Source organism: Chryseobacterium sp. CS3K3.1, assembly GCF_059515165.1.
This window is the reverse complement of record NZ_JCAKRV010000021.1, coordinates 1-57671: the sequence shown is the minus strand read 5'-3', so window position 1 is coordinate 57671 and position 57671 is coordinate 1. Positions and strand designations below refer to the sequence as shown.

Below are 57671 nucleotides of genomic sequence, written 5' to 3'. Positions count from 1 at the left end.
AAGTAATCATTAAAAACTTTCTGTTGTCATGAAAACTTTGGAAAGTCCTTCAACAACCATAAAAATACCACAAATGAAAGAAATACTTCAATACCTGTTCAACCATAATACGCTTTCAAAATCAGAAGCGAAGGCTACCATGATTGAGATTGCACAGAATAAATTCAACGCTGCGGAAGTGACTGCTTTTATCAGTGTTTTTCTGATGCGGAATATCACATTGAAAGAGCTGGAAGGTTTCAGAGAAGCATTATTACAGATGGCTGTTCCTGTAAACATCGATGCCAGTGATGCGATTGATATTGTAGGAACCGGAGGAGACGGAAAAGATACCATCAATATATCCACTCTGGCCAGTCTTGTAGTAGCCGGGGCCGGACAGAAGGTAATAAAACATGGAAATTACGGTGCTTCTACCACTACAGGCTCTTCCAATGTACTGGAAGAACTGGGATACCAGTTTAAAAACAGCTCAGAACAATTGAATGAAGATCTTGAAAGGGCTAACATCTGCTTTTTGCACGCTCCTTATTTTCATCCTGCGCTGCAATCTGTCGGATTATTAAGAAAATCGCTGGGATTAAGAACCTTCTTTAATCTTTTGGGTCCTTTGGTCAATCCGGCAAAGCCCCGATATTCAATGATTGGAGTTTATAATCTGGAAATTGCAAGAATTTATCAGTATCTTCTTCAAAAGGAAGAACGTGAATTTATTCTGGTACATGGTCTTGACGGATATGATGAAATAAGTCTTACCGGCGACAGCAAAATCATCACCAAAAACGGAGAAGAAATTTATTCTGCAGAAGATTTAGGTTTCAATCCGGTAACGCTGGAAGATATTAAAGCAGGAAACTCCATTCGGGAAACGGCAAAAATATTTATGAATATTCTGGAAGGAAAAGGTACAGAACAGCAGAACTCAGTAATTCTTGCCAACGCTTCAGCCGCACTTTACAACACCCATAAATTCGGGACCTACGATAACTGTCTTCTCATGGCTGATGAAAGTCTGCAAAGCGGAAAAGCATTGAATAGTTTTAATCTTTTGATCCAATAAGATTCACCATTCACTTGCAAAGCAAAATTCACTATTGACTACATTACAGACACAAAAAAATGACTATACTTGATAAAATTATTGAACGAAAAAAAGAGGAAATTGCTGCCGCAAAATTGCGCATTTCCCTTGACAGGTTAAAAGACACCTCTTTCTTTGGAAGGCCAACCTATTCATTAAAAGAATCTATCAAAAATAAAAGCGGAATTATCGCTGAGTTTAAAAGACAATCACCTTCAAAAGGGATCATCAATAATAATGTACAGCCTTTGGAAGTAGTTTCTGCTTACGAAAATTCTGGAGCCAGCGGGATTTCTATCCTGACTGATCATGATTTTTTCGGAGGAGATTTAAATGATATTCTCAGTGTAAGAAATGACATCAATATTCCGATTCTGCGAAAAGATTTTATGATTGATGAATACCAATTTTACGAAGCTAAAAGCATCGGTGCTGATGTTGTCCTGCTGATCGCATCATGCCTTTCACCGGATCAGGTACAGGAATTTACCGAATTAGCTCACCAACTGAAATTGGAGGTTTTACTGGAAATTCATACAGAAGATGAACTGAAGCATTTCAATTCAAAAATTGATTTGGTAGGAATTAATAACAGAAACCTTAAAGATTTTAAAGTTGATCTTCAGCATTCCGTTCAGCTGAAAAACCAGCTTCCAAAAGGCGTTTTGTCTGTTGCAGAAAGCGGTATTTACAATCTTAAAGATTTTCAGTTTTTAAAAGAAAAAGGATTCGACGGTTTCCTGATGGGCGAATATTTCATGAAAAATACAGATCCGGCCAAAGCTTTTGAAGAATTCGCTTCTCAAATTTAAACTCAATAACAATGAACCTGCAACCTACAACCTCAAACCTGCCACCTCAACTCAAAGTCTGCGGTCTTACAAAACCGGATCAGATTCAGGAATTGATTGCTATGAAAACAGATTTTCTCGGTTTTATCTTCTATGAAAAATCGCCGAGATATGTTTTGAATCATCTGAGTCTGGAAGAGATCTCAACCATTGATCATCAGGGAAAAGTGGGCGTTTTTGTCAATGAAGAAGCAGATATCATTGTAAAGATTGTTCAGCATGCAGATTTGAATTTTGTACAGCTTCACGGTGATGAAAGCAATGATTTTATTGCTGAACTAAGACAAAAACTGAATCCTAAGGTTGGAATCATTAAAGTAATCAGAATAGGAAATATTGATGCTGATAACAAAGATAAAATAGCACAAACTCTTTCCTCTAACCCGCAACCTGTCACCTACTACCTATTTGATACAGACAGTAAAGCATTTGGCGGAACAGGGCAAAAATTCGACTGGAATATTCTGAATGAATTTGAGATTCCACTGCCCTACTTTCTAAGCGGCGGAATTTCTGAAGATAATATCTGTGATGTAAAAACATTGAAGCAACAGCCTTTCGCTTTGGATATCAATTCAAAATTTGAAACAGAACCCGGCAGTAAAAATATTGACCGCATAAAAAAATTTAAAACACAATTTCAACAAAATAAATAACACATAAAAAACACAAGGATGAATATACATTTGCTAAAGAAGACATTTTATAAAACATTATTTCCGCCTAAATTCGGGAATGAAAAAATCCAGAATCTGTACCACTTTGTAGCACAGAACGACAGCAATACAGAACATTGGGAAGCAGGTGGATTATTGTCCGATTTCATTTGTATTATTAAAGATTTTGAAGAAAGTGATATCCAGTATTTTTTTGAAAGAATCAGTTTATGGAACAGTTATTATCTGGTTATTATTTCAGATAAATTTTTGGAAAACCATGTAAAATCCAGTGTAAAGTATGATCTGGGATTGATTTATTCTAAAATTTTTCTGCTGTACGAAGATTCCGATCCTTATTATTTAATTGATAATCTTGAAATTGCAATTACCATGTATCAGTCGAAAATAGATAAAGCAACCTTAATTGACTTAATGCATAAAATAGAATTATTATATTATAAAAAGCTGATTACCAAACAGCAGTACGATTACCATCTCACATTTATTAATAGTTTGAACCCATGAAATATCACGTAAAAGAAACGAAAGATTTAACAGAAGCCGAAATAAAACACATCCTGGAACTTTGGGATATTTCCGCATGGAACACCATGAAATCATCCTACTTCCGCTCTTTTTTTAAAGACTCGGAATTTCATTATCTGATGGATACGGATGAAAGCATATTGGCCGTTATGAGAGTGAATTTTGATTTCACCTTACAAATAGCAGACACCGATTATTCCTTTGCAGAAGCCGTAGGACTTGTTTCTGCTCATAAAAAGAAAGGGTATGGAACCGCTTTAGTGAAACATTTCAAAGAAAATGTTACACAGAGAAACCTGGAAACCATTGGTTTCTGCCATTCGGATCTGCGTCCTTTTTATGAAAAATGTGATATCGAAATTCTTCATGATAAAGCCAGAATGATCAAAGAAAGTGTCGGTCCGGATTGGGTGAATTCTGAAGATGATGATATTTTGGTTTTTCATACCTCGCAGGAAAGAAAAGAACTGCTCAACCGGCTGAGTTCACAAAACAATGCTTATTTAATAACTAAAGAATAAAAAAATGAATTATAAAAACCCCGATGAAAACGGATATTACGGCGAGTTTGGAGGAGCCTTTATCCCCGAAATGCTCTATCCTAATGTAGAAGAACTGCAAAAAAACTATCTTGAAATCATAGAGTCTGAAGATTTTCAGGCCGAGTATCAGGATTTGCTGAAAAACTATGTTGGGCGGGCCACTCCACTCTATTTTGCTAAAAATTTAAGTCAGAAATACAAGACTCAGATCTATCTCAAACGGGAGGATCTCAACCATACCGGAGCTCACAAGATCAATAATGCCCTTGGCCAGGTTTTATTAGCGAAACGTCTTGGAAAAACCAGGATTATTGCGGAAACCGGAGCCGGACAGCATGGCGTTGCTACCGCTACAGCATGTGCTTTGCTTGGTCTAGAATGCATCGTCTATATGGGAGAAATTGATATCCAGAGACAGGCCCCAAACGTAGCGAGAATGAAAATGCTGGGAGCAGAAGTAGTGGCTGCCACTTCAGGCTCAAAAACCCTGAAAGATGCAGTAAATGAAGCATTAAGAGACTGGATCAACAATCCTGTGACGACTCATTATGTGATTGGAAGTGTAGTGGGACCTCATCCTTTTCCGGATCTTGTAGCACGATTCCAGAGTATTATTTCAAAGGAAATCAAAGAACAGCTTAAAGAGAAAATCGGAAGGGAAAATCCGGATTATGTGATTGCCTGTGTAGGTGGAGGAAGTAATGCTGCCGGAACTTTCTACCATTTTGTAGAGGAAAAAGAGGTGAAAATCATTGCTGCTGAAGCCGGAGGATTGGGAATGGATTCCGGAAAATCTGCTGCTACTACTTTCCTGGGAACGCTTGGTGTTCTTCACGGAAGCAAAAGTCTTGTGATGCAGACAGCAGACGGCCAGGTTATTGAGCCCCACTCTATTTCTGCCGGACTGGATTATCCGGGAATCGGGCCTTTTCATGCGCACTTATTTAAAGAAAAAAGAGCTGAATTCTTTAGCATTAATGATGATGAAGCTTTGAAATGTGCCTTTGAACTCACCAGACTGGAAGGAATTATTCCTGCACTGGAAAGTTCTCATGCGCTGGCTGTTCTGGATAAGAAGAAATTTAATGAAAATAATGTTGTGGTCATTTGCCTGAGCGGTCGTGGAGATAAGGATATGGAAACATATCTTAAAGAAATTAGAAGTTAGATACTGGAAATCAGTAAGTATTACCTAATAACAAGTATTCACCATCTAACTTCTACCCTCTAATTTCTAACCTCTATAATAAAAAAATGAAAAAACTAAATATATACTTCACAGCAGGAATTCCACAACTGGAAGATACCGCTGATATTATACAACTGATTCAGGATTCCGGGGCTGATATGATCGAAATCGGAATGCCTTATTCTGATCCTGTGGCAGACGGACCTGTCATTCAGAAAGCTCACGAACTGGCTTTACAAAACGGAATGACGATCGAAAAACTGTTATCTCAGCTAAAAGCCATCAAAGACAAAATCAACATTCCAATTATCCTGATGGGATATATCAATCCGGTATTGAGTTTCGGATTTGAGAAATTTTGTGCGGCTTGTGCGGAAAGTGGTGTCTCAGGATTGATCCTACCCGATCTTCCTCCTATTGAGTTTGAGAAAAATTATCAGCAGATTTTAAAACAATATCATCTTAATTTCACTTTCCTTGTAACACCGGAAACCTCCGATGAAAGGATGATCTATCTGGATTCATTAAGTTCAGGATTTCTGTATGCCGTAAGTTCTTCTTCCACTACCGGAAATGAAAATGCGGTTTTAAAGAATGAGGACTATCTTTCCAGGCTCGCTGCTCTTCCACTTAAAAATCCGGTGATGATTGGGTTTGGAATTAAATCGAAAGATGACTTCGAAAATGTAACGGAAAAAGCGGATGGTGGTATCATCGGAACTGCTTTCGTGAATATTTTACTTCAGGATAGAGACTGGAAGAAGAATGCCATAGATTTTATCCATTCCATAAAAGGGTAAAATTCACTAAATTTGTATATCAAAAATTGAAATGAATACAAATCAAAATAAAGCAGTAGAATTTGAAGATTTAGGAATCAAAGAATATCAGCCAGCCTGGGATTATCAGGAGCAACTGATGAAAAACATCATTGATACCAAAATAAAAAACAGAGATCTTCCTGCAGAACACCATAGTATTACTCCCAACCACCTTCTTTTCGTAGAGCATCCTCACGTGTACACGTTAGGAAAAAGCGGACATGAAGAAAATATGCTTGCCGGTATTGATAAGCTGAAAGAAATTGAGGCTACCTTCGTGAAAGTAAACCGCGGCGGTGATATTACCTATCATGGCTATGGACAAGTTGTGGGCTACCCTATTCTGGATCTTGAAAACTTTTTCACGGATATTCATTTATATATGAGAAATCTGGAAGAAGTGATCATCAGAACCATTGCCGAATATGGCATTAAAGGAGAACGTTCTCCGGGTGAGACCGGAGTATGGCTGGATGTGGGAAAACCTTACGCCAGAAAAATGTGTGCCATGGGAGTGAAAGCTTCCCGATGGGTAACTCTTCACGGCTTTGCACTTAATGTGAATACTGATATGCGTTATTTTGAATATATCATTCCATGTGGGATCAAAGACAAGCAGGTTACTTCATTAAAAAGAGAACTTGAAAGAGAACTGACACTAGAAGAAATGGAAGAACTGAAAGCAAAAATCAGGAAGCATTTCGCGGATGTTTTTCAGGCAGAATTGATTTATAAATAGTCAAGTTTACTTACAATAAAATAAACCCGTTTTCAATCGTTGAAACCGGGTTTTTATTTTTATGATAATGTTATTTTTATTCGCTTAGACTATCCGCAACGTTTGTTATTCCACAGGAATCCATACCTCAAAATCTATTTTAAAATTCTTCTTGCTTTTCAGAATTCTACTATTATTGAGACTTTTTTTAGATTTAATCCGTATTACATAGTTTAGATTCCTACGGAATGGACAAAGTATAAATAGACTTATCTTATTGAAGAACATTTGTATGACAGGAATAAACTATCCATCCACCTTGTCCATTCCGTAGGAATCCAGATCTCGAAATTCTATTTTAAAATTTTCTATGTTTCAAAATTCTACTATTAAAAACCTAAGGTTTTTTAGTTGTTTTCAATATTATAAAATCAATAAAACAACAGAATAATGTATTTTTTTCAAAAAAAATCTTGCATATATTTTAATTTTTATTACTTTTAATGTCACAAATAAGTGAACTATCATAATTAAAAAGTTCACTGAAAACTAACCACAAAATATAAAAACTATGAAAAAATTTCTGTTATCCATGATGGTATTCGTGACGGTACTGTCAGTGAATTCCTGCTCAGATTCAGCTGCCAATCAGGATCCTAATCTTGTAGCCAAGGAGTCTAATGAAATTGCAATGAAAGATTTCGGCAAAACTGTTCCGGTAGGGATTGAAAAAGAAGATGGAAAATTTAAAATCTCATTTATGGTTACTGCACAACCGTACGAAATTGCGGACAGTAAAGAGAATGCAGGTTATATTTCCATGATCAGACAGGCTGTTGAAAACGAAACTCCTGTTCATGTTTTCCTTAAAGCCAATACCAATAAAATTGCGAAAGTAGAAAAAGCAACTGCTGATGACATCCGTTATTTCAAATCGGTATTCAACAAAGAAGAAAGAGGAGAAAGTAACAAGGCAGTAAGTGTTATTCCAAATCTTGCTACGTTAAACAGTCTTTTTACCCAGATCAAAAACCAGGCTTGTGGAACTTCTACGGCATCTTCACCATGTATCACATTCAGATACCCTGTGGATGGATGCTATGCAAGAGCACACAAAATGAGACAGATCCTTTTGAACGCAGGCTATGATTGCGAAAAACAGTTCGTTTACGGTAATCTGAGAGCGTCTACAGGAACATGCTGTGTTTCATGGGTATATCACGTAGCGATTTTGGTAAGCTTCAAAAATGCTTCAGGAATTGTTGAGAAAAGAATCATTGATCCGTCATTATTCTCCAGCGGACCGGTAACCGATTCTGCATGGAGAGCTGCTTGCACCAATACAAGCTGTGGATCTGCTTCAGTATCTTCTTATGCCAATACTGCAGGAAACGTATACTACAGAAGTCCATCAGGATCTTTATTATATGATAACAATTATGTAAATACCAACTGTGTATTAAACATATTCTCATCCCTTTCCGGATGTTCTCCTTCCCCTGCACCTAGTGTAGCGAGCTGTGGATTCTAACTAATTTATATAGAGCTCCTGCCGATATTTTGATATATTGCAGGAGCTTTTTACTTAATCTTTTTTTATTATGAAAGCCTGGTCGTATTTACTATTACTTTTTATTATGATTACATCCTGTTCCGGTAACTCCAGTTCACAGAATTTGACATGGTACAATAATGCCACGATTTCAAACATCATGGAAGATCCCGATAAACCCAATGAAGTGGTACGGGTCGCTATTGGAATCAGTGCACAGGTTTTTTATCTCTCTAAAAAATCACCGGAATATAAAAGCCTGATGGAAAAAGCAACCCAAAGCTTTAAAAAAGGTAAGGCCTATAATATTGGTATTGAAAATAAAACCAATATCATTAAAGAAATTAAAGAGGTCAAATAATCCGGATTATCTGATCACAGAAATTCCGGCATCCACTTTCACTTCTGCCCCATGAATATAGGACGCTTCTTCTGAAGCCAGAAACAGAACTACACTGGCTATTTCTGAAGGCTCTCCCTGTCTTTTAAAAGGAATTGTCGGAATGATATCATCAATAGCGCTTTCTATCTGCTCTCCGGTTAAGCCTGTATTATTAAAAATATTGGTTTTGATATGTCCGGGACTTACTCCATTCACACGGATTCCACGTTCTGTAAGTTCTACAGCAAAAGTTTTGATCATTGACTGCACTGCAGATTTTGCCGCAGAATACACCGAAAAATTAGGCATCGCAATCTCTGTTGCCACGGAAGTATTGAAAATAACGGAGCTTCCGCTTTTCATTAATGGCAACACCTGCTGTACCGTAAAAAACGGACCCTTCACCAGCATATTAAATAATTCGTCAAACTGATTTTCATCCACATATTCCACAGGTGCAAATCTTCCGTATCCTGCATTGGCAAAAACCAGATCAATATGTTCTGTATATTTTCTGATTTCATGCTGCAGCATCATAAGGTCTTTCATATTTCCGGCATTGGAAACAATTCCAAAGGCCTTTTCTCCAAGTTTCTCTAAAGCACTATTCACCGTTTCTTCGCTTCTTCCGGTAATGATCACAGATCCTCCTTCTTCAATGAATTTCTGAGCCGTTGCCAAACCCATCCCATTGGTTCCTCCGGTAATTAAAGCGGTTTTGTTTTTAAATCTCTGCATTGTTTTAAGTTTAAAATTCTACGGCAAAGATTGGAATACTACGGCGTTGAAAAAATCCAGTTCTTGTGCAATTGAGTGGAAAGGTAAAAAGTTTATCAATAATTGTCATCAATAAAATCACTCAAAATTAAATTGCACACAATTAAATTGGCCATATATTTGTATCGTTAATTGAGTCAGTTCAAAACTGACATTGAATCATCAATAAGTAGTTTAATTTAAAAACAAAATAAAAATGTCATTAATAGAAAATCTAAACTGGAGACATGCTGTAAAAGCTTATGATCCGACCAAAAAAGTATCACAGGAAGACCTTAATACGATTTTAGAATCGGCAAGACTGGCTCCTACTTCATCGGGCTTACAGCCGTTCAGAATTATTGTAGTGGAAAATCAGGAACTGAAAGAAAAAATGGTGGCGGGTGCTTTAAACCCTGAAGTAATGAGAGATTCTTCTCACGTTTTGGTCTTTGCAGCATGGGACAGTTATTCTAATGAAAAAATTGACAAAGTTTACGATTATCATACGGATGTAAGAGATCTTCCGAGAGGCCGCTTCGGAAGCTATACCGATAAAATTAAAGAAATATACGGTGCGCAGACTCCTGAAGAGCATTTTGCCCACACTGCCCGCCAGACTTATATTGCCTTAGGAATTGCGCTAGCACAGGCTGCAGAACTTAAAATCGACAGTACTCCGGCGGAAGGATTCAGCAATGAGGTGGTAGATGAAGTACTGGGACTAAGAGAACTGGGATTAAAAAGTGTAAGCCTTTTATATCTCGGATACCGCGACGAAGCTAATGACTGGCTTTCTACTATGAAAAAAGTCAGAATTCCAATGGATGAATTTATCATAAAAAAGTAATACCTTCATCGAATCTTTCGTACCCCAAAATTATGGAAAATCCTAAAACACCTAAACTGGAAAACCAGATTTGTTTCCCATTGTATGTCATTGCCAAAGAAGTTACAGGGCTTTACCGTCCTTTTCTTGATGAGCTGGGCATTACCTATCCGCAATATCTTGTGATGATGATATTATGGGACGGTGACGGACTTACGGTAACCCATATCGGAGAAAAACTGTTTCTGGACAGTGGTACTTTGACCCCTCTTCTTAAAAGGCTGGAGTCTAAAGGATTTATCATCCGAAAAAGAAAAAAAGAGGACGAAAGAGTGGTTGAAGTATTTTTAGACGAAGCAGGAAAACAGCTTCAGCAAAAGGCTTGTGAAATTCCGGGGAAAATTCAGGAAAAACTGGGAATACAACCGGAAGAGCTGCTGCACCTTAAAGACACAGTCTTAAAAATCTTAAACAAAATAGAAAATAAATGAAAACATTATATACCACTCAGGTCACTGCTCAAGGAGGAAGAAACGGACATGTGAAAAGTGAAAACGGAGTGCTGGATCTTGATGTAAGAATGCCAAAAGGTTTAGGAGGAGCCAATGATGATTTTGCCAATCCTGAAATGCTTTTTGCAGCGGGATATTCTGCATGTTTCGACAGTGCTCTGAACAGAGTCATCAGTCTTTCTAAAATAAAAACCGGAGAAACTACAGTAACCGCTCAAGTCAGCATAGGTCAGCTTGAAAATGGCGGCTTTGGATTGGCAGCAGAACTGGATGTCAACATTCCCGGAGTTTCTCTTGAAGAGGCACAGGCCTTGACAGAAAAAGCACACCAGATCTGTCCTTATTCTAATGCGACCAGAAATAATATGGAGGTAAAACTTTCAGTCACCAACAAAGATTAATCCAATTTTTTTAAGCATAGTTATAACGAAAGGAGCTGTTTCCATGGAAACAGCTCCTTTTTATTTTTTTATTTTCCCACGGATTTCGCAGATGGGCACAGATGATTGAGAATATTTTTTTGTATATAATGCTTAAGAATTTCATTCATCATTCATCAAACATCATTTATAATTACCTCCTGTCTTTATTTACGTCACTTTTCTGATAGGCATCTACCTTTTTATAAGAATCGTTTTTTTCTTTTTCCTTTTTATCGGAAATCAGGATTCCGAAAAGATGGTCGATTTCATGCTGGAAAATCACCGCAGTAAAACCTTCTACGATTTCTGAATATTTCTGCCCTTTCAAATCCACATATTCCAGTTGGATAACTTTGCTTCTGTAAAACTGATCTCTGAAATCAGGAATAGATAAATCACCTTCGGGACCAAGATTCTGCAGATCGGAACGCCATACAATGACCGGGTTAATAAAATATTCCAAAGGGGCTCCTTCTTTATCAAAACGCTGTACCCAGATGATCTTTCTGTTGATTCCCACCTGAGGAGCCGCAATGCCTACTCCGCCATCCGTAGACAGAAGAGATTCTTTCATCCTTTTTACCAGAACAGCTGTATTAGGATCAAGAGGATCTGCTTCTGAGGAAATGTTCAGCAATGTTTGATGCTGATTATTATCCGTCGTCTGATAGATGGGTAACGCCTTATTTACATCTCCCTGATTGATGATGGAAAGCTCATTGGAAGTCAGTTTTTGTGCATTGAACAATCCGATAAAAAAGATCAGCAGAATGGGGATTTTTTTCATATGTTTTGAATGTGATACAAAGGTAAATATTGTGGAGTAAAAATGATTTATTTGCCGACGAATTTTAAGTTTTGGCTAAAGCCAATGGAATTTTGATATAAAAAAAGAAGAGGCTGTCTCAAAAGGTAAATTAACGCTCTGAGAATTTCCTAAATGACAAAAGTTGTCAGGCAGGAGTCCGAGAGAGGGGGTACTTTTGAGACAGCCTCTTTCTATTGAATGAATGCAATTCAAATTATTTAATTCATAATAAGATCTGCTCAATCCGCATCATCTGCGGGCTTCTTATTAAAAAGTCTTCGTCATATCTCCCGGAATAATAAGATTGAAGTCTGTCGGGATATAATCTTTCGCTGGTACTTTCAATTCAGGATCGTCTGATTCAAAAACGGAGATTACTGCCATTTTCAGGTTAGGATTTTTCTGTTTGATGTACCAATAAATCCCACCGAATTCTTTACTGTGGTAGTTTCCATTATAGTGAATGAAGGTTTTTCCCGCCTGGTAGCTTTTCAGGATAGATTCAGCCATTGTAGCATCTTTTGTAGCCTGAGCTGAAATAAAATTCATCACTTTGGTTCCTTCTGCATGATCTCCCATCATCTTTTTCATTTCCGGATATCCGGGAGTGTCTAAAGTCACTTTAATCGGCAACTGGGCGATATAGGTTTTCTCTTTTTCGCTTAATTTATTCAAGGATTCAAGACCTTCTTTTGCGGTTTGAGAGGCATATCTTCTTGGGATATTGGTAGCCACAAAATTCAGCTTTTTATCTTTGGCAAAATCTACCAAAGGCTTGTAATCAGTTGCATAATTGCTCCACAAACGGGCAGAATCTTTTAATGTTTTTGCATCAAACTTTCCGTTTAAATATTGATCCAGCTGCGCCTGATTGTCTCTTTCAAACATTTCTGCTCCTAAGATCAGCTGTCCGTTCTTTTTGGCAAACAGCGCTTCTGTAATTTTAAGCTGAAGCCAGTGATTGATAGAACTGTTATGATTTTCACCAAAAAAGACCACATCATAATCTGCCAGTTCTTTTACCAGCTTTTCTGTCTTCACTTCTTTTCCTTTTTTATCATAAAACTGATACGCTTTTAAATCCTGTGCTTTCAACGAACAGAATCCGGCCAGCAATATCGCTATGAAAATATGTTTCATTTTATTTTATATTTAATCACAAATTACACAAATATTTCGTCACCCATAGATCGCATGCAATAAAAAAGACCGCTTTGAATTTTACAAACAAAACGGTCTCATTCAAATCATCTAATTATTATTTCTCTAAAGCTGCTACAAGGTCCTTCCACTCCTGAAGCTCAGGAATTCCTGGTTTTCTTTTTCCGAAGAACTGAACGATGAAGTCGCCTTCTTTGTTGAATACTTCGATAGCGGTTACTTCTCCGTCTTCAGTAGGTTTTTTCACGATCCATGCTTCAGCAATTTTCGTTACGTCAAGATGTAAGTTGAAATCAGGATCCATCACGTTGAACCATTGCTGGTGCCAAAGTGTTTTCTTCACATTTCCTGTGTAGATCTGGATAATGCCTCTGTTTCCAACGAAAACCATGATCGGAACGTTCTTTTCAGAAGCATCTTCAAGGATATTCACCACTTTCGCATTATCAATTTTCTTAGCAAATCCTTCCGGAGCCAATCTTAATGCCTGCGTTCTGCTTACACCATATTTTCTGGTCATCATGAAGAAATCATGGGTGTCTTTCAATTCTGTCCATGCTTTTTTAAAGCCTTCTACATCAATGTCTGAATCTGCTTTTTCAGCCTGTTTTGGAGCTACTGCTTCAAAAGCCAATGCCTGATTCTGATCTTCTGCTCTGAATTTTTCTACGATCGCATCGAAAGCAGCTTCATTACTGTCCTTCGTCAGATAAATCTTGTGAAGTGCCAAACCGTCTTTTCCGAAAAACTGAAGGCTTTTCTTCTCTCCTTCCAGTACTGCAAAAGCAAATTTCCAGTGGTTAAGGAAAATTCTGAGATCAATATCTTCACCCACAAAAAGCTGTGCATGAGGGCTGCTGAAATCACCGTTCAGGTAAGTCCCTTTTCTTTCATGAACACATTCATCATTACGGGTAAGAGCCATAACCTTTCCTAATTGCCCAGCTTCTGTAAGGATTCCCTGGAAATCCGGGTTCAGGACCGTAACGCCTTCTCCAATGCTTGTTGCCAATAATTCTGCCTCACTTACTTCCAGCTGTGCTGCAGCGTTTCTTATTCTGATATGTGGATTTTCTGCTTTCAGAGCTTCCCATTTTTCCTTTAAATCATTAACTAATGTGCTCATTACTTTACTTTTTTATGGTTAAAATTGTATAAATTCTTCGTATGGTTTCGTTTCCTGTTTTACTTTTTATTTCTTCTTCTCTTTCAGAAGTTTTCATTCTTTTAAATTGGCTTTTGGAGACCAGCTCTTCCATTTCACTGTTGCTGTACAAGGTGAAATCATATTCCGTGAACGGCAGTTTTTCCATGAATTCTCTTTGTCCGAACGTAAGAACAAATGTTCCGTCATCTTTTAAAACCCTATAGATTTCGTTTAAGAATTCTACGGGATTTTCCCAGAAGTACACGGTATTGACTGTAAATATTTTATCAAAAGTTTCATCTTTGAAAGGAAGTTTCTTCCCTTCGTATAAAACAAATTCCGTCTGGCTTTCAAATTCTTTATTGAGCCTTTTGGCTTCATTGTGCATGGTTTCGGAAATGTCAATCCCTGTGTATTTAAGGTTTTTGGCAAGGTTCATGATACTTTTCAGGTGTGCGGCATTCCCATGTCCTATTTCAAGGATTTGCTGGCCGTCATCAATCACAAGTGTTTTGATACTTTCTAACGTCATGCTGATGTTAGTGGCATTCATCATTTCACCAATCTCAATGCCTTTTTCACCCTGAGGGTTGGCAAGATTCTGTGCGAGGATTTTGAGTTCTTCTTTTTCCATGGTTATCCAAAAATGATCATTGGGTTATCGGTAATAGGGTGCCCGCAGATGGTACAGGGAAAATTATAGGCATTGCTGATATTTTCTTCAGTAAAAACTTCCTGTGGGGTTCCATAGGCAGAGACTTGTCCTGATTTCATTAATAAAATCTTATCTGCAAACTGTGCAGCAAGGTTCAGATCATGCAAAACAACAATAGCACTGTTGGCTTTTTTGGTGAAATTTTTGATAATTTCCAATGCTTTGTACTGATGTTTTATATCTAAATTATTCAACGGTTCGTCCAGAAAAACCAGTTTATGGGCAATTTCATTTTCAAGCTGTGCCATCACTCTTGACAGATGTACACGCTGCTTTTCTCCTCCCGAAAGGGTATTGTATTCTCTTTCTTTGAGATGAAAAATATCGGTTTCGTACATCATATTATTCATGGCTTCAAGATCTTCTTTTCCGGGCTGGGCATCAAAATACGGATACCTCCCCATCATGATCACATCCTTCACTTCAAGCGGAATATCATTGCTGTTATGCTGCGAGAACTTGGCTTTATGTTTTGAAAGCTCCCGGATATTCCATTCTCTGATGGGTTTATTTTTAAACAAAACCTTGTTATGGCTGGACTTCACTTCATCTGCCAACACGCTCAGCAGGCTTGACTTCCCTGCTCCGTTGGGTCCTACAATGGCCAGAAATTCGCCGTATTCCAGAGATACATCTACCCCATCCAGAATCCTGAATTCTTTATGTTTATAATTTATCTGGTGTGCCTTGATCATTACAGTGATTTTTTAAATTTAACCAAAATAGCGATAAAAATAGGTCCTCCCATTAAGGCTGTTAAAATCCCTATCGGTAGTTCTGACGGTGCCACAATACTTCTGCTGAAGGTATCTGCCGTTAATAACAAAATGCTTCCGCACATTGCCGATAATGGCAAAATAAAAACATAATTTGATTTAAATAAAAGCCTTAAAATATAAGGTACAATAAGACCTACAAAACCAATTGTTCCAGAAAATGCCACGCAGGTTCCCACCATTAAAGCCACGGTGATAATGATCTGCTTTTTCAGTTTTTCCACATTGATTCCCAGATGCTGTGCATCTTTTTCTCCCAGCATCATTGCATTTAAGGCTTTTCCTTTGGGTAATAAAATGATGTAGGCGATGGTGATCACAATGGCGAGAATGATATTTTTCGTCCATGTGGCTGCGGCCAGGCTTCCTAAATTCCAGAAAGTAAGATCTCTGAGCTGTTCATCTTTTGAGATATAGATCAAAAATCCGGTTATCGAAAACCCGATAGCTGTAATGGCAACTCCGGTAAGCAGCATCATCACTACATTGGTTTTCCCTCCGCTTGTTGAAATTCTGTAGACCAGCATCATGGATAAAAAAGAACCGATAAAAGCTGCTATTCCTACCAGTGAAAATTGTACAGCTTCAGGAAGATATTCTTTAAAATGTCCTCCTAAAACAATCGCAATGGCTGCCAGCAACGTTGCTCCTGATGTAAGTCCTATTAAATCTCCGGTTGCCAGAGGATTCTTGAAAAGTCCCTGAAGGCTCGTCCCGGAAACCGACAACATACTTCCTACTAAAATGGCCATGATAATCCTGGCTGCCCTTACGTCCCAGATCACATATTTATCACTGAGTGACAAACCGGAATCTCCTTTTATCAATTGCCACAGAGCCCTGAACGGAGAATTTTCTCCGAAATCATAAACTCCTGTATTAAGTGACAGTACTGCTATAATGGCAAGCAGTACCGCACTTATCATTAGATAAAAGTATAATTTACTTGGTGCTTTCAATTAAAAGTTTGTTTAATCCTACTGCTGCTTCTCCTACTCTTGGTCCAAAACCTGATACCAAACCTCCGTCCATTGCAATGATTTTCTTGTTTTTACCTGCATTGGTCTGAGATACTCCCGGCATTTTTAACGCGCCTTCGTTTCCTCCTGCTCCCTGTAAACCGGTTTCGAAGAAAAATAGTACATCAGGATTAGCTTTTACAACCGCTTCCGGAGTCAATGGTTTGAAATCTTCAAAATCAGTTACTGCATTTTCTCCTCCTGCAAGAGTGATCAATGACGCCATTGGGGTATTTTTACCACTCACCATTAGCATATTTCCTCTTGCGTAGATGAACAATACCTTGGGCTTTTTAGCAATAGGCTGTACTTGCTTTAAGTCAGCATCAATTTTATCATTTAATTTCTGATAATCTGTATTTCCGATCGCTTTTGCTACCTGCTCGATCAGTTTTTTAGTTCCTTCAACCGTATATTCCTGTTTAAAAACTTCGGTTTGAATCCCTGAGGATTTGATTTTCCCCATTAGTTCCGGATTGATATCTTTATCAGAAGCCAGAATCAATGTTGGGTTTACAGCCATGATCGGTTCAATTGTCATTGATCTCATGTGTCCTAAATCTTTCGCTGTAGTTTTTAATGAGGCAGGATAGGTGCTGGTAACATCAGTTCCCACGATTTCTTTTTCGTGGCCTAAAGCAGCTACGATTTCAGTAATTCCGCCATTTAATGTTACTATTTTATTGTTGGTTTTGGGTGCTTCTGAACTGGCTTCTGTTGTATTTTCTTTTGCTCCTGTCTCTGCTTTTTTGCAAGAATATACTGCCACAAGAACAGAAGCTGCAAGGATGAATTTTTTCATGATCTACTATTATTTGATTATTTATAAAGGTTCGAATTCAAAATTGGTGTACCCTCTTTCACCTTTTGTATTTTTCATGGTATTGAATCTCAGCTTGAAATAAAAACCTTCAGCATCTTTCAATACAAAGAAACGGTCTGCATACACAAAAGGAACAGGATTGGATGCCGTACCGGTAGTGGTTCTCCATTTATCCCCAATAGCCCTCTGGTCATTGAAAACAAATTTTGAAGGCTCTACATCTTTCAGTTTAAATGCACTGTAAGCAGCATCAAGACTTCCCGTAACTGTTACCTGGTAAGCACCTACTCCATTCAAAGTATTGGTTGTTACAAAATCTGCATAAAAATAGCTTCCTGCACTGGTTGTAGGTCCCATGAACACTTCATTGGTAAATGTTGTGAATGCCAGATCCCATTTCTTTTTCTTTGGCTGAATCTTTACCGGGGTTCCTGTTTTCAGATTGAAGAATGAGAAGCTATATTCTGTATCTTTTGTAATGATATATTCTTTGATGTCTGCTTCTGCTGCGTTCACGTCAGCATAACGGATTTTGTACCCATTCTGAGCTCTCAGGATCTGAATTTTTTTCCATCCTCTCGGATCACCGGACAATGAAACTGAACCAGCTCCGATATTGGCGGCAGAAGGTATCTCTCTCCCAAGATTGATTAGATACACAGGGTTATCCATATCATTTTCATGGATGGCATCAATTCCTGAAGTCTGATTTAAGAAGTCTCCGTTCGGATTGTCAACATACTTCATGTTGGCAGCATCAAATGTTCCTACCTGGGCAATATCTTTTAAACTTGAAATATCAGCTTCCTTTACTTTACTGATGTCTGATGCGTTGGGTATTTTGATCACCGTCATGGCAAGAGATCCGTTCATGATCACTCTGTAGGCATCGCCGCTGTAAAAACCAAGATCCCAGTCTGTCCTGCTGTTGACCGCCGGATTGGTGTAGTCACTTAAATCGATCCAAACCTGATTAGGTTCTGTAGGGCCGCCAATTGGCACACTTACTTCAGATCCCGTCATAGGCGGAACCGGAACCGGATCTTCGTCTGCAGAAAGACAAGACTGTGTGGCAGCCATGATGGAAAGAAGAGATACTATTTTTAAATACTTCATAATCGTAACGTATTATTTAAAATTGAAACATTAATCGGGCAAAATAGCTTCTGCCATAATATAAATTAACAAACCCGTTCGCAGCGGTATGGGCTGAACCGGCAACTGCCGTAGAGTTTAATCTTGTGACATCAAATATATTTTTCACTCCTGCAGAAATTTCAAAGTGCTTATTCCAGAAAGGCTGGCTCACAATAAAATCCATCATATGGAAACTATCTATTTTTCCAAGGCGGAAGTCATTAGCTCCATCGGATACATAAATTCTGTCCGGACCTGTGAATTTGTAGTAAAGGGCAAAATTGGTGTCGGTACTTTTCAGTTTGTAAGTTGCTGAAGCGCCTGCCTGTACCAGATACTGAAAGTCTGTTGGGGAAGAAGATTTCAAATCAATCATCGATACTGATGTTCCGTTTACTGATCCTCTTAAAGACAGGGCAAACTGATCTTTTCTGAAATCTACATTAGCGGAGAATAGTAGATTTTTATAGGTATTAAGGTTCATATATTTGTAGGTGGACGGCTCTTTAATCATCACCATTTCAATTCTGTCACGTACATCAAGGTATAATGCGTCTACTCCATAAGCGATCTTCCAGCCATTATCTGCTGAAAAGTTCTGATTCCAGAAAAGTCCAGCAGAGAATCCTTTTTCAGGATTTAAGTCCGGATTTCCCTGTACATCATGATTAAGATTCACAAAATAGGTGTACAACTCGTCATATTTTGGGAAGCGGTTAGCCGATCCCACAACTGCTCTAAGGTTTGAATTCTCAGAGGTTTTATATCTTGCTGATAAAGAATAGTTGTACTGATTATTAAAGTTTTCGCTAAGAGAAAGTCTTACTCCCGGTCTTAAAGAGAATTTGTCTGACACATTCCATTCTGCAGAAAGGAAATTGGAATAGGTGAAGATCTTTCTTTTTACCGCCTCACCGAAGAAATCTCCGGCAATTAAAGCGGCATATCCATTGGTATAGTCTAATTCATACCCTAACTGGAAATCAAAAACCTTGCTGTCGAGGAAGTTGCTGAACATTCCTCTGGAGTAGATGACATCGGTCTTATAATAAGATTTTTCTTCCTGACGGCTTTTGATTTGTCTGTTCGGGATATCGTAATTATAGTCGTAGTATTTCCTATCCTGGTTCTGATACGAGAAGTCTCCCATGTATCGGATATGTCCCAGATTAGTCTGAATATTGAACTGGTGAATCCATCGGTCGGTGTTATATCTTCTGTCTCTGCTTTCATACGAAACACCGCCCAATCCATCATTAAGAGGATTTCTGTTTACTTCCGGATTATAGAAATTAAATTTTTCGTCAAGATAGGACAACTTGTAAAAGAATGTCGTTTTATTTTTGGTATATCTTAATAGAGCAGAAGCATCATACTGATCTTTCGGGTTCCATTCATATCCTCTCTGGTTATCCTGTCCGAAATATTTGTAGCCTTTGCTTTCCCCTTCATATCCCATAAACTGGTTATGGTTGAAATTGATGCTGGCAAACCATTCATTGCTGATATTATAATCTACATTAAGGTTCTGAATATGCCTTCCGTTTCCTCTTTTTTTAAGATCATAGTTGTCCCTTACTGTTTCTTCCTGTATCGAACCTCTAACACTGATCTTTTTTGTACTGGTTTTCTTGGTAATAATGTTGATGACCCCGGCAACAGCTCCATTTCCATATTCAACTCCCATACTTCCTTTTACAATTTCTATCCTTTCGATATTGCTTAAGGTAATTTTGGTAAGGTCAATATTGCTTCCCAGCCCTGTATCCCCTACTACCGGAATATTGTCTATAAGGATCTTTACATAATCACCATTAAGCCCCATGATATTGGCGGTAGAATTTCCTGAACGGGTATCCGGAGTGATCTGTATGTTAAGACTTTGATTCAAAACCTCGGCAACATTCGTTGCTGCCATATTTTTGATCTGTTCTGCATCAATAACATCAACCTTATATATCGATTTGTTAATGGACTGCTGCATGTACTGTCCTGTAATAACAACTTCTTCAATTTTCTTTTGATTAAGAGAATCCTTTTCTTGTGCATTTACCCATAAGGCCACGGATAATGATAGAACGGAAAGCACTTTCTTCTTCATAAGGGTACAAATTTTCAGCAAATATAAAACTTTATTTAGACTCATTAAAAATAATTATATATTTTTGTGGAATAATTCTAAATAAAAATAATCTCATGAAATTACAATTACTTTTAGGAGCTCTGATGTTTACAGCCTTAACGGCGAAGGCTCAGGTGTCTAACATCAATGAAAATTTCAACAATTTTACCGCTGGGAATACCACTTTCCCTCAGTTTGGATGGTCTGCCATCGTTGCACCAATAACCGGTGAGTTTCCTCCTGTACCTCCAAGAATGATTGTAGCAGGAGATTCCAACAGATTCGTCCAGTCGTATGCAGGAAACAATGCAACAGGTTCTTCTTATCTGATTACGCCACAGATTGAAACTCCAACAGGAAATAAAACGTTGACCTTTGATACTACCCTGGTATCTCCATCTCCAGGTCCGGGAAGTATTCAGATAGGAGTAGCATCCAACCCTGCAGATATGTCAACATTCGTTCCTGTAGGAAACCCTATTAATGTAGCCACTATCGGAACCGTGCAGAATATCAGTGTTAATATTCCGGCATCCACAGGTTCATACATTGTATTTAAGTTCACTCCTACTGCTACTCACGTAGCAATCCAGGTGGATAATGTAGTGTATAACACGACCGCTTCTTTAGGCGTATCAGACAACCATAAATCGACAGAAAATTTCAGATTTGCCTTAAATTCTGATCAGTCTGCAATAGAATTCATTGTCAAAAAAGATCCTAAAAACATTCAGATCTATTCTGCAGCAGGACAAAAAGCAGCGGAAGGGAAACTGAACGGACAAAGATTTGATATCAGCACACTTCAGACAGGAGTATATTATATGAATATTGAGACTGCAGAAGGCAGACTGATCCAATCAAAATTCATTAAAAAATAAGGTTTATTAGACTATTATTGACCTTTTTAAAGCCGGCAGGAGTGATCCTGCCGGCTTTTCTATGTCCGATTTTCTCTGTTTATCATAAGGATTAAAATAAAAACACGATAAAAATTATGTTTTTATTTAGACTGATTAAAAATAATTATATACTTTTGTGGAATCATTCTAAATAAGGATTTAAAAAATAAATTATGAAAACAAAACTATTATTGGCATCAGTACTGGCATTGTCTGTTCAGCAGACTGTTTTGGCGCAGACTGATGCGTTGGGATACTCACAGGTAAATATGACCATGGGAAGCGGATACCAAAACCGCGTGTTTGTAAACCTTGCAGATGGTAATATGGTTTCTCAGCCAGCCAATACGTGGGATATTGCTTTTTATAGGAACTCAAACTATGCATTCGGATCCAGAGTCAATGATGCTAAAGATATTGAAGTATTCACTGCATCAACCAACTTAGCAGACTGGGATAACATCAGCATCAGCAATGAAGCTTCATGGGGAGATCCTCTTTACAATCCGGACCAGACCACTGACTGGAGCCAGGGAGCTTTTGAACAGGGACCAGTAACCTCTCCAAACCCCAATATTCCTTCAACCGGATGGGGCGTTTATAACCCGGTGAACCACCACATTCAGGGGAAAGCTATTTTTGTTTTAAAATATGCTTCAGGAACTTATATCAAGTTTGCCATTGAAGATGCTTTTGCAGGATATACCTTCAAGTATTCAAAATGGAACGGGACTTCATGGGGAGCTACGGAAACAAGAACGATCGCCAACGGGACAGATGATTCATATTTCAACTATTTCTCATTTGATACCGGAGAAAAAGTTCCCAATCTTGAGCCTTCCAGAACGGCATGGGATTTCGTATTCACCAAATATTACACGTTCTATATGGGTGTGCAGATGTACCCGCTTTCCGGAGCCATTCAAAGTCCGAACGTAAAAGTGGCAATGGTTCAGCCTGAAACGCAGCAAACCGCAGCATATGCTATTCCTGCCAATGCAAGTTTCTCATCTGCTATCACTACGGTAGGACACTCTTGGAAAGGGATCGGGACGGTGAAAAATGATGTGGTCTACTACGTCAAAAAAGGAAATGATTACTACAGAATGTACTTCACAACCAATGGTGGTGCCAGTACAGGAAATATGTATTTCAAATACAAAAAGATCACGGAAACGTTAGGGATAACTGAAGTTGGAAAAAAAGCCTCTTTCGGTATTTATCCTAATCCAACTACGGCGGATAAAAAAGTAACGGTTCTTTTTGATGTTAAAGAAAAAACAGGTAATAAGGGAAATGTAGAGGTCCATGACCAGACCGGGAAAAAGGTCTATTCAGCTGAACTTACCAACCAGGCTGGTTTTTATAAGCAGGATTTGAATCTTTCTACCCTTACTTCAGGAAATTACCTTGTAAAAATTACTTACGGTGGTCATTCGGAGACGAAAAAGCTTATCGTAAAATAAACTTTCTATTTTAATACTTTCTATTTTTTCTAATAAAAAGGCGGTTTCAGATTGTTGAAACCGCCTTTTATTTTCTATTGATATAAGATTCTTCTTTAAATCATTAAAATTTTAAATCTTTAAATCTTTAAATCCTTCAATACCATTAATATATTTTAAACCCTTTATAAACCTCTACAGAGCTTTCCATAATTTTGGAAGCATCCTTACGGAAATCCAAAAGGTGATCCTGACCGTTATGCCTGTTATGATGTTCTACACTTTCCCAAAGCTCGATCAGGAAGAAAGTTCCTTTATTATCTTTATCTTCAATAAGATCGTACTGCAGACAGCCTTCTTCTTTTCTTGTTTCTTTCACAAGGTTCTGAAACAGCTCTACAGCGTCCATCAGATAATTTTCATTAAACTTAAAAAGTGCAATGATATGTAAATTCATGTTCTAATATTTAGTGATGTAAAAGTAAAATATTTTCAAAACCGAAAACCTTTTTAACCCTTTTATTTTTCCACATCCAACATAATTTTTAATTAAAAACTGATTTATAAATAGTTATAGAACTCATCACAATCACCAGGGTTCCGATAATCACAAACATTTTCTTCACAGGAAGCCTGGCAGTAAGCATGGCTGAAAAAGGAGCGGTAATAATTCCACCGATTAAAAGCCCTAAAATAATATTCCAGTGCTGGATTCCCAGCGTAAAGAAAAAGGTAACGGCAGCCGTTATGGTAAGAATAAATTTGGCCACTGTAGAACTTCCTACCGCAAATCTTGGGGTGAATGCATTTTTAATGAGTGTTCCGGTAACCAAAGGCCCCCAGCCTCCTCCGGCAAAGGAATCTATAAAGCCTCCTATCACGCCAAGTCTGGTTAGATTGGTTTTTCTTTTCAATGCTTTGCTTTGTTTTTCTTTAAAAGCATTCGAAAGAATCTGGAATCCAAGGTATAAAGTGTAAAAAGCAATGAGTGTTTTGGTGATTTTCGCATAATATTCTCCAAGATAAGTAAGACTGACAGCTCCGATAATTGCTCCTATCACAGCCGGAATGGCGAGCTTTTTCACCAGATTTTTGCTTACATTTTTCAGTTTAATGTGGCTGAGACTTCCCGCAGCAGTAGTAAAACTTTCTGCAGAATGAATACTCGCACTTACAATATGCGGTGCAATATTGAGGAGCATCAGTGTTGTGGTACAAATAACTCCATATCCCATTCCCATGGAACCTGCCACAATTTCTGCAAAAACACCTACCAGGAGCATCCAGTAAAAAATGTAATTGTCTTTGGCCAGAATGGTGTGCAGTTCTTCCAGATATCCCAGTTCGTACATGGAAAAAACAGCAATGGATATAATAGCAGCTGTTACCAAAAGGACATTCAACCTTACCTGAATTTTTCTTGAAATCACCATATTAAAAAATCGTTTTGGTCTGTATTTCCTGATTATCCGTCACATTGAAAATAAGGATATTTAACGATCGTATGTTTTCTGCACTTCTGTACAAGGAAATATTTTCAGGTATGCTATATGCAGCATCTGAATGCACTGCAGTAATGGAGCGGGTAAGCTTTTGTAATTGGTTTGATTCTTCTTTTGAAATCATAGTTTATTCATTTGAAGTAGTGCAAATATCTGATAAAATATTTATCCTACAAAAAAAGTAGACTATTAATTCAAAAAAAAGGACCGGGTTAATCTACCAGATCCATTAAAGTTTTACTTTCCAGAATATTCAGAGAAGCATCGCGAACTTCTATCAGGACATCATGAAGCCCGCAGTGATCTTCATTGCAGTCATCACATTTTTCATAAAAATTGAGACTTACGCAGGGAAGCATCGCAATAGGACCGTTTACAAGACGAATGATCTTTGCCAGTTTCACATTTTCCGGATTTTCTTTGAAAAAGTATCCTCCACCCTTTCCTTTTTTACTGTCGAGGATTTCCGCTTTTTTCAGTTCAAGAAGGATATTTTCCAAAAACTTTAAAGGAATTTTTTTATGTTCCGCAATTTCAGAAATAAGAATCGGGCCGTCATTTCTTTTTTCTACAAGATATGACAGCGCCTTAAAAGCATATTGAGATTTTTTTGAAAGCATTAAAGCAAAAATACGAAAATTGTTTAATATTTGAAAAAGACCTGAAAAACAGGAATAACAAACGAAAAAAATGCCGGTGTATCTATCCGTAATTTTACGGTTTTAGGTACCACACTTTTGCCTTTCTGCTATTAAATCATTATGTTTGCCATATGTTCAGTAAACAAGAAGCACAGCAATTAAAAAAGGAATTTTGGACAGCTTTCGGAAGATCATTTCCCAGAAAATGGATTCTTTATGATACCAAAATCAAGGACATGGCATTTAAGTTTTCTGCCGACAATAAAAAAGCAGAAGTTTCTCTGGATATCGAAATGAAAGATGAAATTTTCCGGAATGCCTACTATGAGAAGATCTGGTCTTTGGAGGATATATTAAAAGATTTCATCGGAGATTTTCAGAAGGAAGAATATTTCACTCTTGAAAATGGTAAGATCATCAGCAGGATATGGGTTGAAAAACATAATGTTTCTGTTTTTAATAAAAATACCTGGCAAGAAATTTTTGAATTTTTTGTGGAAAAAATGGACGGTTTCGAAAGGTTTTACTACGAATATGAGGATTTTATAAAGGATATATAGAATACTTACGAAATAAATACCACTTTATACTTCAGGTTGAGATAAAAAAAGAAAACTTATCTTTGCACTACCACTTAAACTAATAGATGAAACAAACTAACATGATTAAAAATGAGAAAAGTGTACAAAAACATTTTTGGAGAAATCATCTCTAAAAGTAAAGCTGTGAAGCTAAGCGAATATCATCTGTATTATTATGAAGAAGGCTCTGATTTCCTGAAAGAAATTGAATTCATCAATGAAGACAGTGTTTACAACATCAATTATTTTCTAAGTGACGAGGAAGACGAGGCGAAGGTAGTGGATTATCTTAAAGAAAAATCTGACTTTTTTGATATTGAAAGAAAAGAAACTGCCGACGGCTATATTATTTCTACCAATACATTATATTCTTTATCCGTAGATGATCTGCCCCTTATTTCCAAAACTGTTTTCAAAACGGACGATCCTGAAAACTTTATCTGCTCACAGGTCATCGATAACGAAACCCACCAACCACACCTTGAAAGAACCATAAAATGCTGGTATACGAATGACGAAAACGGTGAAAAATATGCTGCCATAGAATGCAGCTATCAGGAAGACGGAAAACTGGAACTGGCTGTAGATAAAACACCCGACCCGGACAATGAAGAAAACTGGATCCATTATGATTATGATACTTTCGAAGATCTTCAGGCACAAATCCCTACTGACATCAGCTATTACAAAACAGCAGCCTTACTTCCCAAACAAGCCTATCAGCAATAATCTTATATTCTTTAACACACCACATCCCCAATTATTAAATGGAAGAGAACCCAATTTTTTTTGCAGACGGAAATGACCCGCAAATGATTGAAGCTTACAGAAAAGCTCAGGAAACCTTTAAGTATTTCTGGCGCGAACAGTCCTGGGAATACAGAAGAATCATTCCCGGACTTAATGTATCATGCGTTAAAACGGCTTTTGAAGAACAGGATGAAGAAACCGGAGAAAGCCTGGTAGAACATATGTGGATTAATGAAATATTCTTTGACGGAGATCACGTGAGAGGATATTTGATTAATGAACCCAACAACCTTAAAAACGTGCAGGTGGGTGATTATGTGGAAATCCCTTTACAAAATATCAGTGACTGGCTTTTTGCCATCACTCCGACTGTACAGAAACCAAAGGGACTTTCCAAGCTATTTTCATCCTCATCTTCTCCACTTCCGAAAGCTTACGGAGGGTTTACCATCCAGAAAATGCGTGCTGACATGTCTGATGCAGAAAGAAGGGAACACGATAATGCATGGCAGCTGGATTTCGGAGACTTTAATGATATCCTAGTGGTCAATAACCAGAAAGAAAATCCGGAAAATCTTATTGAACATCCGATGAGTAAAAATATGAAAGAGGAATTTGTAAAGTTTTTACAACAATATCCGGATGAACTTACCCAAACCGATGAAGACGGGCTGACACTTCTTCACAAAGAAACCATTGCAGGGAATTTAACCACAGTACAGGTTGCTCTGGAAGCTGGAGCAGATAAAAATATCCGGTCTAAAAAAGGGAAGACAGCATTAGATTATGCAAAACAACTGAAATGGGAACATCTTATTCCTGTATTGGAAGGATAAATTATTAATTAAAATGGTTACAACTCAATAATAAAGTTTTCAAAATAAAAATTCCGGAAGAACATCTTCCGGAATTTTTTATATTTTATCCAAATTTCTTTTTCCTTAGCCAGAAGAACAGTCCTCCGATAAGGCCGATAATGGCCAATGGAAGCAGTAAATTGATCCATTGCCAGGTCGATTTCTCTTCCGTAATTCTTTGTCTGTCGAGAAGTCTTTCTTCAATGTTTCTGTTTCTCAGTTCCATCAGGTTGCTGTCATCCAAAAGATAATCCAATGCATTTCTCAGGAACTGTTCGTTTCCAAACTGTTCGTTCGTCAGCAGATCTACCCCTAAAGGAAGTGGTTTTCCTTTGATTACTTTATTTCTTCCTACATCTCCGTCTGCAATCACAATCATTTTGTTTTCCGGGCTGGATGTTTTGAACCCAGGGTAAGATTTTCTCTCAATTCTTGATGCATATGCAGAATTAAATTTTCCTTCCAAGGCTACAGCGAAGATCTTTGGTGTACTTGGCTTTTCCATTTGTCCAAGACTGTCTACACTTGCAATTTCTTTCAGATCCACATAATTCGGAACCTGCTTCAATAAAGTTCGTTCACTGGATTCGAAAAGGACTTTTGTTTTGATATTCTTTCTACCTCCTAATGTGTCGATAGAAGTCGGGAATTCAAATTTTACAGGGTTGATATTCTTGGTGACCGGATTATTATTTTCGGCAATTCCAAGCGGATAATAAGGCCAGGGTAAGCTTGTATACTGAGGGTTTCCACTCACTTCTCCTGTAACCAGTCTTAACAGGGCAAACTTTTTAACGTCTTTTACCAACGCCGGATTGATTCTCAGCCCGTAATTGAAAAAGAAGTCTGTCATATTGATATCGACAGGGAAAGGCATTACTTTTTTGGATCTTGTTAACGTATCCATTTCAGCATTTACAGCATCGATCATCCAAAGGGTTTTCCCTCCGTTCATGATGTATTGGTCCAGAATTACTTTTTCATTATCGGTAAAAGCTTTTCTTGGTTTCGCAATCACCAGGGCACTCATCTGCTTTAATAAAGGAACATCTTCCAGTGAAAGTTCAGTCTGATTTTTAGGAATGATAGGTCCGGCATCATAGTTTTCCATGGCCAGCTGTACAAATCCCTGGAATTCATCCGGATTCAGCTCATCATGGTTGACCAGGATTCCGACCTTCTTTCTCTTTGCGGCTGCAATGTTTTTAATGTTGGAAACAAGATTGTACTCCAGTCCTTCAATCGATCTTGTCAGCTGCTGATCGGCATCAATTCCGGCCTGCTGAACCACTAAAGGAATAGAAACCCCGTCATTTCCATATTTAATCACAGCGTAAGGGAAAAGGGTGATCTGTGAGATTTTCCCGTCTTTCACATCCGGAAGAATAGACGGCTGCATTCCCATGGCCATCAAAGTGTCCTGAGACATTTTTGTTTTAATCGGATCGATGAATTTAAAATCAATCTTCGGATTAATTTTTCTGAATTCTTCCAGCATGAATTTCGTTTCGCTTTGCAGCTGTTTGAAACTTGCCGGAAAGTCGCCTTCCAGATACACTTCAACCGTCAGAGGCTTTTTAACAGACTCCAGTACTTTGATGGTGTTATCAGAAAGGGTATATCTTTTTTCTTTTGTTAAGTCTAATCTGATTCCCGAATAGGTCAGGATAATAACCAAAGGAACAATTGCAATTAAGAAAATTCCCAGTGGAGATTTAGCATTGAACTTCTTCATACTTCTACTTCTTTTTGTTAATAAAATGATTAGCCAATACTAATGAAGTGCCGATGACAAGAACAAAATACGCCACATCTTTAGCATCAATAAGTCCTCTTGTGAAGCCTAAGAAATGCTGATAGAAGCCAATATTCTGAAGGATAAAATCTGCACCACCCAATAGTTTATAACTTGCCAGCTGCTCGATCCCAAAATACATGATGAAACACATAAAAACACCCAGCAGATAAGCCATAATCTGATTCTGAGATAGAGAGGAAGCAAGAATTCCCACTGCTGAAAATGCTGCGATTAAGATTATCAGTCCGATATAACTTCCGAAAGTCATTCCCAGGTCAATATTTCCTGCAGGAACTCCCAGAACATATACGGTGTACAGATAAATTAATGATGGAATAAGACATAAAATTCCTACAATCCATACGGAAAGGAATTTACCTGTTACCAGTTCTGAAACTTTTAACGGCTGTGAAAAAAGCCAGTTCAATGTTCCGGTTTGCTGTTCTTCCGCAAAAGTTTTCATAGAAAGGGCCGGGATGATAAACATCAACAGCCATGGAACCAATACGAAATAGCTCTGCAATGAGGCCATTCCAATCTCAAAAATATTAGAATCGTTGTCGAAAAAGAACAGAAAAAGAGTCGCTATCAAACTGAATGCGGCAATAATCACCCATGCGCTCCAGTTTCCAAAGTAACTCCAAAGTTCTTTCTTTAAAATTGCAATCATAGTTTTTTTATAAGATGTAGAAAGGATGAATATATTCGGACATGCGCCCTACTCTACAATTATTTGTTTTTTTTATTTTTATTAACCAGTTTCACTGTCATCATGATCAGAAATACAAGAACGAAAAATCCTGCGATTAATTGCCACCAGTATTCGATCACCATTGATTTTAATATAACGGTAAATACGACCAGAAACAGAATGAACGTTGCAATTTCATTCGCCTGTCTCAGTTTGATATTGGCAATCGGCAGTGTATCTCCATGTAATTCTTTTAAATGAAGGACTTTTTTCCAGCACCAGTAATGGTAGATGGCAAGTCCGATAAGAAAGGTCAGTTTCAAATGAAACCACGGCATTTTCATCAGCCCGGTATTTAAAAAGATCATGACCAATCCGCAAACGGCCATGATTACCCCCGCAGGAACCGTAATAATATTCCACAGCCTTCTGGCCATAAAAGTGTACTGCTCTCTCAGAATTTTCTTTTTTTCTTCCGGAAATTCATCGGTATCTTTATAGTAAACGAAAATCCTTACGAGATAAAAGATTCCCGCAAAGTAGCTTACCATAAAAATAATGTGCAGCGCTTTGATTATTGTGTAAAGCATTTTAATAAATAAATTTATTGATAGAAATAATTTTACAATCCTGGTCGAAATTCTTCAGTACATCAAAAAAAATCTTTTTCATATCCTTTACATTTTTGTAATAAGAATATCCCATAAAAATAGCCAGCCCAAGAAAGATCAATATAATTTCATACGTGGTTCCAGAATTTTCATCCGTATAAAAAGGAACAAAAACCCCTAAAAGAAGAACAAGAATGAGTACATCAAAATATTTAACTCCAATGGATACTTTAAGATGCTCTTCATTATATTTGTCTGAAACAAATTTTCCTATAAAAGACAAGTGTTCATTCCCCATCACTTTTACTTCAAATCCATCATCAGTTACTTCACCTTTAAATTTTTTACCATTATAATCAGGAAAGCTCTTAAATATACTTTCTTCAATGTTAGATAGTATCGATTTTTTTGGCTTCGAAAAGACAACCTGATATTCGGACTTTAAAAACATATCAATTTTAATCAGGCACAAAGATAAGTTTTTATCTAATTCTTAAAAATAAATTTCTTTTGATCAGGAAAATATAAGTAAAACAGATTTTATATAAAAAATAGTTCGGCTCGGGGCAGCAAAGCTGCCCGAGCCGAACATTATATTTTCATTGCTGTACCCCATTCAATAATTAAGAGATCACTCCTAATTCTTTTCCAACTTTTTCAAAAGCAGCAATCGCTTTATCCAGATGTTCTTTGGTGTGGGCAGCAGATAACTGTACTCTGATTCTTGCTTTTCCTTTCGGTACTACAGGATAGAAGAATCCGATGACGTAGATGCCTTCATCCATAAGCCTTTCTGCCATTTTCTGAGAAAGCGGTGCATCGTAAAGCATTACCGGAACAATAGCAGCATCTCCATCAGGAATATCAAAGCCTTTCGCTTTCATTTCTGTTCTGAAATATTCTGCATTTTCCATTACTTTATCACGAAGAGAGGTATCATCTGAAATCATATCCAATACTCTTAATGCAGCTCCTACGATACCAGGTGCCAGAGAGTTGGAGAATAAATAAGGTCTTGAACGCTGTCTCAGCATATCAATGATTTCTTTTTTACCGGAAGTAAATCCTCCCAAAGCACCACCTAAGGCTTTTCCTAAGGTAGAAGTAATGATATCTACTCTACCCATTACTTCATTCGCTTCGTGAGTTCCACGACCTGTTTTTCCGATGAAACCTGTTGCGTGAGAATCATCTACCATTACCAAAGCATCATATTTATCGGCAAGATCACAAACTCCTTTTAAATCTGCAACAATACCGTCCATTGAGAATACTCCGTCTGTAACGATGATTTTAAAACGGTGGTTCTTTTCAGAGGCGGCAATCAGCTGAGCTTCCAGATCCTCCATATTATTATTTTTATATCTGTATCTCGCTGCTTTACACAAACGAACACCATCAATGATTGATGCGTGGTTCAGTTCATCTGAAATAATAGCATCTTCTTCTGTAAACAGGGGTTCAAAAACACCTCCGTTGGCATCAAATGCAGCTGCGTAAAGGATGGTATCTTCAAGACCTAAGAAATCAGCAATTTTTTTCTCCAAATCTTTGTGAATATCCTGTGTTCCACAGATAAAACGTACAGAAGACATTCCGTATCCGTGAGATTGGATCATATCCTGCGAAGCTTTCATCACTTCCGGATGGTTGGATAATCCCAGATAATTATTGGCACAGAAGTTCAAAAGCTTTTTTCCGTTCGCTTCTATTTCTGCACTCTGCTGAGAAGTGATGATTCTTTCTCTTTTGTAAAGTCCGTCATTCTCAATATTCTGAAGTTCGTTCTGTAAATGTTGAAGGTATTTTTCAGAGATCATTTTTAGTAATTTTTTAGATGTGCTAATTTACTAAAAAGGCAGTAAAATAAAACCCTTTATCAGTTTAATTCTAAAAAATTGAAAAGGCTTTCACTTTTAACATTATTAGTCTACAAATTTAGTAGGATAATAGTTATATTTGTTTAAAATTTTAATGCATGAGACTAAAGCCGGTACAAAAAATAAAGACGATCAGTTCAGGAACCTTTATCAACACCCACATGAAGCCGGGAGTTCCGGTTATTATGGAAGACTTTGTGCATCCGGAAAGTCCAGCTTTTAAAAAGTGGAATTATGAGTATTTCAAAGAGATTGCAGGAGATCATAAAGTTAACATCTACGGAAGTGAGCTTGATTCCCTGGACAGAGTGGCCAGTGATCCTATTGCACAAACAACATTTTCAGAATATCTGGATCTCATCCAATCTGCTCCCACTGAACACAGGCTTTTCTTATTTAATTTATTAAAAATAAAACCTGAATTGAAGAATGACCTCATCTACAATGATGTAACGAATGGTAAAATACTGAAATGGCTGCCCTTTATGTTTTTTGGAGGAGAAGGTTCTGTCACCAGAAACCATATTGATATTGACATGTCCCATGTTTTTATCACCCAATTCCAGGGAATCAAGAGGATCTGGCTTTTCCCGTGGGAACAATCTGATTTTATGTATAAACTCCCCTACAATTTCCACAGTCTGGCTCAGATTAAAAACCCTGATTACCGAAAATATCCGGCCCTTCTCTATTTAAATGGCTATGAAGCTATCATTCATCCAGGTGAAACCCTTTATATTCCTTCCGGCTGGTGGCATTATATTCAATATGATACGGAAGGTTATTCGATATCAGTAAGGGCACTTCCCTCAAGTCCGCTTGAAAAATGGCGTGGATTTAAAAATCTTGTGATCACCAGACATTTTGATAATCTCATGCGTAAAATATTCAAAGAAAAATGGTTTGAATACAAAGTGAAAACGGCCAGAAAAAGAGGAGCCAGAGCAGCAAGAAAACAAAGAAGCTTTCAAATCTGAAAGCTTCTTTTGTCATATTTTGATTGATTGGTAAAAGTACTCATTCATACTTCACCGTTTGTTATTTTTAATGTTTGATAAATTTGATATTCTTTTCATCAATCGTAATAAAATAAGTTCCCGGAACCAATTCTGCAATTCCAATCGCTTTACCCGGCTGATACGTTCCTTTTCCAATCAGTTTTCCGTCTATGGCATGGATCGTAAAATCCGCAGGCCTGTCAATTCCTTTAAGATTAATTTCATTTTTGGCAGGGTTCGGATACAAACCAAAACCTTCCTTCTCAACAGAAGAAACACTTAACGTATTATCCTGAACCACTGTAGAGTTTTTCTCAAGAATCTGATATTCATAATTAAACTGAACACTTGCAATCGGGAATGTTACCGACTGTAAAAAGCTTTGGTTATTGGATGTATTATTAAGAACAAAGTAAGCAGTCTGCCCTGAAGTTCCCGTCACTTTAATTGGCAGAGGCATTTCGAAAAAGCTTACCGTAGAACTGCTTTGTGTCTGAGAAACTTTAAATAGAGCCTGATTTCCGCCCTGCATCCACTTGATGGTATACGTAGGATATCCTTCGCCATAAACCCAGTCATTGAAAAATTCTGTAAAATCTGTTCCGGTAGACTGAAGCAAAGAAGCGTTAAAATCAGCAGTACGAGCATAGCTGTATGCCAGGTTCGGTCTTGCATGATAATCTTTAATTGCCTGATAAAACGCAGCATCACCTAAAATCCATTTCAGCATTCTCAGCACATATCCTCCTTTAGCATAAGACAATCTGCTGTCAAATATTCTGTTGATGCTGGAAAGTCCGGAATCCGGGACATACACGCTTCCTGTTGTACTTGCGGTAATGTAGCTGGACTGGCCTTGTAAATAATTCAGAAATTCTGTATTGGTCATCAATAGTTTTTCATTGGCAAGATGCTCTCCAAAAGTTGCAAAACCTTCATTCAGCCAGATATCATTCCATGCACCACAGGTTACTTTATCTCCAAACCACTGGTGAGTAAGCTCATGGGCAATCAACTGCTTGCTCCATCCACCCATGGAAGACATCGTCTGATGTTCCATTCCTCCGCCATACATGAATTCCATGTGTCCGTATTTTTCATTACGGAAAGGATAAGAGCCAAAATAGGTTTCAAAAGTATTCATCACCTGTTTTGTCCAGTTAATATTGGCTATACTGGTGGCATTTGAATTCGTGGACGGATAAATATAGTTCACAAAAGGAAACGGAGGGTTTCCGATGGTATCATTAAGCTTAACAAAATTGGTAATAGACAGCGCAATCAGATAAGCCGGTGTAGGATACATTGTTCTCCAGAACGTAAGTTTGGTGTTTCCTGTAGGAAAAGTTTCAGACATCAGTTTTCCATTGGCTGCCACGCTGTAGTTTGAGGGAGTTGTAATTTTAAAATCAAATCTTTCAATTTTATCATTTAAACTTTGCTTTGTTGGAAACCAGTCCTGAGCGCCATAAGGTTCATTCAAAGTAGAAAGTACCGGAGTTCCGCTTTGAAGAGCAGTTTTAAATGCATCATTACTTGTGGACGGTGCTCCTGCATAATAAATGGTAAGAGAATCCAGTGTATTGGCGGGAATCGAGGCAGGAAAATCAATCTTCAGTTCTTTTGATGGAAGCTGCTGAAAGCTTGTAATGTTAGTTCCATGATATTTGACCTGAGAAACCGTTAATGAATTGGAAAGATCAAAATAAATGCTTCCCATACTTTGTGTAGGTTTGAAATGTGAAGTTACCGAACCTGAAATATTATACACTGCAGGATCAAGGCTGACGTCCATTCTCTGATACTGTAAATCATAATTCAGGGTATTGGGATTGATATTCCCGATATTCATCTTTTGGGTGAAGGATTTTTTCTCTTTTTCGATTAATCCTTTCATATCCGTATTTTGCCTTTGCTTCTGGCCATAAAATTGTTGAGACAATAACAATCCCAACACCAAAAGGTACAATTTTGTCATGTTTAGAAAAATTTAATCAAATATAAAAAAAACCTTTTAATCCATGATTAAAAGGCTGTTATAATATATAAAATAAAAAATTTTTACAAATCCAGTGCGGGTTCAAGAATTTTTTCCATTCTCTTCTTTACCATATCTACCGACCCTGAATAATTATTCACCATTAAAGAAAAAACCAATGTTTTTCCTGAATTGGTTTTCAGATAACCGGCTAATGTTTTTACTTTATTCAAAGTTCCTGTTTTCGCAAAAACCTGTCCGTTCCCTCCTGCATTGAACATTCTTTTCAATGTTCCGGATTGTCCTCCGATGGGCAAAGAAGTCAGATAAGATCTGTAGTATTTCTGATCCATCAGAGAAGTAAGAAATTTCACCTGGGAAATCGGGGTTACATTATTACTTCTTGAAAGTCCGCTTCCATCGATGTAATTAAGTCCGGCCATATCAAAACCTGCATCTTTCAGGTGATTAGTCACCACGATTCTTCCGGATTCTGAAGTCTGATCACCCATTTTCTGATATCCTACGGTTCTCAGCAAAGCTTCTGCCAGTGAATTATCACTGTGCTGGTTGGTATAATAAATAATATCACTTAAAGTAGGTGATTTATATGCTGAAAGCATTTTTCTGTTTTCAGGGGCTGCATCTGTCATTTTCGGAGTTACTTTTCCGGTAACAGGAATTCCGCTTTTCACCAGTGTTGTTCTGAAAGAGTTGGCAAGATAAGCCGGTGCATCAGGAAGTTTGGTTGTTAAAACTCCATTTCCTTCGTATTTATCAGCATATACCATCTGATGGTTGTAAGGAGAAACATAGAAGAATTTCTTTTCTGTAGAGAAACCTCCTTTTTTAACGATCAGTTTTTCGTTAGCCGGGTTGATATCGCGGGTACTTCCTGCAGGTAAATAATAGTTATTGTTTTCCAACCATACAACATTTTCCGGAAGCACTGAAATATTGCCTTTGAAAAGCGCTGTCTGAATGATAATATCACCATTTACCTTTTTGATTCCCTCTCTTGAAATACCGCCTACGAAATCTGAAATAATATCCCGATAAGATGCTGCACCTGCTTTATTGGTTCCCAAAGAAGGGTCTCCGCTTCCTATAACATAAAGATTTCCATTCAACACTCCGTTTTCATCTATCGTTCCTGAGTACTCCAGCTGAGTCATCCAACGGTAGTTTTCACCCAGCATATTTAAAGCCGTTTCCGTTGTCAGCAATTTGGTCGTAGAAGCAGGTACTAAAGGAGTATTTTCGTTGTACGAAGAGATAACCTTCTTCGTTTTCGGGTCATACACTACGAATCCCCAGGTTGCATTTTTCAGCACAGGATCCGCCATCATTGTGTTTACATTAATGTCTACCAGTTCTTTTGCTGACAAAACAGTTTTCTCCACCATCGTACTAACGGGTGAAGGCAGGTTTAAACTGCTTTTCTGATTGTCATAATTCTGGGAATAAAGAACGGTAGAAACGGTAGATTGAGCCAGGAAAAGACCAGAAGCCAACACCGCCGCACTTGAAATATATTTTCTGAAATTTACCATCTATCTTCTTTTTGTTCTGTAGTTTTGACTCTATAAAAAATGAAAGGTTAAATCATTCAGTAAAAGAGCCAAACACTTAATCAACGTCCAAAAGTAGAAATTATTGTTATATAACAGACCTTCGACCCGTTATAAAAGACTGTAAAGTTTGTTAAAAATTGTTAAAAATCAACAAAAACATCTTTTTTAATGCTTTGATATGCAGTGATTTCATCAAATTCTTTCAAACTTATCAAAACCATTTTTTTGAATTTCTCATAGTTTTTCCCACGGGGAAGCTTCAGCATAATCTGGAACTGATAGAAGTTATTCAGTTTTGCAATCTGTGCTCTTTCCGGGCCTAAAACACATTCTTCAGGAAGGTATTTTCTGAGGATTGAACCCAGAAACCGGGATGCCCGGTCTGCTTTATCCTCTCTCCTGTGTTTCAATTCAATCATGATCAGCTTGGTGAAAGGCGGATAATGGAACTTCTGACGTTCTGTAAGGATATATTTATAGATCTTGGCAGGATTATTCATCTTGATGAGCTGAAATACAGAATGATCGGGATTAAAAGTCTGAATAAGGATCCTTCCTTTTCCTGAAACCCTTCCGGCCCTTCCCGAAACCTGTGTGATCAGTTGATACGCTCTTTCTTCCGCTCTGAAATCCTGTACATATAATAAGGAATCCGCTTTAGGAATCGTCACCAGTTCAATATGATCAAAATCCAGTCCCTTGGAAATCATTTGGGTTCCTACAATAATATCCGTTTCTCCGTCTTCAATCTTTTCATAGAGTTTTTCGTAGGCAAATTTCTTACGCATAGAGTCCACATCCATTCTGTCCACCTCATTTTCCGGAAACAGTTTAGAAACTTCTTCGTGAATCTGCTCTACTCCCACTCCTCTTTCATTCAGTTTTTCAGAATTGCATTTCGGGCAGGTCTTCGGTTTTGAAGCTCTTTGCCCGCAATAGTGGCATTTCATTTCATTTGCAGCTTTGTGATAAGTCATGACTACATCACAATTGGAACAGTAGTTCACATAGCCACAGCTTTCACACTCTATGACATTGGAATAACCACGGCGGTTGTGAAGGACAATCGCCTGATTCTTTTCGTCCACCGTTTTCTTTATCTCTTCAATAAGCCTCAGCGAGAAATTTCCGGAAACCTTTTTAGATTCCTGAGCTTCTTTGAAATTGATCAGTTCGTATTCCGGCAAATTAACATTCCCGAATCTTTCGTTCAGGAAAACATATTTCATTTTATCTTTCCGGGCACTGTAGTAGCTCTCGACAGAAGGAGTAGCTGATCCCAGAATCACTCCGGCCTCATACATCCTGCCTAACACCAGAGACGCGTCTTTTGCATTAAAATAGGGAGATACTTCCCTTGGCCTGTAAGCAGAGTCATGTTCCTCATCAACGACAATAAGCCCAAGATTCCGGTAAGGTAAAAACAAAGCATTACGGGTTCCGATCAGAATGCGGATGTCGTTCTGCTTAATTCTTCTCCAGACTTCCACTCTTTCAAAATCAGTCAGTTTCTGGTGATAAAAACCGAGCAGCCTTCCATACTTCTTCTCTAATCTCTGGGTGATCTGTTTGGTAAGCGAAATTTCCGGAAGCAAAAACAAAACATTCTTTCCGTCACGGATGCATTCATCAATTTTCTCTAAATAGATATGGGTTTTCCCTGATGAAGTAACGCCATGAAGCAGGACATTCTTCCCTTCTTCAAAAGCTTCATCAATTTCAGCTTTTGCTGTTTTCTGCTGTTCGGAAAGTTCTTCAAGCTCTTCAATTTCTCCTTCATAGCTTTCAATCCTGTCTTTCTGCATAAAGTATTCCTCCACAAGACCTTTGTCTGCCAAAGGTTTGAAGTGGGAACTTCCGAAATAACCGTCCTCGAACAGTTCAGATTTTTTAATAGGAACGTCAGGATTTTCTGTTTGTTTTTCCAGAATAAGCAGGAAAAGATCTTTCTGTTTTTGAGCTCTGTTCAGTTTTAAAAGAATATCCGTAAGATTTTGATTGGCCAGAACCTCATCATTAATTCTTACATAAGCAACTTCCCTGGCTTTATACTTTTCAGCAATTTTCTCATCAATTTCAATGTACTGAAGATCAATCAATGAATTGATGGTCTTGATGATATCTTTTTTTGGAATAAATGCTTCAATATCCGTCAGATTGATCAGCTGCCGCACTTCCAAAGCCTGAATCAGATACATTTCGTTAACATCCAGATTTTCAAAATCAATAACAGCTCCGGGTTTTAATTTTAAATAGGTTTCACTTTCCAGTTTTAAAGAAGAAGGAAAAGAAAACCGGTAAATCTCTCCAAGGCTGCACAAATAATACTCTGAAAGCCAGTTCCAGAAATCAATCTGCTCCTGAGGAAGAATCGGCTGATCATCCAGCATGCTGATGACTTCCTTGGCCACAAATTTTTCCGGTGCATTATCATGAAGTTCAAAAACGATTCCCGTATAGATTTTCTTCCCGCCAAACGGTACCAGAACACGCATTCCGGGCTGGATTTCAGACATCATTTCTTCAGGAACTTTATAAGTGAAAGATCCTTTTAGATTCAGGGGTAAAACAATTTGAGCGTACTGCAAGGGAAATATTTAAAATGTAAAATTAGATTTTTCCTGACAGAACTGCAACTTTACAGAAATTCTTTCATAATCTTTAACCAAGAACCTGAAACTGCATTCTATTCTTTACTTTCTCCTTATTTTTGTCCATTCCGTAGGAATCTAACCCATTCCGATATTTTTTAATGTCTAGAATTACATTGATCAAAAACAATGATATGACAGGCTGGATTCCTGCGGAATGACAAAGCGTATGGATAAAAGATCAACACAAATTCAGAAAGGATCGAAGATAAGGATTCATGAATGATTAAAAAAGCAGTTCTGTCATCTCATACCAAAATGCAGAGGTAATAAATCCGACAATGATACTGACTCCGATGATCAGATTCGTCAGTTTTGTGTTCAGCCTGAACTGTTCTGCAATGATACTTGAGGTTACGAGTGTAGGCATTGCTGCTTCAAATACTGTAATCTTAGCTACATCTCCTTTTATTCCGAATAACAAAGCCATTCCCAGAACAATTGCGGGTGCCAGAATCAATTTATAAAGCATCGACATCGACATTTGAGGGATCAGTTTTTTCCATCCATTGAATTTCAGCTGTAACCCGACTGAAAACAGAGCTAATGGACTTACCGTAGCGGCCAGCTTATCAAAAAATGGTTCTGCAACGGTAAAGTCAATGAACTGAGACAATACCAAAGCAGAAATACAGCCAATTAAAGGTGGAAATGTTATTAATCTCTTTAAAATAAATGCCGCGCTCACCTTTCCTGATTTACTTCCCCCTTTTACTGCAGCAATAATTCCCAGGGTTGAAAGGGCAAAGAACATCGTCTGGTCACAGATGATTGCAATACTCAAAAGCCCTTCGCCATAAAAAGCACTGATTAATGGAAACCCTATGAACGAAGTATTACTATATCCGCTTGCCAATTCTAATGTACTTCTGGAACGCCTTGAATATCCCCTGCTCTTACTGTAAAACATCATAAAAAAGAAACAGAACACAGAAATTAAAAATGTGGCTGCAATCGGGAACAGCATTTCTGTTGTCCATTTTACTTTGGGCAGATATTTAAACGAAACTGCCGGAAGAGCAAGATAAAGAATCCAGGTATTGATGCCTTTGTGAGCATCGGGGTGGATAGATTTTGTTGCTTTGAATATCATTCCTGCAATGATACACACTGCAATCAGAACAAAATTTACCATAACTGTAATAAAATATGAGGCAAATTTACGGCTGATTTTTGAGTTGGAGGGGTAAAATTTATATTTTTTTCGGTAGAATTTCTAATGAAACTTTTCAGTATTAACCCTTATAGGTTTCAAAAACCTATAAGGTTTGCAAAAGTTTTTTCAAAATAGATATTAATCTTTCATCACATCCCAAAGGCTCATTAATTCTACCTTTTCCAAAGGTTTTGAAAGGGTAATTTTTTTTGAAGTTCCTGGAAGAAGGTCAAAGAAATTATCACTGAAATGAGTATCACCGATTAAATAAATGTCCTTAGCCAGCTTATCTGTTGAGATTTCAATTTCCGTGGGTGATATTTTTCTTATTTTAATATCAGGTTGTAAGAGTTTCAGATCTTTTGGTTTACTAAAGAAGAACAGTTTTTGAAATTTTGCATCCTTTTCGGAGCTAATCTTCAAAACGGCTTCAGACAGATTAAACTGAGACAAATCCAATTTACTGATACTTCGTACTTTCTTGCTTGCATCAGCATTAATAAGATTTGACTGGCTGGCTTTCCAAAGTATTTTTCCTGTGAAATCAATCAATTCAAATTTTGTCTCTGTTTTCAGTTCTTTCAAGAGATCGCTTATCAGATAGATGTCGTAGCTTTTTTCGGTTTCCGCTATTGATGCCAAAACAGGTTCAAAGCTTCTTTTCGCCTGATAATGGAAGGATTTCCAGTTTCCAAGGTAATCAATAGAAGACCAGGAAACCACCGGCCAGCAATCATTCAGCTGCCAATACAGCGTTCCCATATTATAAGGTTTTGCACGGCGGTGAGCTTCAATAGCGATCTGCATTCCTCTTGCCTGCAAGAGCTGTGAAACGTAGTTGTATTGTACAAAGTCCGTTGGAATTTTGTAATCACGCTTCAGATATTCATTAATGATATCCCAGCCACGGGCGTGCTTTTCGTGAGCTTTTATCGTTGGATTCTGAAGGTTTAAATCCGGAACTCCGGAAAACATTGATTTTGTCGTTTCAAGAGTTGGTGTACCCTGAAAGCCATATTCAGACATGAATCGTCCAACTTTTTCATTATAAATTTCAAAGGGCTGCTCACCCCACCAAACGCCCCAGTAATGAGAATCTCCTTCGGTAAGACTTTCCTTATGTCCCCAGCCAATGGACGGAGAACTCGGCCAGTATATATTTTTATCAGAAGAAAGGTTTTCCGCCAATGCGTTTGGAATAACATCATGAAACAGTTTTTTGTAGTCTTTCCAAACCTGAAGAGAGTCATTTTTTGAATAGTTGAACTGTTTCTGATATCCCCAGTTGACAATCGCTTCATCAATTTCATTATTCCCGCACCACAAAGCAATGGACGGATGATTCTGAAGTCTGTTGACCTGGTCTTTTACTTCTTCTTTTACATTGTTTAAAAACGCTTCATCTGCCGGATAAAAGCTTCCCGCAAACATAAAATCCTGCCACACTAGTATCCCGTTTTCATCACAGGCTCTGTAAAATTCATCATCTTCATAAATACCTCCGCCCCAGATACGGATCATATTCATATGGGCTTCTTTGGTATCCCTGATCAGTTTCCGGTATTTTTCTTTGGTCATTCTGGGTGAAAAGCTGTCTCCCGGAATCCAGTTGGTTCCTTTGATATACAGTGGTTGCCCATTCACTTTAAAATAGAATGATTTTCCCTTTTCACCTTTTTCTTGAATCAATTCAACGGTCCTTAAGCCTATCCTGATATTTTTAGTATCAATATTTTTCTGATCTTTAGATAGTTTCACTTCAAAATCATAAAGATGAGCTTCACCACGCCCGTTAGGCTGCCAGAGCTTCATCCCTTTTGTTTCATAAGGAACAGAAACTGTATTGATTCCTTTTTTCAGAGATACTTTTCTGTGGATTTTATTAAGATCTAAGGTATAGCCTCCTGCATTTTCAGCATAAATTTCTATGTCAAAATGTAAGTCTGTAGAAGTTCCAGAGGTGCTTTTCTGAATATCTTTAACAGTTATAATTTTGGCATTATTCCAGCATTCTAATTGCACATTTTTCCAAATTCCTGCCGTAACCAATCTTGGTCCCCAATCCCAGCCAAACTGATATTGTGCTTTTCTCACAAAACTTCTTGGTGATTCCGGTAGGGTGAACGGAACTTTTTTGGCTAATTCCTTTCCGGTATTCACAGCGGATGTAAACTTAATCTGCAATGTATTATGGCCCGGTTTCAAATATTGTTTCACCGGAATATTCCATTTTCGGAACATATTGTCTGTTTTCTTTAACAGTTTTCCGTTAAGATAAATTTCTGAAAATGTATCCAGACCGTTAAAAACAAGATCGATATTGTCATTCCTTAATTCCTGAGAGGAAATCATAAATTCAGTCTGGTAATCCCAGTCTTCATTTTCAACCCATTGTACTTTCTTTTCATTTTCATCCTTAAAAGGATCAGAAATAATCTTATTATCCATTAAATCCAAATGAACGGTTCCCGGAACTTTCGCAGGAAACCAGTTTGAGTCTTTTGAATTTTTAAACTGCCAGTTCTCCGAAGACAAGCTTCTTTGTGAAAACTGTGCAGAAAGGATATTCTGCATAAAAAGTAAAGCAAAAAGGGCAGTTCTATTCATCAATAAATTTGTTTACAATTCTATGGATTCCATATTTAATAAGTTCATTATTAAAATTAATAAGCAATCCCAATTTTATGTTAGTCTGTTTGAGATAAGTCAATACTTGTGAGTGAAAAATAGGATGTAACTCCAATACAGATTTCACTTCTACAATAACTTTATCTTCTACAATCAAATCAATTCTGTATGCATTTTCTATGTATACTTCTTTATACCTTAAAGGTAAAGATAGTTGTTGTTTAATATTGAGTCCCAACATTTTTAATTCATAAACTAAAGCAGTTTCATATGCATTTTCTAAAAGACCAACTCCTAAGTTCTTATGCACTTCTATTGCTGCTTCTATTATTTTGTAGGATAATTCGTTTTCTGTCATTCATTTGTGTGTTTTTATTTTTATTGTGTAGTTTTTAAACGCAAAGTTTCATATTTGGCTCTATAATATTTTAAGGAAGCGAAGATGGAATCGATTTTCAATCGATTGGATGAAGCTATTATTTTCAAGCTTAATCAGCGGCTTTGCCGCAATACTTTGCTCACTCAATATATCATACATTTTATCTATTAAACTTTGCGTTTAAATAAACAACGATAATATCACTAAATATTATTTACTTTTCAGAGCAACCACTTCATCCGCATTCGCAAAAGCCCCACCATCAGTAATAGCGGAAGAGTGAAAATATCCTGCATTTGTAAGGGTTCTTATCTCTTCAATATTGGATGAACGAAGACCTCCTCCGACAAGGATTTCTATTCTTCCGTTGGATAATTCAACAAGCTTTTTCAGATTCTCTTTTCCTTCAGATACATTGGGTCTCTGACCGGAGGTAAGAATGGTTGTAAAACCACATTCGATTACTTTTTCCAGAGATTCTTCCAGGCTTGCAGCACGGTCAAAAGCACGGTGAAAAGTACATGGAAACGGTGCGGCCAACTCTACTAAAGCTTTATTCTGTTCTATATTAACCTCATCATTTTCATCCAGAATACCGAATACAAAACCGTCTGCATGTAATGATTTTAAATGAGCCAGGTCATTTTTCATCTGTTCAAATTCCGAATCTGAATACGTAAAATCTCCACCTCTCGGACGGATCATCACAAAAATCGGGATTGTAATTTTTTCACGAAGCTTCTTCATCGTTTCGAAATCCGGAGTCGTTCCGCCTTCACTGAGTCCATCACATAATTCTATTCTGTCTGCTCCGTTTTCAAAAGCGATAATCGCTGATTCAGGATTAAAACAAGCTATTTCTATTTTTGACATTGTATTGTATCTATTTAATTTGATTTTGGTTCTTCCTGCAATACATCTGCAATCAAAAAAGAACCGTTTTCTTTTACTACTCTTATTACTGATGGATATTCTGCTTTAACATTTTTATCTGTCAGCACTACATTGAAGAGATATTCATCTGTTGAGGAGAGTTCTAAATCACAGCTTCCAACTTCAATTTTATCCCAATCCTGTGCTGCAATCAGGAAGCCCGCTCCAACACCTGCTTTACTTACATCAAATCTGGTTCTCCATTTATCCTGAAATTCTTTTTCAGTAAGGCCTCCGCTTACATCCAGGTCAACATTCATTGCATCCATTTTATAATCGAAGTAGTCTTTGGTTGTGATTTTCCGCATATTCTTTTCTTCACTTCCGATATCGGCTTTAAAGTAATCTACAATACTCTTTTCCAGCCATTTTTGGGCTTCTTCAGCTTCATTAGACTCATTATGCAAAACTACTTTTTCTTTTATTGGCTGGATTTCACCATCTTTTTTTATCTCCTTCTTTTCTTCCTTGCAAGCAATAATCATAAACAAGGAAGCGATAATCGTTCTTTTCATATTTGTTTTATGTTTTGGCTAAAGCCAATGGGTATCTTTTATTTGTTTAAATGGACTGAAGCCCATTCCTATTGAATTTTTAATTATTTCAAAGCAAATTCAGGCTTTTCAAGGCGGTTTCCTTTCTGATCGTACACCGCAAAGTTGAATCCATCCTGAATACAGTAAGCCCCATATTCTCCCTGTTTATTGATGGCAATAAAACCTACCTGAATATCTTTCAGATTTTTGTTTCTTCGCTGATTGATTTTTACAATTCTCTCTACAGCTTCTTTACAGGCTTCCTGTGGATTTCTGCCTTGTCTCATCAATTCAACTACAAGATGTGTTCCTACCGTTCTTATGACTTCTTCACCGTGACCTGTTGCCGTAGCCGCTCCCACTTCATTATCTACAAACAAACCTGCTCCGATAATTGGGGAATCTCCTACTCTGCCATGCATTTTGAAAGCCATTCCACTGGTAGTACAGGCTCCGGAAAGATTTCCTTGTGCATCCAAAGCGATCATTCCGATGGTATCATGGTTTTCAATATTGGCAATGGGCTTGTATTGGCTGGTCTTTAACCATTCTTTCCATTCTTTTTCTGATTCAGGGGTGAGAAGATTCTCTTTTTTAAAACCTTGTGAAAGGGCAAACTGCAGTGCACCGTCCCCAACCAGCATAACGTGGGGTGTTTTTTCCATTACGGCTCTCGCAACCGAAATCGGGTTTTTAACATGTTCCAGACATGCTACGGAACCGATATTATAATTCTCATCCATGATACAGGCATCCAGCGTCACTCTTCCGTCTCTGTCCGGACGGCCTCCATATCCTACACTTCTTTCTTTGGGATCTAATTCTACGAGACGTACTCCCTTTTCTACGGCATCCAGAGCTCGCCCTCCTTTTCCAAGGATGGTCCATGCTTCTTCATTGGCTTTTAATCCGAAATTCCAGGTGGAAAGAACGATAGGTTTATTGATGATTTTTTTACTTTCAGGTCGTTCTGCGGCCATTAGTTCTAAAGGGTTAATGGTAAGTGCTGCGGTTGCAATTCCCAGTTTTTTGATAAAACTTCTTCGGTTATTGTTCATTGGATGTAAGAATTATTTAATACAAAGCAAATATCTTAAAAAAATCCGTTGAAAATCTTATGGTTTTCCCACTATTTTTCTTGGCAATTTTTTATTATTTTTATAATGGTTATTTTAATTAATATATATGTTTAAAACCTTTAGAAAAATGGATTGCTTTAAGGAATTATCGGATGAAGAAATCCAGGTCCTTGTAAGCATCAGTACTCCTAAGCTTCTTCGGAAAAAAGAAAAACTATTAGAGCCCGGTCAGCCGTTTAACTATTTATTTATATTGACCAATGGTCTTTTGAGATTTTTCTTTGACGATGAAAACGGAGTTGAAATTAATACTTTTCTGCCCTCAGAAAAAGAGGTTGCCTTTCTGGAGAGTCCGGAATCTTATTCTGCTGAAGGTACTAAAAAGTATACCATACAAGCCGTGATTGATTCTCAGATTATTCTTTTTAACAAAGGTGAATTTGAGCAGACTGCCTTTCAGCATAAAGGAATTTACAATTTGTATTTGAAATCGTTGAAACAGATTATCAGCATTTTATCAGCACGCACAGAGCAGTTCTGCAGGAGCTCGCCGCTTTCCCGTTATGAAGATTTTCTGAACAGCCATCCGTTTGTCTGTCAAAATGCCAACAGAAAATACATTGCTAATTTTCTGGGCATCACTCCCAATTCCCTTTCCCGTATTACTGCCCGCGACAATAAAAAAAAGAATCAAGGAAAAAAATAACTTAAGAATATTTTTAATTGTTGCATTCAGTATAATTTTGTCCGGTCAAAAACTTGTTCTTCACCACTAAAAAAACCAAATGAAAAAAAATATAATCATCTCCAAAGCATTCCATCTTATAGAATAGTCTTTACATCTTAACAGGATTAATATGTGATTGTCCCGATATTCATCGGGATCTGAATCTGTATTTTCTTAAGTCAAAATTTTATTACCATATATATTTATGCAAAGAATAACCACCATTCTCTGCCTGTTACTGGCATGCAATTTTGCTCAGGCATCTACAGGCAATCTTGAAGACAAAATAGCCGATGGAGCTTCCTGGCTAATACTGGTTGTATTGCCAGTTGCCGGAATTTATCTCTTCTGGAAGGTTCATATTTATCCGGAAAAGGTAGCAGAAAAGAAAAATCATCCTCAATTGAACGCTATCAAAAGCATGTGCCTTCTTTCACTGGTCTTTGGCGGCCTTTTATGGCCGGTTGCCTTAATCTGGGCCAACTATGATTATGGAAATCAAACGGCTCCTGAAAAGGAAACAGACAAAACAAATTTACCTGAAGAAGAATTTAAACCCATCGAAAATTAAAAGACATGCTGGAATTACTAGTCGCAATATATGCCGGGATTTGCTGGCTTCTCATTAAAAAATTAAAATTGATCCCGTGGACATTTACCACGCAGGTAATAGTGTATTCACTGCCTATTTTCGGATCTATCGCCTTGATATTGAGTTTAAATTATTACTGTCCCATTACCTCTGATGTAAAGGTGGGAAACAGAAGTGTGGATATCACTACCCAGGTTTTGGGAAAGGTAAAAAAAGTATATGTAAGTACCAACCAGGAAGTAAAAAAGGGAGATACTTTATTTATGCTTGACAGGGAGCCCTATTTACAGGAAATTAAATCACTGGAAGCTAAACTGAGCAGTATGAAAGCTACTGTACATTCTTATGATGCAGACATTTCGGCCTCCAGAAAAAATATTACGGCATTACAGTCGCAGCTTGATCTTGCCAACAGACGAGTATCTCAATATCAGGAGCTTGTACAGGCAGGAGCTGCCAACAAATTTGATCTTGAACAGGCGATAACCAATGCACGTGATCTGCAATCCAGAATCAGTGCTGCACAGTCACAACAGCAGTCTTTGGAAACAAAATCCAATGCTTCTTATGGTGGAGAAAATTCATCAGTGTCTGAGATCCAGGCTAAGCTGGAACAGGCCAAATGGAATCTCTCTCAAACCGTTGTTCTGGCACCTACGGATGGTGTGATTCCGAATGTTCAGCTGAATGAAGGAGCTATTATGGCACCTTTCAAATCTGCATTTGTTCTGATTCAGAAACAACAGTCAGTCATTGGATTTTTTGCTCAGAATGAACTTGAATCAGTAAAAAAAGGAGATGAAGTAGAGCTTGCTCTTAAAACAGAACCTGGAAAAGTGGTGAAAGCCAGACTTGAATATGTCATTGATGCTACCAGCCAGGGGATCATGAATAATGCAGGAGGAATGCTGGGCGGAAATGGTTCTACAGCCGGACTTCCTGATACGGCAAGACAATTGCCGGAAACCGATGGAAAGCTTATTGCCAAATTTGTACTGGAAGACAATCAGAAACAGCTTACAGTGGGAGCAAGAGGAACTGCGGTAATTTATTCTGACCACATTAAACCTCTTCATCTTATCAGAAAAGTAATGGTGCGTATCAACAGCAAAATCAACTTCCTGATTCCTAAACTTCATTAACATGTATAAAAAGTTAATTTTAGTGAGCATACTTGCTGGATCCTTAAGCTCCTGCATCGGTTATAAAGAGGCTACGAAGGAAAATATAGATCAGCTTAAAGAAAAGAGTGAAATTGCTTCTCATATACAAATTCCTGATGACTGGATTTTTGACAGAAAGGCTGGATCAAAATCAATTTCCTACGACTGGATTAATGATCTTAAGACCCCACAGCTGGAATCCCTGGTTAAAGAAGGAATGTTATACAATGCAGATCTTATTATTGCCAGAGAAAAGCTTAATCAGATTGAGCTGGCGATGGAAATTGCCGGAAGCGACCTTTATCCGAGCGTAAGTGCTGTGGCCAACACTTCGAATAATCTGGTCAGTGGCAGCCAGGTGCAGCGCCTTGCATTAAAAGCCAATTGGGAAATTGACCTTTGGGGTAAAAATAAATCTTCACAGATGGCCAGCACCAGCAGTTATTTTTCTGCAAAACATCAGAATACACTGCTGCATCAGTCTATTGCAGGAATGATTGCCAAAGCTTATTATCTGAATATTGCAGGAAACATTCAGGAAGATAAGATTGAAAGCTATATTCAGAAGACCAAAGACCTGGAAAAGCTCTATATCATTCAAAAGAAAATTGGAACGGCAAATGCTATCGATGTGTCCAATATTTCTGCCGAAATTATTTCCCTGCAGGGTTATCTTGAAAAGATTAAAAATGCCAATATGCAGTCGAGAAGGTCTCTGGAGCTTCTTACCGGAAAGTATCCGGAGGGAAAGCTGGCAACCCAGAATTTCTTTAATTCCGTAAAAAGCAGTATTCCTGAATCTTTTCCTCTGGAACTTCTTGAAAACCGATCAGACATACAGGCCAGTCATTTCCAGATCGAAAAAGCTTTTTATGAAGTACAGGAAGCTAAAGCAGCAAGACTTCCCTCATTAAGTATCAGTTCTTCGCTTGGTAGTGCCGGAAGTAATGTGGAATCCATTAATTCTTTATTTTCCAATCCTTTGGTAAAAGTGGGCGGAGGATTAGTTTCTCCGCTATTCAACGGTGGAAAGCTGAAAAAGAATGTGGAAGTAAAAAATTCCCAGCAAAAACAGGTTGTTGAAGAATATTCAAAAGCTGTTCTGAATGCATTGAACGAAGTGGAATCTTCTTTAGCTAATCTCCGTTCTATTGAAAGACAGATGGCTTATACAACCAACGCTGTCAATGAACTGAAAAACAATATTTCTCTTACCGAGAAACAAATAAAGGTCGGTACCAGCAACAGTTTTGTACTGATCCGTAAACAAAGAGATCTTTTGAAAAATGAAATGAACCTCATCAATCTGGAACTTCAGTACAGAATAGAGCGCATTAATCTTTATATGGCTTTAGGTGCGGAGAATTTTATTTATTCATAATTTTTATACTTGGGAGACTGCAGAAATAATCTGCAGTCTTTTTTATAATTTATAAGGTATCAATGAGGCAATTTGTCTCTGAAATATCCATATACCCATGTTCCGGCAATAGCGCTCAGTAAGGTAACAGATACGGCTAAAGCACCCGTCCCGATCTGAGCAAAAAGAGGTCCCGGACAGGCTCCGGTTATCGCCCAGCCAAAACCAAAAATCAATCCACCGTAGATCTGACCTTTGTTGAACTTTTTAGGGGTCAATGTAATAGGTTCCCCATACATTGTTTTTATTTTAAATTTTTTAATCAGCCACACTGAAATCATTCCTACCAATACAGCACTTCCAATAATTCCGTACATATGGAAAGACTGCAGGCGGAACATTTCCTGTATTCTGAACCAGCTGATCACCTCTGCTTTTACGAAAATAATTCCAAAAATAATTCCTGCGGCAAGGTATTTCAGATTGTGATACCATTGGTGAGTAAGGTTACTTTCGTTCACACAAACAGCATCCTGATGACGTATATCCTGTTCTTTTTCTTTGATCATAATGTAATTCTCTTTTTAAAATTATATTTATAGGGAAAGAATGATGGGCAGAACAAAGTTTGCCATTAAAAATCCACCGATCATGAAACAGACTGTTGCCACCAAAGACGGCCACTGCAGATTGGAAAGCCCCATAATGGCATGTCCGCTGGTACATCCGCCCGCATATCTTGTTCCGAAGCCTACCAAAAATCCTCCCACAACCATCATGATAAATCCTCTAAGGGTCAACAGGCTTTCGAAATTCATCAGTTGTAACGGAACCAGATTGCTGTAATCTGTAATTCCGTAGCCTGCCAATTCTGCTTTCAGGTCAGGATTCACTGTTATTTCATTGGGATTTATCAAAAAATGGGCAGTCATCATTCCTCCGAAGAAGATTCCCAGGACAAAAAATAAATTCCAGGCTTCTTTTTTCCAGTCGTATCTGAAAAAATTCACATTGGCCGGAACACAGGCTGCACAGATATGCCTTAGTGAGGAACTGATTCCAAAGGATTTATTTCCCATAATCAATAAGGCAGGCACAGTAAGCCCAATCAACGGACCAGCAATATACCACGGCCAGGGTTCTTTTATAATCTCCAGCATTTTTCTATTTATTTAAAATTTTAGTCTGACACACAAAATCACTTGTAGGAACATTTGTGGAGGCAATGGCATTAAAACCACCTTCAATTTCTGAAAAGTTTCTGTAGCCTCTTGCCTGAAGGATACTCGCTGCCATTGTGCTTCTATAGCCGCTTCCACAATGCATGTAGAAATGTTCTGCTGGCTCTATCTCATGAATCCATTCATTGATATAGGCCAGAGGTTTACTGTAAGCTTCGTGAATATGTTCTGCATGGTACTCACTCTCTTTTCTTATATCAATAATTTTTGCTTCTTTCTCTTTGATTTCAGTTTCAAACTGTTCTGCAGAGATACGGTTAACAAAGTCAGTTTCCTTTCCGCTTGTTTTCCAGCTTTCAAAACCTCCGTCCAGAAAACCTAAAATATGATCAAATCCTACCCTGCTCAACCGGGTTACCGTTTCTTCTTCAGCTCCTTTTTCAGTGACCAGCAGAATAGGCTGGTTGACATCAGCAATTAAAGCACCCACCCAAGGGGCAAAATCGCCATCCAATCCTATATTAATGGACTGCGGGATAAAACCTCCGGCAAATTCACGATTGGATCTTACATCTAAAATCAAAGCTCCTGAGGCTTCAGCAATTTCTTTAAACTGTTCCGGAGCAAGGGCATGCAATCCTTTTGAAAGTACTTCATCAAAACTGCTGTACCCTTTTTTATTCATCATCACATTCATTCCGAAATACGCTGGTGGAGGTAAAAGACCATCCGTTACTTCTTTTATAAAGCTCTGTCTGTCCTTTTGATTCAGGGCATAATTGGTTCTTTTTTGATTTCCCAGAGTATCTACTGTTTCTTTCTGCATATTTTTACCGCAGGCTGAACCGGCTCCATGAGCTGGATAGACTATAATATCATCATCTAAAGGCAAAATCTTATGATACAAACTATCATATAAAAGTCCTGCCAGTTCTTCCTGGGTCATATTTGCTGCTTTCTGCGCCAGGTCTGGACGGCCAACATCCCCAAGGAATAAGGTATCACCACTAAAAAGAGCCTTTTCATTGCCATTTTCATCCATTAAAAGGTAACATGAACTTTCAAGGGTATGTCCGGGTGTATGAAGAACTTTAATTTTAATATCTCCTAGTTCAAATATCTGTTCATCTTCTGCAATAACTGCATTAAAGTCGGGATTGGCTGTTGGCCCGTAAACAATCGGTGCTCCGGTTTTATGGCTTAAATCCAGATGTCCGCTGACGAAATCTGCGTGAAAATGGGTTTCAAAGATATATTTCAATTTTACTTCATCTTCTTTCAGTCTGTTGATATAAGGCTGAGTTTCTCTTAAAGGATCAATAATAGCGGCTTCTCCGGCTGAGGTTATATAGTAAGCCCCCTGAGCAAGACATCCTGTATAAATCTGTTCTATTTTCATTCTGTTTTATTTTGATTTGTTATCTGATACAAATTTCCTGCTTTCTGCTTTCCTGTACAGCTACTTTTGTTACATAAGAACATTAAAGGAAGATTTCTTTCGTAATAATATAAATACCCATGATCAGGATAAACCACCCGAATGCGGGTTTCAGCTTTTTACCGTCAATTCTTTTGGATAATTGCGATCCTATTATAATTCCGGCAATGGCAATGACCGTAATAGAAATCAAAAGTTTCCATTCTATTTTCATATGATTTACAGAAGAAAAAAAGCCGATCAGAGAATTGAGCGAAATAATAGCTAATGAAGTCCCTATTGCAATCTTCATGGGAATTCTTAACAGGTTAACCAATGCCGGAATGATCATAAAACCGCCCCCTGCTCCTACCAATCCCGTTAAAATACCAACTATTGAACCCTGTCCGGCTGCCATAAAAGTACTATTCTTGTTCGTAATGCTTTCTAAAGGTTCTTCTGTAGAATTTCTTTTTATCATTTTATAGGAAGCAAGAATCATCAAACCGGCAAAAACCAGTAATAAAAAAATGTTCCTGGTAATAGTAAAATTGTGTATTTGAAGTATTTCTTCAGGAATCAGAGGAAGAATATATTGTCTTGTCAGAAAAATCGAAATTACCGAAGGTATTCCGAATATCAGCGCCACTTTAAAGTTAATCAACCCTTTTTTCAAATAGGACACGGAGCCCACCAAACTACTGATTCCCACTACAAAGAGCGAATATTCTGTGGCCAGAAAAGCATCGACTCCAAATAGATAAACGAGTACGGGAACGGTGAGAATACTACCTCCTCCTCCGATTAACCCCAGAGAAATACCTATTAAAACGGCCGCTGTATATCCTATAATTTCCATTTCTATTCAAATAATTCTGATACAAAAATGGGAATATGAATGAAAGTCTACAGCTACTTTTGTTACATAAGAAGATTTTTTCTATGACCACCCCGTCAAAAATTCTTTGAATTTTTGCCACCCCTCCGGAGGAGGGGAATATGAGTGCCTTCGATTAAATTGAGGGAGAACTTATGAGTTCAGGGTTTTCAGGAGCACGATTTTATTTCTGCCCAGCTTGAGTCTTCCGTCTTCTTCCAGCTGTTTAAGGAGCCTGGAGACCACTACTCTTGCTGTTCCCAGCTCATTGGCCAGCTGCTCATGGGTTGTATGAATGGTTTCAGAACCGGTAAGCTCAGATTTTTTCTGCAACAGGTTGAGAAGTCTCTCGTCTACTTTTTTGAAAGCAATGGCATTGATGATATCTAAAAGTTCTTCAAATCGTTTATGGTACAATCTGAAAATATAGTCCAGCCATTCCGGATGTTCTTTGATGAATAAAGACACCTTGTCTACCGGTAAGAAAAGTATTTCCGCATCCTCTTCTATCTCTGCTTTTACAATGCTTTTTTCATTGTGCATGCCACCCAGAAAAGACATGATACAGCTTTCTCCGGCTTTGATGTAGTATAATAAAATTTCGCGTCCGTCTTCTTCAGTTCTGATCACTTTCAGCATTCCTTTCATCACAATAGGAATGGAACGGATGGAAGCATTTTCATCTAAAATAATGTCACCTTCATGATAATTTTTCGTTGTACCATACTGATACAGCTTTTCTACCAGTTCCGGAGATGATGAGAATTCGGAAGAAAGTATGGTATCGTCCTGCATTTTTTATTCTAATTTACACCAATTTCATCAACAAACAACCATGCTTTGGAATCTGCTCCGGGATTTCCTGCGGGAATAATACCTGCATTTTCGATAGTTACTTTCAGGTATTTTGTATTCTGCGTTCCCACATTCACTTTGATTTTTCCGCCGGCCTTCTGGATTTCAGGCGTACCGATCTCTTTAATCAATTTGAAATTCTTATTATCATCAGAAACAAAAATCTTTGCAGATTTAGCCAGATGAATCCAGCTTCCTTTATTCTCAAGGGTATTGAAGTACACTTCTGTGAAAGCTGTTTTCTGACCAAAATCTATGGTTGCCACCACATCTTTACCCTGAAAGCCCAGCCACGTTTTACCCAGCTGTTTTACATTTCCGATAATTCCATCCACCAGAGTGAAAGCGCCTCCAAAAGAATAATTTTCATTGGGTTGCTGCTCCAATGTTATGCTTTTTCCTGTGGTCTTGGAAATCGTAAATTGCTGTGATGAAACAGCACTCTTTAATTGCCCGTCTTCAAAATAGGCTGACTTAAGTGTTAAAGAATTAGGAATCTGAACGGCATTCTGATAGGTCTCAGAATTAATGGAAGGGTTTGTTCCATCCAGTGTATATCGGATACCATTTGAGTTCTGTGAAGTGGAAAGCTCGTAAGCAATTCCGTTATTGGAAGGAATTACTTTTCCGGTGATGTTATAAATGCTTCTCGCATAATTCACCTTCATACCATCCAGAACTTTAAACTGGTTAATCACTCTGTTTTCAAATTCTTTATAGTTCTTAGGATCTGAAGTTCCCCATCCCACTTCAGAAAGTGCCATTAATCTTGGGAAAATCATATACTGAACCTGTTTGAAATCTAAAATATATTCTGTCCAGAGATTCGCCTGAACTCCCATGATGTACTTACTCTGTTCTGCATTCAGTTCGGAAGGAATAGGATTGTAAGAATATACTTTTTCCAAAGGCGTAAATCCTCCAAAAGCATTAGGTTCAGACTGTGGGTCTCCCTGATAGTGGTCAAAATAACAGTAGGCACCGGGAGTCATTACAGCAAAGTGTTTTGATTTTGCAGCTTCAATACCTCCGTTCACGCCTGTCCAGCTCATTACGGCCGCATTCGGAGCTAATCCGCCTTCTAAAATTTCGTCCCAGCCAATAATTTTTCGGCCTTTGCTGTTGACATGTTTTTCAATCCGTTGAATAAAATAGCTTTGTAAGCCATGTTCATCTTTTAAATTATTTTTCTTAATCAGTTCCTGGCAGTGCGCACATTCCTTCCATCTTGTTTTCGGGCATTCATCACCACCAATATGAATGTATCGGGAAGGGAATAATTTGATGACCTCATCCAGAACATTTTCAAGAAACGTAAAAGTTTCATCTTTCGGGCAGAAAACATCATCAAAGACACCCCATTTTGTAGCGGGTTCAAAAGGACCTTTGGTACATGCCAGTTCAGGATATGCCGATAATGCTGCCAAAGCATGCCCAGGCATTTCAATTTCCGGAACCACGGTAATATGTCTGTCCTGAGCATATTTCACCACGTCTTTTATTTGTTCCTGTGTATAAAAATAAGGACCGTAAGGTTTTCCGTCAAAAGTATTATCCACATAAGCCCCAATCATGGATTCTTTACGTTTTGAACCGATCTGAGTAAGCTTAGGATATTTTTTGATTTCAATTCTCCACCCCTGATCATCCGTTAAATGCCAGTGGAAGGTATTCAGTTTATACATTGCCAGATAATCTATATACTGCTTCACTTCATCTACTGTGAAAAAGTGGCGGCAGACATCCAGGTGCATTCCTCTCCATGCAAACTTTGGCTGGTCTTCGATTTTCATAGCCGGAATATTCTTTCCTTCTTTATACTGTTCAATAAGTTGGATCAAAGTTTGAAGAGCCAGAAAGTATCCTTGTTTAGTGTAAGACTTTATATGGATCTGTTTTGGAGAAATTTCTAATGAATAATACTCCTTTTTCTGTTCAGCATCTGTTCCTGGTGCCTGAGGAATTATAGAGTTCGTTAAATGAATATTACCACCCTTTTGAGCATATTGAAATTCTACCTGAGAACCTATTCTCTTTTTGAAATATTCTGTTTCCTCTTTTGGCAGGTTACCGCTTAGTACGAAAGTTTTTGGGATTACAAATTCTCCCTGTAAAAGTTGAACTTTTTGAGGATAAGGAATTAGGTTTAATTTATTCTGGGCAAAAATCACGTTTGAAATCAATACAAAAAGTACTAAAAAAGTCCGTATCATTGGATGTGGTTAAGGTTTGAGCTAAGATAATTATTTTTCAAAACTCTTTGGGCCTTTTTTTAAAACAAATTAAAGACCTCATGGATTGGGATCCCTATAAGATGAAGTATTTACAGCTTTTAAATCATTCTGTCTAGAAATTATTCTATAAAATACGGTTTATTATGGTTTGTTTTTTGTTCAATTTAGTCGACTTAAAAAAATTAAAGGTTTAAATTTGTAAAAAAATAAGATGAAAAAAAACATTTTTCTGGCAGCCGCTTTATTATTTTCTTTATCAGCTCATGCACAAATTTTTGATATTATAAAATCTACGGTTAAAGACAAAACGGGTGTAGATCTTAATGTTCCGGTAAAAAATAATGGTACAGCAACTTCTACTAAGACTACCACTACCACCTCCGGTAATTCTTCGGCCAATATTGGAAACCTTACTTCCAGTCAGATTTCCACAGGATTAAAAGAAGCTTTAAGTATGGGCGTAACGGATGGTGTAAAAAAGCTGGCAGTAACCGATGGTTTTTTCAAGAATGAGGCCGTAAAGATTTTAATGCCTGAAAAATTAAGAAAAATTGATACTACCCTACGTTCAATCGGGATGGGAAGCCTTGCGGATGAAGGGGTAAAATTATTAAACAGAGCTGCTGAGGATGCCGTAACAGAGGCTGCTCCTATTTTTACAAACGCGATTACTTCTATGACGATTACGGATGCTAAAAACATTTTATTAGGGAGTAATAATGCTGCAACCAACTATCTGCAGGGAAAAACCCAGACTCAGCTGTTCAATGCCTTTCAGCCTAAAGTAAAAGCTTCTTTAGGTAAGGTAGGTGCTGATACGCTTTGGAAAAACCTGATTTCAAAGTATAATACGTTTACCGGACAGGCTGTTACCACAGATCTTAATGAATATGTTACTACAGAAACTATCAATGGAGTTTTCAAAATGGTAGCAGATAAAGAAAGCGGGATCAGAAATACACCTGCCATGAGAACTACGAGTATTTTACAGAAGGTGTTTGGAGCTCAGGATGGGAGATAAATAAGATTAGACTAAATATATAAAAGCTGTTTCATGATGAAACAGCTTTTTTATGTTTAATTTCTTTTGTCTTGAAACAAAAGAAACAAAAATTCAAGACCTGGAT

At 37.8% G+C, this 57671-nt stretch carries 59 protein-coding genes (1 of these 59 running past the window's edge); 25 read left to right on the top strand and 34 right to left on the bottom strand.

Annotation, left to right across the window (positions count from 1 at the left end; all coding sequences use genetic code 11):
* The 11 genes from AC5YGI_RS18105 to AC5YGI_RS18055 form a co-directional block, all read left to right on the top strand.
* Positions 1 to 32, top strand: the 3' portion of a protein-coding gene (locus AC5YGI_RS18105) for an anthranilate synthase component II (RefSeq protein WP_496169151.1). It extends 571 nt beyond the left edge of the window; the window shows 32 of its 603 coding nt (coding positions 572–603); its start codon lies off the left edge, out of view; the stop codon is at positions 30 to 32.
* A 41-nt stretch (positions 33 to 73) separates the two neighbouring features.
* On the top strand, positions 74 to 1060 hold the full coding sequence (gene trpD, locus AC5YGI_RS18100) for an anthranilate phosphoribosyltransferase (protein ID WP_496169149.1): 987 nt from the start codon (positions 74 to 76) through the stop codon (positions 1058 to 1060).
* A 59-nt stretch (positions 1061 to 1119) separates the two neighbouring features.
* Positions 1120 to 1893: an indole-3-glycerol phosphate synthase TrpC gene (gene trpC, locus AC5YGI_RS18095; RefSeq protein ID WP_454511639.1), complete on the top strand. Its 774-nt coding sequence runs from the start codon at positions 1120 to 1122 to the stop codon at positions 1891 to 1893.
* Between the two features lie 11 nt (positions 1894 to 1904).
* A complete protein-coding gene (locus AC5YGI_RS18090; RefSeq protein ID WP_496169147.1) occupies positions 1905 to 2588 on the top strand; it encodes a phosphoribosylanthranilate isomerase in 684 nt (227 codons plus the stop codon).
* Between the two features lie 18 nt (positions 2589 to 2606).
* The gene (locus AC5YGI_RS18085) at positions 2607 to 3116 is read left to right on the top strand and encodes a hypothetical protein (RefSeq protein WP_496169146.1); all 510 of its coding nucleotides are present in this window, start codon (positions 2607 to 2609) and stop codon (positions 3114 to 3116) included.
* Entirely contained in the window at positions 3113 to 3658 is a 546-nt protein-coding gene (locus AC5YGI_RS18080; RefSeq protein WP_496169144.1) for a GNAT family N-acetyltransferase, read from the top strand. Before AC5YGI_RS18085 ends, AC5YGI_RS18080 begins: the two co-directional genes overlap by 4 nt.
* A gap of 4 nt (positions 3659 to 3662) precedes the next feature.
* Entirely contained in the window at positions 3663 to 4847 is a 1185-nt protein-coding gene (gene trpB, locus AC5YGI_RS18075) for a tryptophan synthase subunit beta (protein WP_496169142.1), read from the top strand.
* Positions 4848 to 4909: 62 nt separating this feature from the next.
* Positions 4910 to 5668 carry a tryptophan synthase subunit alpha gene (gene trpA, locus AC5YGI_RS18070; RefSeq protein ID WP_496169167.1) on the top strand — a complete coding sequence of 253 codons (759 nt, stop codon included), beginning with the start codon at positions 4910 to 4912 and terminating at the stop codon, positions 5666 to 5668.
* Positions 5669 to 5699: 31 nt separating this feature from the next.
* Positions 5700 to 6428, top strand: a complete 729-nt coding sequence (gene lipB, locus AC5YGI_RS18065) for a lipoyl(octanoyl) transferase LipB (RefSeq protein WP_496169140.1) — start codon at positions 5700 to 5702, stop codon at positions 6426 to 6428.
* 550 nt (positions 6429 to 6978) lie between these two features.
* The gene (locus AC5YGI_RS18060; RefSeq protein WP_110009435.1) at positions 6979 to 7938 is read left to right on the top strand and encodes a protein-glutamine glutaminase; all 960 of its coding nucleotides are present in this window, start codon (positions 6979 to 6981) and stop codon (positions 7936 to 7938) included.
* Between the two features lie 70 nt (positions 7939 to 8008).
* Positions 8009 to 8320: a hypothetical protein gene (locus AC5YGI_RS18055; RefSeq protein WP_110009436.1), complete on the top strand. Its 312-nt coding sequence runs from the start codon at positions 8009 to 8011 to the stop codon at positions 8318 to 8320.
* 6 nt (positions 8321 to 8326) lie between these two features.
* On the opposite strand, the gene AC5YGI_RS18050 is transcribed toward AC5YGI_RS18055, so the two are convergent.
* A complete protein-coding gene (locus AC5YGI_RS18050; RefSeq protein ID WP_446106342.1) occupies positions 8327 to 9079 on the bottom strand; it encodes an SDR family oxidoreductase in 753 nt (250 codons plus the stop codon).
* 235 nt (positions 9080 to 9314) lie between these two features.
* On the opposite strand from AC5YGI_RS18050, the gene AC5YGI_RS18045 reads away from it, so the two are divergent.
* The 3 genes from AC5YGI_RS18045 to AC5YGI_RS18035 are packed head-to-tail and all read left to right on the top strand — an operon-like array spanning position 9315 to position 10839.
* Positions 9315 to 9947 (top strand): NAD(P)H-dependent oxidoreductase, encoded by a 633-nt coding sequence (locus AC5YGI_RS18045; protein ID WP_110009438.1) that lies wholly within the window; start codon positions 9315 to 9317, stop codon positions 9945 to 9947.
* A gap of 32 nt (positions 9948 to 9979) precedes the next feature.
* Positions 9980 to 10417, top strand: a complete 438-nt coding sequence (locus tag AC5YGI_RS18040; protein WP_496169137.1) for a MarR family winged helix-turn-helix transcriptional regulator — start codon at positions 9980 to 9982, stop codon at positions 10415 to 10417.
* Positions 10414 to 10839 (top strand): organic hydroperoxide resistance protein, encoded by a 426-nt coding sequence (locus tag AC5YGI_RS18035; RefSeq protein WP_496169135.1) that lies wholly within the window; start codon positions 10414 to 10416, stop codon positions 10837 to 10839. The genes AC5YGI_RS18040 and AC5YGI_RS18035 overlap by 4 nt, the downstream gene beginning before the upstream one ends.
* Positions 10840 to 11011: 172 nt before the next feature.
* Here the strand turns inward: AC5YGI_RS18035 and AC5YGI_RS18030 are convergent, their stop codons facing one another.
* From AC5YGI_RS18030 to AC5YGI_RS17990, 9 genes are all read right to left on the bottom strand, one after another.
* A complete protein-coding gene (locus AC5YGI_RS18030) occupies positions 11012 to 11647 on the bottom strand; it encodes a peptide deformylase (protein WP_496169134.1) in 636 nt (211 codons plus the stop codon).
* Positions 11648 to 11935: 288 nt separating this feature from the next.
* Positions 11936 to 12808 (bottom strand): ChaN family lipoprotein, encoded by an 873-nt coding sequence (locus AC5YGI_RS18025; RefSeq protein ID WP_496169132.1) that lies wholly within the window; start codon positions 12806 to 12808, stop codon positions 11936 to 11938.
* Between the two features lie 118 nt (positions 12809 to 12926).
* Positions 12927 to 13955, bottom strand: a complete 1029-nt coding sequence (locus AC5YGI_RS18020) for a hemin-degrading factor (RefSeq protein ID WP_496169130.1) — start codon at positions 13953 to 13955, stop codon at positions 12927 to 12929.
* 4 nt (positions 13956 to 13959) lie between these two features.
* The gene (locus AC5YGI_RS18015) at positions 13960 to 14610 is read right to left on the bottom strand and encodes a class I SAM-dependent methyltransferase (RefSeq protein WP_496169128.1); all 651 of its coding nucleotides are present in this window, start codon (positions 14608 to 14610) and stop codon (positions 13960 to 13962) included.
* A gap of 2 nt (positions 14611 to 14612) precedes the next feature.
* Positions 14613 to 15386 (bottom strand): heme ABC transporter ATP-binding protein, encoded by a 774-nt coding sequence (locus tag AC5YGI_RS18010; protein WP_496169127.1) that lies wholly within the window; start codon positions 15384 to 15386, stop codon positions 14613 to 14615.
* The gene (locus tag AC5YGI_RS18005; protein WP_496169126.1) at positions 15386 to 16393 is read right to left on the bottom strand and encodes a FecCD family ABC transporter permease; all 1008 of its coding nucleotides are present in this window, start codon (positions 16391 to 16393) and stop codon (positions 15386 to 15388) included. Before AC5YGI_RS18005 ends, AC5YGI_RS18010 begins: the two co-directional genes overlap by 1 nt.
* Positions 16394 to 16409: 16 nt before the next feature.
* Positions 16410 to 17288 (bottom strand): heme/hemin ABC transporter substrate-binding protein, encoded by an 879-nt coding sequence (locus tag AC5YGI_RS18000; protein ID WP_496169125.1) that lies wholly within the window; start codon positions 17286 to 17288, stop codon positions 16410 to 16412.
* 21 nt (positions 17289 to 17309) lie between these two features.
* On the bottom strand, positions 17310 to 18425 hold the full coding sequence (locus tag AC5YGI_RS17995; RefSeq protein WP_496169124.1) for an HmuY family protein: 1116 nt from the start codon (positions 18423 to 18425) through the stop codon (positions 17310 to 17312).
* Between the two features lie 16 nt (positions 18426 to 18441).
* A complete protein-coding gene (locus AC5YGI_RS17990; RefSeq protein ID WP_496169123.1) occupies positions 18442 to 20547 on the bottom strand; it encodes a TonB-dependent receptor plug domain-containing protein in 2106 nt (701 codons plus the stop codon).
* A gap of 95 nt (positions 20548 to 20642) precedes the next feature.
* Here AC5YGI_RS17990 and AC5YGI_RS17985 point away from each other — a divergent pair, with 95 nt between their 5' ends.
* Both AC5YGI_RS17985 and AC5YGI_RS17980 read left to right on the top strand, forming a co-directional pair.
* Positions 20643 to 21449, top strand: coding sequence for a choice-of-anchor J domain-containing protein (locus tag AC5YGI_RS17985; protein WP_496169121.1), 807 nt, complete (start codon positions 20643 to 20645; stop codon positions 21447 to 21449).
* Between the two features lie 194 nt (positions 21450 to 21643).
* A complete protein-coding gene (locus AC5YGI_RS17980; protein WP_496169119.1) occupies positions 21644 to 22936 on the top strand; it encodes a T9SS type A sorting domain-containing protein in 1293 nt (430 codons plus the stop codon).
* A gap of 145 nt (positions 22937 to 23081) precedes the next feature.
* On the opposite strand, the gene AC5YGI_RS17975 is transcribed toward AC5YGI_RS17980, so the two are convergent.
* From AC5YGI_RS17975 to AC5YGI_RS17960, 4 genes are all read right to left on the bottom strand, one after another.
* Complete coding sequence (locus AC5YGI_RS17975; protein WP_034696070.1) at positions 23082 to 23372, bottom strand: putative quinol monooxygenase; 291 nt, start codon at positions 23370 to 23372, stop codon at positions 23082 to 23084.
* Between the two features lie 88 nt (positions 23373 to 23460).
* On the bottom strand, positions 23461 to 24348 hold the full coding sequence (locus tag AC5YGI_RS17970; protein ID WP_496169118.1) for a sulfite exporter TauE/SafE family protein: 888 nt from the start codon (positions 24346 to 24348) through the stop codon (positions 23461 to 23463).
* Position 24349: 1 nt separating this feature from the next.
* Positions 24350 to 24541 carry a hypothetical protein gene (locus tag AC5YGI_RS17965; protein WP_330745721.1) on the bottom strand — a complete coding sequence of 64 codons (192 nt, stop codon included), beginning with the start codon at positions 24539 to 24541 and terminating at the stop codon, positions 24350 to 24352.
* 88 nt (positions 24542 to 24629) lie between these two features.
* A complete protein-coding gene (locus AC5YGI_RS17960) occupies positions 24630 to 25037 on the bottom strand; it encodes an RrF2 family transcriptional regulator (protein ID WP_202844131.1) in 408 nt (135 codons plus the stop codon).
* 152 nt (positions 25038 to 25189) lie between these two features.
* Here AC5YGI_RS17960 and AC5YGI_RS17955 point away from each other — a divergent pair, with 152 nt between their 5' ends.
* The 3 genes from AC5YGI_RS17955 (at position 25190) to AC5YGI_RS17945 (ending at position 27225) form a co-directional block, all read left to right on the top strand.
* The gene (locus tag AC5YGI_RS17955) at positions 25190 to 25618 is read left to right on the top strand and encodes a DUF4268 domain-containing protein (protein ID WP_330745720.1); all 429 of its coding nucleotides are present in this window, start codon (positions 25190 to 25192) and stop codon (positions 25616 to 25618) included.
* 111 nt (positions 25619 to 25729) lie between these two features.
* The gene (locus AC5YGI_RS17950; protein WP_330745719.1) at positions 25730 to 26368 is read left to right on the top strand and encodes a hypothetical protein; all 639 of its coding nucleotides are present in this window, start codon (positions 25730 to 25732) and stop codon (positions 26366 to 26368) included.
* 38 nt (positions 26369 to 26406) lie between these two features.
* On the top strand, positions 26407 to 27225 hold the full coding sequence (locus tag AC5YGI_RS17945; RefSeq protein WP_496169117.1) for a DUF2314 domain-containing protein: 819 nt from the start codon (positions 26407 to 26409) through the stop codon (positions 27223 to 27225).
* Between the two features lie 85 nt (positions 27226 to 27310).
* Here AC5YGI_RS17945 and gldG read toward each other — a convergent pair whose 3' ends face one another.
* The 5 genes from gldG to kbl form a co-directional block, all read right to left on the bottom strand.
* A complete protein-coding gene (gene gldG / locus AC5YGI_RS17940; protein ID WP_123278027.1) occupies positions 27311 to 28981 on the bottom strand; it encodes a gliding motility-associated ABC transporter substrate-binding protein GldG in 1671 nt (556 codons plus the stop codon).
* 4 nt (positions 28982 to 28985) lie between these two features.
* Complete coding sequence (locus AC5YGI_RS17935; protein WP_454511620.1) at positions 28986 to 29714, bottom strand: ABC transporter permease; 729 nt, start codon at positions 29712 to 29714, stop codon at positions 28986 to 28988.
* 59 nt (positions 29715 to 29773) lie between these two features.
* Positions 29774 to 30325, bottom strand: a complete 552-nt coding sequence (locus AC5YGI_RS17930; protein ID WP_047432297.1) for a CopD family protein — start codon at positions 30323 to 30325, stop codon at positions 29774 to 29776.
* Position 30326: 1 nt separating this feature from the next.
* Positions 30327 to 30797, bottom strand: a complete 471-nt coding sequence (locus tag AC5YGI_RS17925; protein ID WP_227943966.1) for a hypothetical protein — start codon at positions 30795 to 30797, stop codon at positions 30327 to 30329.
* A 172-nt stretch (positions 30798 to 30969) separates the two neighbouring features.
* Positions 30970 to 32166 carry a glycine C-acetyltransferase gene (gene kbl / locus AC5YGI_RS17920; protein WP_454511618.1) on the bottom strand — a complete coding sequence of 399 codons (1197 nt, stop codon included), beginning with the start codon at positions 32164 to 32166 and terminating at the stop codon, positions 30970 to 30972.
* A gap of 158 nt (positions 32167 to 32324) precedes the next feature.
* Between kbl and AC5YGI_RS17915 the strand changes: the two genes are divergently transcribed.
* Complete coding sequence (locus AC5YGI_RS17915; RefSeq protein WP_330745715.1) at positions 32325 to 33203, top strand: cupin-like domain-containing protein; 879 nt, start codon at positions 32325 to 32327, stop codon at positions 33201 to 33203.
* Between the two features lie 67 nt (positions 33204 to 33270).
* On the opposite strand, the gene AC5YGI_RS17910 is transcribed toward AC5YGI_RS17915, so the two are convergent.
* The 9 genes from AC5YGI_RS17910 to AC5YGI_RS17870 form a co-directional block, all read right to left on the bottom strand.
* A complete protein-coding gene (locus tag AC5YGI_RS17910; protein ID WP_330745714.1) occupies positions 33271 to 35202 on the bottom strand; it encodes a M1 family metallopeptidase in 1932 nt (643 codons plus the stop codon).
* 83 nt (positions 35203 to 35285) lie between these two features.
* Positions 35286 to 36755 (bottom strand): D-alanyl-D-alanine carboxypeptidase/D-alanyl-D-alanine endopeptidase, encoded by a 1470-nt coding sequence (gene dacB / locus AC5YGI_RS17905; RefSeq protein ID WP_446106362.1) that lies wholly within the window; start codon positions 36753 to 36755, stop codon positions 35286 to 35288.
* A gap of 161 nt (positions 36756 to 36916) precedes the next feature.
* Positions 36917 to 39364, bottom strand: a complete 2448-nt coding sequence (gene priA, locus AC5YGI_RS17900) for a replication restart helicase PriA (RefSeq protein ID WP_496169115.1) — start codon at positions 39362 to 39364, stop codon at positions 36917 to 36919.
* Positions 39365 to 39653: 289 nt separating this feature from the next.
* Positions 39654 to 40562: an AEC family transporter gene (locus AC5YGI_RS17895; protein WP_123278032.1), complete on the bottom strand. Its 909-nt coding sequence runs from the start codon at positions 40560 to 40562 to the stop codon at positions 39654 to 39656.
* A 159-nt stretch (positions 40563 to 40721) separates the two neighbouring features.
* Positions 40722 to 43190, bottom strand: a complete 2469-nt coding sequence (locus AC5YGI_RS17890; RefSeq protein ID WP_496169114.1) for a beta-mannosidase — start codon at positions 43188 to 43190, stop codon at positions 40722 to 40724.
* Positions 43183 to 43569 (bottom strand): GxxExxY protein, encoded by a 387-nt coding sequence (locus tag AC5YGI_RS17885; protein WP_496169113.1) that lies wholly within the window; start codon positions 43567 to 43569, stop codon positions 43183 to 43185. The genes AC5YGI_RS17890 and AC5YGI_RS17885 overlap by 8 nt, the downstream gene beginning before the upstream one ends.
* A gap of 231 nt (positions 43570 to 43800) precedes the next feature.
* Positions 43801 to 44463, bottom strand: coding sequence for a copper homeostasis protein CutC (locus tag AC5YGI_RS17880; RefSeq protein WP_330745708.1), 663 nt, complete (start codon positions 44461 to 44463; stop codon positions 43801 to 43803).
* Positions 44464 to 44477: 14 nt separating this feature from the next.
* Positions 44478 to 45038 carry a hypothetical protein gene (locus tag AC5YGI_RS17875; protein ID WP_330745707.1) on the bottom strand — a complete coding sequence of 187 codons (561 nt, stop codon included), beginning with the start codon at positions 45036 to 45038 and terminating at the stop codon, positions 44478 to 44480.
* A gap of 83 nt (positions 45039 to 45121) precedes the next feature.
* Entirely contained in the window at positions 45122 to 46117 is a 996-nt protein-coding gene (locus AC5YGI_RS17870; RefSeq protein WP_496169112.1) for an isoaspartyl peptidase/L-asparaginase family protein, read from the bottom strand.
* 148 nt (positions 46118 to 46265) lie between these two features.
* Between AC5YGI_RS17870 and AC5YGI_RS17865 the strand changes: the two genes are divergently transcribed.
* The 4 genes from AC5YGI_RS17865 to AC5YGI_RS17850 all read left to right on the top strand — a co-directional run bounded on the left by AC5YGI_RS17865 (position 46266) and on the right by AC5YGI_RS17850 (position 50001).
* Positions 46266 to 46844, top strand: coding sequence for a Crp/Fnr family transcriptional regulator (locus tag AC5YGI_RS17865; RefSeq protein WP_496169111.1), 579 nt, complete (start codon positions 46266 to 46268; stop codon positions 46842 to 46844).
* 226 nt (positions 46845 to 47070) lie between these two features.
* A complete protein-coding gene (locus AC5YGI_RS17860; protein WP_330745704.1) occupies positions 47071 to 47436 on the top strand; it encodes a DUF3302 domain-containing protein in 366 nt (121 codons plus the stop codon).
* A 5-nt stretch (positions 47437 to 47441) separates the two neighbouring features.
* Positions 47442 to 48599 carry an HlyD family secretion protein gene (locus AC5YGI_RS17855; protein WP_496169109.1) on the top strand — a complete coding sequence of 386 codons (1158 nt, stop codon included), beginning with the start codon at positions 47442 to 47444 and terminating at the stop codon, positions 48597 to 48599.
* Positions 48600 to 48621: 22 nt separating this feature from the next.
* Positions 48622 to 50001: a TolC family protein gene (locus tag AC5YGI_RS17850; RefSeq protein WP_496169107.1), complete on the top strand. Its 1380-nt coding sequence runs from the start codon at positions 48622 to 48624 to the stop codon at positions 49999 to 50001.
* Between the two features lie 59 nt (positions 50002 to 50060).
* Here the strand turns inward: AC5YGI_RS17850 and AC5YGI_RS17845 are convergent, their stop codons facing one another.
* The 6 genes from AC5YGI_RS17845 to AC5YGI_RS17820 form a co-directional block, all read right to left on the bottom strand.
* Positions 50061 to 50549: a DUF6691 family protein gene (locus AC5YGI_RS17845; protein WP_446106371.1), complete on the bottom strand. Its 489-nt coding sequence runs from the start codon at positions 50547 to 50549 to the stop codon at positions 50061 to 50063.
* 27 nt (positions 50550 to 50576) lie between these two features.
* A complete protein-coding gene (locus AC5YGI_RS17840; protein WP_454511610.1) occupies positions 50577 to 51140 on the bottom strand; it encodes a YeeE/YedE family protein in 564 nt (187 codons plus the stop codon).
* A gap of 4 nt (positions 51141 to 51144) precedes the next feature.
* A complete protein-coding gene (locus AC5YGI_RS17835; RefSeq protein WP_496169105.1) occupies positions 51145 to 52560 on the bottom strand; it encodes an MBL fold metallo-hydrolase in 1416 nt (471 codons plus the stop codon).
* An 82-nt stretch (positions 52561 to 52642) separates the two neighbouring features.
* Positions 52643 to 53437, bottom strand: coding sequence for a sulfite exporter TauE/SafE family protein (locus AC5YGI_RS17830; RefSeq protein WP_496169104.1), 795 nt, complete (start codon positions 53435 to 53437; stop codon positions 52643 to 52645).
* A 171-nt stretch (positions 53438 to 53608) separates the two neighbouring features.
* The gene (locus tag AC5YGI_RS17825) at positions 53609 to 54250 is read right to left on the bottom strand and encodes a Crp/Fnr family transcriptional regulator (RefSeq protein WP_496169102.1); all 642 of its coding nucleotides are present in this window, start codon (positions 54248 to 54250) and stop codon (positions 53609 to 53611) included.
* A gap of 8 nt (positions 54251 to 54258) precedes the next feature.
* A complete protein-coding gene (locus AC5YGI_RS17820; protein WP_496169100.1) occupies positions 54259 to 56523 on the bottom strand; it encodes a glycoside hydrolase family 20 protein in 2265 nt (754 codons plus the stop codon).
* A gap of 232 nt (positions 56524 to 56755) precedes the next feature.
* Between AC5YGI_RS17820 and AC5YGI_RS17815 the strand changes: the two genes are divergently transcribed.
* Positions 56756 to 57565, top strand: coding sequence for a DUF4197 domain-containing protein (locus AC5YGI_RS17815; RefSeq protein WP_496169098.1), 810 nt, complete (start codon positions 56756 to 56758; stop codon positions 57563 to 57565).
* The last annotated feature ends 106 nt before the right edge of the window (positions 57566 to 57671 follow it).

What these genes read in the sequence shown, in the direction of transcription:
- trpD (WP_496169149.1), top strand. Translation starts at nt 74, where the DNA reads ATGAAAGAAATACTTCAATACCTGTTCAACCATAATACGCTTTCAAAA.
- trpC (WP_454511639.1), top strand. Translation starts at nt 1,120, where the DNA reads ATGACTATACTTGATAAAATTATTGAACGAAAAAAAGAGGAAATTGCT.
- AC5YGI_RS18090 (WP_496169147.1), top strand. Translation starts at nt 1,905, where the DNA reads ATGAACCTGCAACCTACAACCTCAAACCTGCCACCTCAACTCAAAGTC.
- AC5YGI_RS18085 (WP_496169146.1), top strand. Translation starts at nt 2,607, where the DNA reads ATGAATATACATTTGCTAAAGAAGACATTTTATAAAACATTATTTCCG.
- AC5YGI_RS18080 (WP_496169144.1), top strand. Translation starts at nt 3,113, where the DNA reads ATGAAATATCACGTAAAAGAAACGAAAGATTTAACAGAAGCCGAAATA.
- trpB (WP_496169142.1), top strand. Translation starts at nt 3,663, where the DNA reads ATGAATTATAAAAACCCCGATGAAAACGGATATTACGGCGAGTTTGGA.
- lipB (WP_496169140.1), top strand. Translation starts at nt 5,700, where the DNA reads ATGAATACAAATCAAAATAAAGCAGTAGAATTTGAAGATTTAGGAATC.
- AC5YGI_RS18060 (WP_110009435.1), top strand. Translation starts at nt 6,979, where the DNA reads ATGAAAAAATTTCTGTTATCCATGATGGTATTCGTGACGGTACTGTCA.
- AC5YGI_RS18055 (WP_110009436.1), top strand. Translation starts at nt 8,009, where the DNA reads ATGAAAGCCTGGTCGTATTTACTATTACTTTTTATTATGATTACATCC.
- AC5YGI_RS18050 (WP_446106342.1), bottom strand. Translation starts at nt 9,079, where the DNA reads ATGCAGAGATTTAAAAACAAAACCGCTTTAATTACCGGAGGAACCAAT.
- AC5YGI_RS18045 (WP_110009438.1), top strand. Translation starts at nt 9,315, where the DNA reads ATGTCATTAATAGAAAATCTAAACTGGAGACATGCTGTAAAAGCTTAT.
- AC5YGI_RS18040 (WP_496169137.1), top strand. Translation starts at nt 9,980, where the DNA reads ATGGAAAATCCTAAAACACCTAAACTGGAAAACCAGATTTGTTTCCCA.
- AC5YGI_RS18035 (WP_496169135.1), top strand. Translation starts at nt 10,414, where the DNA reads ATGAAAACATTATATACCACTCAGGTCACTGCTCAAGGAGGAAGAAAC.
- AC5YGI_RS18030 (WP_496169134.1), bottom strand. Translation starts at nt 11,647, where the DNA reads ATGAAAAAAATCCCCATTCTGCTGATCTTTTTTATCGGATTGTTCAAT.
- AC5YGI_RS18025 (WP_496169132.1), bottom strand. Translation starts at nt 12,808, where the DNA reads ATGAAACATATTTTCATAGCGATATTGCTGGCCGGATTCTGTTCGTTG.
- AC5YGI_RS18020 (WP_496169130.1), bottom strand. Translation starts at nt 13,955, where the DNA reads ATGAGCACATTAGTTAATGATTTAAAGGAAAAATGGGAAGCTCTGAAA.
- AC5YGI_RS18015 (WP_496169128.1), bottom strand. Translation starts at nt 14,610, where the DNA reads ATGGAAAAAGAAGAACTCAAAATCCTCGCACAGAATCTTGCCAACCCT.
- AC5YGI_RS18010 (WP_496169127.1), bottom strand. Translation starts at nt 15,386, where the DNA reads ATGATCAAGGCACACCAGATAAATTATAAACATAAAGAATTCAGGATT.
- AC5YGI_RS18005 (WP_496169126.1), bottom strand. Translation starts at nt 16,393, where the DNA reads ATGATAAGTGCGGTACTGCTTGCCATTATAGCAGTACTGTCACTTAAT.
- AC5YGI_RS18000 (WP_496169125.1), bottom strand. Translation starts at nt 17,288, where the DNA reads ATGAAAAAATTCATCCTTGCAGCTTCTGTTCTTGTGGCAGTATATTCT.
- AC5YGI_RS17995 (WP_496169124.1), bottom strand. Translation starts at nt 18,425, where the DNA reads ATGAAGTATTTAAAAATAGTATCTCTTCTTTCCATCATGGCTGCCACA.
- AC5YGI_RS17990 (WP_496169123.1), bottom strand. Translation starts at nt 20,547, where the DNA reads ATGAAGAAGAAAGTGCTTTCCGTTCTATCATTATCCGTGGCCTTATGG.
- AC5YGI_RS17985 (WP_496169121.1), top strand. Translation starts at nt 20,643, where the DNA reads ATGAAATTACAATTACTTTTAGGAGCTCTGATGTTTACAGCCTTAACG.
- AC5YGI_RS17980 (WP_496169119.1), top strand. Translation starts at nt 21,644, where the DNA reads ATGAAAACAAAACTATTATTGGCATCAGTACTGGCATTGTCTGTTCAG.
- AC5YGI_RS17975 (WP_034696070.1), bottom strand. Translation starts at nt 23,372, where the DNA reads ATGAATTTACATATCATTGCACTTTTTAAGTTTAATGAAAATTATCTG.
- AC5YGI_RS17970 (WP_496169118.1), bottom strand. Translation starts at nt 24,348, where the DNA reads ATGGTGATTTCAAGAAAAATTCAGGTAAGGTTGAATGTCCTTTTGGTA.
- AC5YGI_RS17965 (WP_330745721.1), bottom strand. Translation starts at nt 24,541, where the DNA reads ATGATTTCAAAAGAAGAATCAAACCAATTACAAAAGCTTACCCGCTCC.
- AC5YGI_RS17960 (WP_202844131.1), bottom strand. Translation starts at nt 25,037, where the DNA reads ATGCTTTCAAAAAAATCTCAATATGCTTTTAAGGCGCTGTCATATCTT.
- AC5YGI_RS17955 (WP_330745720.1), top strand. Translation starts at nt 25,190, where the DNA reads ATGTTCAGTAAACAAGAAGCACAGCAATTAAAAAAGGAATTTTGGACA.
- AC5YGI_RS17950 (WP_330745719.1), top strand. Translation starts at nt 25,730, where the DNA reads ATGAGAAAAGTGTACAAAAACATTTTTGGAGAAATCATCTCTAAAAGT.
- AC5YGI_RS17945 (WP_496169117.1), top strand. Translation starts at nt 26,407, where the DNA reads ATGGAAGAGAACCCAATTTTTTTTGCAGACGGAAATGACCCGCAAATG.
- gldG (WP_123278027.1), bottom strand. Translation starts at nt 28,981, where the DNA reads ATGAAGAAGTTCAATGCTAAATCTCCACTGGGAATTTTCTTAATTGCA.
- AC5YGI_RS17935 (WP_454511620.1), bottom strand. Translation starts at nt 29,714, where the DNA reads ATGATTGCAATTTTAAAGAAAGAACTTTGGAGTTACTTTGGAAACTGG.
- AC5YGI_RS17930 (WP_047432297.1), bottom strand. Translation starts at nt 30,325, where the DNA reads ATGCTTTACACAATAATCAAAGCGCTGCACATTATTTTTATGGTAAGC.
- AC5YGI_RS17925 (WP_227943966.1), bottom strand. Translation starts at nt 30,797, where the DNA reads ATGTTTTTAAAGTCCGAATATCAGGTTGTCTTTTCGAAGCCAAAAAAA.
- kbl (WP_454511618.1), bottom strand. Translation starts at nt 32,166, where the DNA reads ATGATCTCTGAAAAATACCTTCAACATTTACAGAACGAACTTCAGAAT.
- AC5YGI_RS17915 (WP_330745715.1), top strand. Translation starts at nt 32,325, where the DNA reads ATGAGACTAAAGCCGGTACAAAAAATAAAGACGATCAGTTCAGGAACC.
- AC5YGI_RS17910 (WP_330745714.1), bottom strand. Translation starts at nt 35,202, where the DNA reads ATGACAAAATTGTACCTTTTGGTGTTGGGATTGTTATTGTCTCAACAA.
- dacB (WP_446106362.1), bottom strand. Translation starts at nt 36,755, where the DNA reads ATGGTAAATTTCAGAAAATATATTTCAAGTGCGGCGGTGTTGGCTTCT.
- AC5YGI_RS17895 (WP_123278032.1), bottom strand. Translation starts at nt 40,562, where the DNA reads ATGGTAAATTTTGTTCTGATTGCAGTGTGTATCATTGCAGGAATGATA.
- AC5YGI_RS17890 (WP_496169114.1), bottom strand. Translation starts at nt 43,190, where the DNA reads ATGAATAGAACTGCCCTTTTTGCTTTACTTTTTATGCAGAATATCCTT.
- AC5YGI_RS17885 (WP_496169113.1), bottom strand. Translation starts at nt 43,569, where the DNA reads ATGACAGAAAACGAATTATCCTACAAAATAATAGAAGCAGCAATAGAA.
- AC5YGI_RS17880 (WP_330745708.1), bottom strand. Translation starts at nt 44,463, where the DNA reads ATGTCAAAAATAGAAATAGCTTGTTTTAATCCTGAATCAGCGATTATC.
- AC5YGI_RS17875 (WP_330745707.1), bottom strand. Translation starts at nt 45,038, where the DNA reads ATGAAAAGAACGATTATCGCTTCCTTGTTTATGATTATTGCTTGCAAG.
- AC5YGI_RS17870 (WP_496169112.1), bottom strand. Translation starts at nt 46,117, where the DNA reads ATGAACAATAACCGAAGAAGTTTTATCAAAAAACTGGGAATTGCAACC.
- AC5YGI_RS17865 (WP_496169111.1), top strand. Translation starts at nt 46,266, where the DNA reads ATGGATTGCTTTAAGGAATTATCGGATGAAGAAATCCAGGTCCTTGTA.
- AC5YGI_RS17860 (WP_330745704.1), top strand. Translation starts at nt 47,071, where the DNA reads ATGCAAAGAATAACCACCATTCTCTGCCTGTTACTGGCATGCAATTTT.
- AC5YGI_RS17855 (WP_496169109.1), top strand. Translation starts at nt 47,442, where the DNA reads ATGCTGGAATTACTAGTCGCAATATATGCCGGGATTTGCTGGCTTCTC.
- AC5YGI_RS17845 (WP_446106371.1), bottom strand. Translation starts at nt 50,549, where the DNA reads ATGATCAAAGAAAAAGAACAGGATATACGTCATCAGGATGCTGTTTGT.
- AC5YGI_RS17840 (WP_454511610.1), bottom strand. Translation starts at nt 51,140, where the DNA reads ATGCTGGAGATTATAAAAGAACCCTGGCCGTGGTATATTGCTGGTCCG.
- AC5YGI_RS17835 (WP_496169105.1), bottom strand. Translation starts at nt 52,560, where the DNA reads ATGAAAATAGAACAGATTTATACAGGATGTCTTGCTCAGGGGGCTTAC.
- AC5YGI_RS17830 (WP_496169104.1), bottom strand. Translation starts at nt 53,437, where the DNA reads ATGGAAATTATAGGATATACAGCGGCCGTTTTAATAGGTATTTCTCTG.
- AC5YGI_RS17825 (WP_496169102.1), bottom strand. Translation starts at nt 54,250, where the DNA reads ATGCAGGACGATACCATACTTTCTTCCGAATTCTCATCATCTCCGGAA.
- AC5YGI_RS17820 (WP_496169100.1), bottom strand. Translation starts at nt 56,523, where the DNA reads ATGATACGGACTTTTTTAGTACTTTTTGTATTGATTTCAAACGTGATT.
- AC5YGI_RS17815 (WP_496169098.1), top strand. Translation starts at nt 56,756, where the DNA reads ATGAAAAAAAACATTTTTCTGGCAGCCGCTTTATTATTTTCTTTATCA.